The organism is Hydrogenophaga palleronii (assembly GCF_031457455.1).
GTDB classification, from domain to species: domain Bacteria; phylum Pseudomonadota; class Gammaproteobacteria; order Burkholderiales; family Burkholderiaceae_C; genus Hydrogenophaga; species Hydrogenophaga palleronii_A.
In genome coordinates, this window is record NZ_JAVDWU010000003.1 from 337,989 (window position 1) to 394,154 (window position 56,166).

At 64.2% G+C, this 56,166-nt stretch carries 54 protein-coding genes (2 of these 54 running past the window's edge); 18 read left to right on the forward strand and 36 right to left on the reverse strand.

Translation table 11 applies throughout. From position 1 onward, the window contains the following. The 5 genes from J2W49_RS09155 to J2W49_RS09175 form a co-directional block, all read right to left on the reverse strand. Positions 1-338, reverse strand: the 5' end (the start) of a protein-coding gene (locus J2W49_RS09155; protein WP_310314655.1) for a sulfate/molybdate ABC transporter ATP-binding protein. It extends 745 nt beyond the left edge of the window; only the first 338 of its 1,083 coding nucleotides appear in the window; the start codon lies at positions 336-338; its stop codon lies off the left edge, out of view. 20 nt (positions 339-358) lie between these two features. Further along, a complete protein-coding gene (gene cysW / locus J2W49_RS09160) occupies positions 359-1,270 on the reverse strand; it encodes a sulfate ABC transporter permease subunit CysW (RefSeq protein ID WP_310314658.1) in 912 nt (303 codons plus the stop codon). Further along, positions 1,267-2,148, reverse strand: a complete 882-nt coding sequence (gene cysT, locus J2W49_RS09165; protein WP_310314660.1) for a sulfate ABC transporter permease subunit CysT — start codon at positions 2,146-2,148, stop codon at positions 1,267-1,269. Before cysT ends, cysW begins: the two co-directional genes overlap by 4 nt. Positions 2,149-2,349: 201 nt before the next feature. Then, positions 2,350-3,345: a sulfate ABC transporter substrate-binding protein gene (locus J2W49_RS09170; RefSeq protein ID WP_310314664.1), complete on the reverse strand. Its 996-nt coding sequence runs from the start codon at positions 3,343-3,345 to the stop codon at positions 2,350-2,352. A 169-nt stretch (positions 3,346-3,514) separates the two neighbouring features. Then, entirely contained in the window at positions 3,515-4,156 is a 642-nt protein-coding gene (locus tag J2W49_RS09175) for a peroxiredoxin (RefSeq protein ID WP_310314670.1), read from the reverse strand. Between the two features lie 246 nt (positions 4,157-4,402). On the opposite strand from J2W49_RS09175, the gene J2W49_RS09180 reads away from it, so the two are divergent. After that, a complete protein-coding gene (locus J2W49_RS09180) occupies positions 4,403-4,603 on the forward strand; it encodes a hypothetical protein (protein ID WP_310314672.1) in 201 nt (66 codons plus the stop codon). 39 nt (positions 4,604-4,642) lie between these two features. On the opposite strand, the gene J2W49_RS09185 is transcribed toward J2W49_RS09180, so the two are convergent. Continuing rightward, positions 4,643-5,656, reverse strand: coding sequence for a sulfate ABC transporter substrate-binding protein (locus J2W49_RS09185; protein ID WP_310314675.1), 1,014 nt, complete (start codon positions 5,654-5,656; stop codon positions 4,643-4,645). A 185-nt stretch (positions 5,657-5,841) separates the two neighbouring features. Then, positions 5,842-6,345, reverse strand: coding sequence for a hypothetical protein (locus J2W49_RS09190; protein ID WP_310314678.1), 504 nt, complete (start codon positions 6,343-6,345; stop codon positions 5,842-5,844). 206 nt (positions 6,346-6,551) lie between these two features. Between J2W49_RS09190 and J2W49_RS09195 the strand changes: the two genes are divergently transcribed. Beyond that, the gene (locus tag J2W49_RS09195; protein WP_310314681.1) at positions 6,552-7,154 is read left to right on the forward strand and encodes a TetR/AcrR family transcriptional regulator; all 603 of its coding nucleotides are present in this window, start codon (positions 6,552-6,554) and stop codon (positions 7,152-7,154) included. Between the two features lie 59 nt (positions 7,155-7,213). After that, the gene (locus J2W49_RS09200) at positions 7,214-8,101 is read left to right on the forward strand and encodes an alpha/beta fold hydrolase (RefSeq protein WP_310314684.1); all 888 of its coding nucleotides are present in this window, start codon (positions 7,214-7,216) and stop codon (positions 8,099-8,101) included. A 12-nt stretch (positions 8,102-8,113) separates the two neighbouring features. On the opposite strand, the gene J2W49_RS09205 is transcribed toward J2W49_RS09200, so the two are convergent. After that, on the reverse strand, positions 8,114-8,587 hold the full coding sequence (locus J2W49_RS09205) for a MarR family winged helix-turn-helix transcriptional regulator (protein ID WP_310314687.1): 474 nt from the start codon (positions 8,585-8,587) through the stop codon (positions 8,114-8,116). 129 nt (positions 8,588-8,716) lie between these two features. On the opposite strand from J2W49_RS09205, the gene J2W49_RS09210 reads away from it, so the two are divergent. Together J2W49_RS09210 and J2W49_RS09215 are read left to right on the forward strand one after the other, a co-directional pair. Beyond that, on the forward strand, positions 8,717-9,754 hold the full coding sequence (locus J2W49_RS09210) for a cupin domain-containing protein (RefSeq protein WP_310314690.1): 1,038 nt from the start codon (positions 8,717-8,719) through the stop codon (positions 9,752-9,754). Positions 9,755-9,771: 17 nt separating this feature from the next. Further along, positions 9,772-10,473 (forward strand): fumarylacetoacetate hydrolase family protein, encoded by a 702-nt coding sequence (locus tag J2W49_RS09215; protein WP_310314693.1) that lies wholly within the window; start codon positions 9,772-9,774, stop codon positions 10,471-10,473. A 41-nt stretch (positions 10,474-10,514) separates the two neighbouring features. On the opposite strand, the gene J2W49_RS09220 is transcribed toward J2W49_RS09215, so the two are convergent. The 3 genes from J2W49_RS09220 to J2W49_RS09230 form a co-directional block, all read right to left on the reverse strand. Next, positions 10,515-11,045 (reverse strand): GFA family protein, encoded by a 531-nt coding sequence (locus J2W49_RS09220; RefSeq protein ID WP_310314696.1) that lies wholly within the window; start codon positions 11,043-11,045, stop codon positions 10,515-10,517. 22 nt (positions 11,046-11,067) lie between these two features. Further along, positions 11,068-11,532 (reverse strand): AAC(3)-I family aminoglycoside N-acetyltransferase, encoded by a 465-nt coding sequence (locus J2W49_RS09225; RefSeq protein ID WP_310314700.1) that lies wholly within the window; start codon positions 11,530-11,532, stop codon positions 11,068-11,070. Between the two features lie 146 nt (positions 11,533-11,678). Then, complete coding sequence (locus J2W49_RS09230) at positions 11,679-12,038, reverse strand: VOC family protein (RefSeq protein ID WP_310314703.1); 360 nt, start codon at positions 12,036-12,038, stop codon at positions 11,679-11,681. Between the two features lie 168 nt (positions 12,039-12,206). Between J2W49_RS09230 and J2W49_RS09235 the strand changes: the two genes are divergently transcribed. Beyond that, positions 12,207-12,977, forward strand: coding sequence for an SDR family oxidoreductase (locus tag J2W49_RS09235; RefSeq protein WP_310314706.1), 771 nt, complete (start codon positions 12,207-12,209; stop codon positions 12,975-12,977). Positions 12,978-13,038: 61 nt separating this feature from the next. Here the strand turns inward: J2W49_RS09235 and J2W49_RS09240 are convergent, their stop codons facing one another. After that, entirely contained in the window at positions 13,039-13,575 is a 537-nt protein-coding gene (locus J2W49_RS09240; RefSeq protein WP_310314709.1) for a GNAT family N-acetyltransferase, read from the reverse strand. Between the two features lie 34 nt (positions 13,576-13,609). Continuing rightward, positions 13,610-13,996, reverse strand: a complete 387-nt coding sequence (locus J2W49_RS09245; RefSeq protein WP_310314713.1) for a PaaI family thioesterase — start codon at positions 13,994-13,996, stop codon at positions 13,610-13,612. A 182-nt stretch (positions 13,997-14,178) separates the two neighbouring features. Between J2W49_RS09245 and J2W49_RS09250 the strand changes: the two genes are divergently transcribed. Both J2W49_RS09250 and J2W49_RS09255 read left to right on the forward strand, forming a co-directional pair. Beyond that, a complete protein-coding gene (locus tag J2W49_RS09250; protein WP_310314716.1) occupies positions 14,179-14,856 on the forward strand; it encodes a hypothetical protein in 678 nt (225 codons plus the stop codon). Between the two features lie 3 nt (positions 14,857-14,859). Continuing rightward, positions 14,860-16,485, forward strand: a complete 1,626-nt coding sequence (locus J2W49_RS09255; protein WP_310314719.1) for a Tle-like phospholipase domain-containing protein — start codon at positions 14,860-14,862, stop codon at positions 16,483-16,485. Between the two features lie 137 nt (positions 16,486-16,622). Here J2W49_RS09255 and J2W49_RS09260 read toward each other — a convergent pair whose 3' ends face one another. The 18 genes from J2W49_RS09260 to J2W49_RS09345 form a co-directional block, all read right to left on the reverse strand. Continuing rightward, positions 16,623-17,204 carry a hemerythrin domain-containing protein gene (locus J2W49_RS09260; protein WP_310314721.1) on the reverse strand — a complete coding sequence of 194 codons (582 nt, stop codon included), beginning with the start codon at positions 17,202-17,204 and terminating at the stop codon, positions 16,623-16,625. A 20-nt stretch (positions 17,205-17,224) separates the two neighbouring features. After that, positions 17,225-17,629: a ribonucleotide reductase subunit alpha gene (locus tag J2W49_RS09265; RefSeq protein WP_310314724.1), complete on the reverse strand. Its 405-nt coding sequence runs from the start codon at positions 17,627-17,629 to the stop codon at positions 17,225-17,227. A gap of 22 nt (positions 17,630-17,651) precedes the next feature. Further along, a complete protein-coding gene (locus J2W49_RS09270) occupies positions 17,652-18,320 on the reverse strand; it encodes a nitroreductase family protein (protein WP_405001001.1) in 669 nt (222 codons plus the stop codon). A 23-nt stretch (positions 18,321-18,343) separates the two neighbouring features. Further along, positions 18,344-19,645, reverse strand: coding sequence for an NnrS family protein (locus J2W49_RS09275; protein ID WP_310314727.1), 1,302 nt, complete (start codon positions 19,643-19,645; stop codon positions 18,344-18,346). Further along, on the reverse strand, positions 19,642-23,205 hold the full coding sequence (locus J2W49_RS09280) for an LAGLIDADG family homing endonuclease (protein ID WP_310314730.1): 3,564 nt from the start codon (positions 23,203-23,205) through the stop codon (positions 19,642-19,644). The genes J2W49_RS09275 and J2W49_RS09280 overlap by 4 nt, the downstream gene beginning before the upstream one ends. A gap of 102 nt (positions 23,206-23,307) precedes the next feature. Then, positions 23,308-24,585 carry an NAD(P)H-dependent flavin oxidoreductase gene (locus J2W49_RS09285; RefSeq protein ID WP_310315211.1) on the reverse strand — a complete coding sequence of 426 codons (1,278 nt, stop codon included), beginning with the start codon at positions 24,583-24,585 and terminating at the stop codon, positions 23,308-23,310. A gap of 282 nt (positions 24,586-24,867) precedes the next feature. Continuing rightward, positions 24,868-25,701, reverse strand: a complete 834-nt coding sequence (locus J2W49_RS09290) for a peptidylprolyl isomerase (protein ID WP_310314736.1) — start codon at positions 25,699-25,701, stop codon at positions 24,868-24,870. A 16-nt stretch (positions 25,702-25,717) separates the two neighbouring features. Then, positions 25,718-26,446, reverse strand: coding sequence for a respiratory nitrate reductase subunit gamma (gene narI, locus J2W49_RS09295; RefSeq protein ID WP_310314739.1), 729 nt, complete (start codon positions 26,444-26,446; stop codon positions 25,718-25,720). After that, positions 26,443-27,141, reverse strand: coding sequence for a nitrate reductase molybdenum cofactor assembly chaperone (gene narJ, locus J2W49_RS09300; protein WP_405001005.1), 699 nt, complete (start codon positions 27,139-27,141; stop codon positions 26,443-26,445). Before narJ ends, narI begins: the two co-directional genes overlap by 4 nt. A 151-nt stretch (positions 27,142-27,292) precedes the next feature. Next, entirely contained in the window at positions 27,293-28,825 is a 1,533-nt protein-coding gene (gene narH / locus J2W49_RS09305; protein WP_310314747.1) for a nitrate reductase subunit beta, read from the reverse strand. Beyond that, positions 28,822-32,649: a nitrate reductase subunit alpha gene (locus J2W49_RS09310; RefSeq protein ID WP_310314752.1), complete on the reverse strand. Its 3,828-nt coding sequence runs from the start codon at positions 32,647-32,649 to the stop codon at positions 28,822-28,824. Before J2W49_RS09310 ends, narH begins: the two co-directional genes overlap by 4 nt. 380 nt (positions 32,650-33,029) lie before the next feature. Further along, a complete protein-coding gene (locus J2W49_RS09315; RefSeq protein ID WP_310314755.1) occupies positions 33,030-34,700 on the reverse strand; it encodes an MFS transporter in 1,671 nt (556 codons plus the stop codon). 313 nt (positions 34,701-35,013) lie between these two features. Further along, positions 35,014-36,663 (reverse strand): MFS transporter, encoded by a 1,650-nt coding sequence (locus tag J2W49_RS09320; protein ID WP_310314758.1) that lies wholly within the window; start codon positions 36,661-36,663, stop codon positions 35,014-35,016. 32 nt (positions 36,664-36,695) lie between these two features. Next, positions 36,696-37,160 carry a universal stress protein gene (locus J2W49_RS09325; protein WP_310314760.1) on the reverse strand — a complete coding sequence of 155 codons (465 nt, stop codon included), beginning with the start codon at positions 37,158-37,160 and terminating at the stop codon, positions 36,696-36,698. Between the two features lie 328 nt (positions 37,161-37,488). After that, positions 37,489-38,214, reverse strand: coding sequence for a response regulator (locus J2W49_RS09330; RefSeq protein WP_310314763.1), 726 nt, complete (start codon positions 38,212-38,214; stop codon positions 37,489-37,491). Further along, complete coding sequence (locus J2W49_RS09335) at positions 38,211-40,148, reverse strand: type IV pili methyl-accepting chemotaxis transducer N-terminal domain-containing protein (protein ID WP_310314766.1); 1,938 nt, start codon at positions 40,146-40,148, stop codon at positions 38,211-38,213. Before J2W49_RS09335 ends, J2W49_RS09330 begins: the two co-directional genes overlap by 4 nt. Positions 40,149-40,289: 141 nt before the next feature. Further along, positions 40,290-40,619 carry a cupin domain-containing protein gene (locus J2W49_RS09340; RefSeq protein ID WP_310314769.1) on the reverse strand — a complete coding sequence of 110 codons (330 nt, stop codon included), beginning with the start codon at positions 40,617-40,619 and terminating at the stop codon, positions 40,290-40,292. A 168-nt stretch (positions 40,620-40,787) separates the two neighbouring features. Further along, on the reverse strand, positions 40,788-41,255 hold the full coding sequence (locus J2W49_RS09345) for an RrF2 family transcriptional regulator (RefSeq protein ID WP_310314772.1): 468 nt from the start codon (positions 41,253-41,255) through the stop codon (positions 40,788-40,790). 109 nt (positions 41,256-41,364) lie between these two features. On the opposite strand from J2W49_RS09345, the gene ytfE reads away from it, so the two are divergent. The 8 genes from ytfE to ubiD all read left to right on the forward strand — a co-directional run bounded on the left by ytfE (position 41,365) and on the right by ubiD (position 47,989). After that, entirely contained in the window at positions 41,365-42,060 is a 696-nt protein-coding gene (gene ytfE, locus J2W49_RS09350) for an iron-sulfur cluster repair protein YtfE (RefSeq protein WP_310314775.1), read from the forward strand. 130 nt (positions 42,061-42,190) lie between these two features. Then, a complete protein-coding gene (gene ubiU / locus J2W49_RS09355; protein ID WP_310314777.1) occupies positions 42,191-43,225 on the forward strand; it encodes a ubiquinone anaerobic biosynthesis protein UbiU in 1,035 nt (344 codons plus the stop codon). A 243-nt stretch (positions 43,226-43,468) separates the two neighbouring features. Continuing rightward, complete coding sequence (gene ubiV, locus J2W49_RS09360; protein ID WP_310314779.1) at positions 43,469-44,389, forward strand: ubiquinone anaerobic biosynthesis protein UbiV; 921 nt, start codon at positions 43,469-43,471, stop codon at positions 44,387-44,389. Positions 44,390-44,393: 4 nt separating this feature from the next. Further along, the gene (gene trhA, locus J2W49_RS09365) at positions 44,394-45,011 is read left to right on the forward strand and encodes a PAQR family membrane homeostasis protein TrhA (protein ID WP_310314782.1); all 618 of its coding nucleotides are present in this window, start codon (positions 44,394-44,396) and stop codon (positions 45,009-45,011) included. Positions 45,012-45,027: 16 nt separating this feature from the next. After that, positions 45,028-45,543 (forward strand): ubiquinone anaerobic biosynthesis accessory factor UbiT, encoded by a 516-nt coding sequence (gene ubiT / locus J2W49_RS09370; RefSeq protein WP_310314785.1) that lies wholly within the window; start codon positions 45,028-45,030, stop codon positions 45,541-45,543. Further along, positions 45,530-45,940 carry a putative zinc-binding protein gene (locus J2W49_RS09375; RefSeq protein WP_310314788.1) on the forward strand — a complete coding sequence of 137 codons (411 nt, stop codon included), beginning with the start codon at positions 45,530-45,532 and terminating at the stop codon, positions 45,938-45,940. Before ubiT ends, J2W49_RS09375 begins: the two co-directional genes overlap by 14 nt. Beyond that, complete coding sequence (locus J2W49_RS09380; protein WP_310314791.1) at positions 45,921-46,508, forward strand: UbiX family flavin prenyltransferase; 588 nt, start codon at positions 45,921-45,923, stop codon at positions 46,506-46,508. Before J2W49_RS09375 ends, J2W49_RS09380 begins: the two co-directional genes overlap by 20 nt. Further along, the gene (gene ubiD / locus J2W49_RS09385; protein WP_310314793.1) at positions 46,505-47,989 is read left to right on the forward strand and encodes a 4-hydroxy-3-polyprenylbenzoate decarboxylase; all 1,485 of its coding nucleotides are present in this window, start codon (positions 46,505-46,507) and stop codon (positions 47,987-47,989) included. Before J2W49_RS09380 ends, ubiD begins: the two co-directional genes overlap by 4 nt. 90 nt (positions 47,990-48,079) lie before the next feature. On the opposite strand, the gene J2W49_RS09390 is transcribed toward ubiD, so the two are convergent. After that, on the reverse strand, positions 48,080-49,555 hold the full coding sequence (locus J2W49_RS09390; RefSeq protein WP_310314796.1) for a helix-turn-helix transcriptional regulator: 1,476 nt from the start codon (positions 49,553-49,555) through the stop codon (positions 48,080-48,082). Positions 49,556-50,131: 576 nt separating this feature from the next. On the opposite strand from J2W49_RS09390, the gene J2W49_RS09395 reads away from it, so the two are divergent. Next, positions 50,132-51,409, forward strand: coding sequence for a discoidin domain-containing protein (locus J2W49_RS09395; RefSeq protein ID WP_310314798.1), 1,278 nt, complete (start codon positions 50,132-50,134; stop codon positions 51,407-51,409). Positions 51,410-51,679: 270 nt separating this feature from the next. On the opposite strand, the gene J2W49_RS09400 is transcribed toward J2W49_RS09395, so the two are convergent. The 4 genes from J2W49_RS09400 to J2W49_RS09415 form a co-directional block, all read right to left on the reverse strand. Further along, positions 51,680-52,147, reverse strand: a complete 468-nt coding sequence (locus J2W49_RS09400) for a hypothetical protein (protein WP_310314801.1) — start codon at positions 52,145-52,147, stop codon at positions 51,680-51,682. A gap of 66 nt (positions 52,148-52,213) precedes the next feature. Further along, positions 52,214-53,050, reverse strand: coding sequence for a hypothetical protein (locus J2W49_RS09405; protein WP_310314804.1), 837 nt, complete (start codon positions 53,048-53,050; stop codon positions 52,214-52,216). Positions 53,051-53,139: 89 nt separating this feature from the next. Beyond that, positions 53,140-53,973 carry a type III secretion system export apparatus subunit SctT gene (gene sctT / locus J2W49_RS09410; protein WP_310314805.1) on the reverse strand — a complete coding sequence of 278 codons (834 nt, stop codon included), beginning with the start codon at positions 53,971-53,973 and terminating at the stop codon, positions 53,140-53,142. Positions 53,974-53,975: 2 nt separating this feature from the next. Continuing rightward, positions 53,976-54,503: a hypothetical protein gene (locus tag J2W49_RS09415; protein ID WP_310314808.1), complete on the reverse strand. Its 528-nt coding sequence runs from the start codon at positions 54,501-54,503 to the stop codon at positions 53,976-53,978. A 240-nt stretch (positions 54,504-54,743) separates the two neighbouring features. On the opposite strand from J2W49_RS09415, the gene J2W49_RS09420 reads away from it, so the two are divergent. Further along, on the forward strand, positions 54,744-56,166 hold the 5' portion of the coding sequence (locus J2W49_RS09420; protein ID WP_310314811.1) for a hypothetical protein. The gene runs 482 nt beyond the window's last position; 1,423 of the gene's 1,905 nt are visible here — the first part of the coding sequence; it begins with the start codon at positions 54,744-54,746; its stop codon lies off the right edge, out of view.

The following is a 56,166-nucleotide window of genomic DNA, read 5'->3' on the forward strand; positions in this document are numbered from 1 at the left end:
ATCTGCGATTCGCTGGGGCGCTCGCCGCGCGGCTTCACGCGCAGGCCGAAGGCCACGTTCTCGAACACCGTCATGTGGCGGAACAGCGCGTAGTGCTGGAACACGAAGCCCACGTTGCGTTCGCGCACGTGTACGTCGGTGGTGTCTTCGCCACTGAAGTGGATGCTGCCGCTGTCGGGCGTTTCCAGGCCCGCGATGATGCGCAGCAGCGTGGTTTTTCCGCAGCCGGACGGGCCGAGCAGGGCCAGCAGTTCACCGGAGGCGATGTCGAGGTTGACGTCGTTCAGCGCCTGGAAGTTGCCGAAGTGTTTGTTGATGTTGCGGATTTCGATGCTCATGGGTGTCCTTCTCTTTCTCCCTAGCCCCTTTGGGCAGAGGGGGTCAAAACCGCGGGCTGCTCGGGTGGCAGTTCTTCGAGCGCCTTCATCTCGCGCTCCATCTTCCATTCGGCCACCGACTTGATCACCAGCGTGACCAGCGCCAGCAAGGCCAACAGCGACGCCACAGCGAACGCGGCCACCGACTGGTATTCGTTGTAGAGCACCTCCACGTGCAGCGGCATGGTGTTGGTCTGGCCGCGGATGTGGCCGGAGACCACCGACACGGCGCCGAACTCGCCCATGGCGCGCGCGTTGCACAGGATCACGCCGTAGATCAGGCCCCACTTGATGTTGGGCAGGGTCACGTACCAGAAGGTCTGCCAGCCGCTGGCGCCCAGCACGATGGCCGCCTGCTCTTCGTCGTTGCCCTGCGCCTGCATCAGCGGAATGAGTTCGCGCGCGATGAAGGGGAAGGTGACGAAGATGGTGGCCAGGATGATGCCCGGCACGGCAAAAATGATCTTGATGTCGTGTTCCATCAACCAGGGACCCAGCCAGCCCTGCGCGCCGAACACCAGCACATAGATCAGGCCGGCCACCACGGGTGACACCGAAAACGGCAGGTCGATCAGCGTGGTGAGAAAGGACTTGCCCCGGAACTCGTACTTGGCCACACACCAGGCTGCAGCCACACCAAACACCAGGTTCAGCGGCACCGCCACGGCGGCGGTGAGCAGGGTGAGCCTGATGGCGGCCCAGGCGTCGGGCTCCTGCAGCGCTTCCCAGTAGGCTTCTGCGCCCTTGCGCAACGCTTCGGTGAACACCGCCGCCAGCGGCAGCACCAGGAAAAGGAACATGAAGCTCAGTGCCACACCGATGAGCATGTAGCGAACCCACGGCGCTTCGGTGGTGCCCTTGCGCGCGGTGCGGAGCGAAGAAGACGTGCTCATTGGTTGTTACCCCCGGAGCGCTTGCGCTGCCACGCTTGCAGGCCGTTGATGATCAGCAGCAGGATGAAGGAGACCACCAGCATCACGGTGGCCACGGCGGTGGCACCCGCGTAGTCGTACTGCTCCAGCTTGCTGATGATGATCAGCGGCGTGATTTCCGAGATCATGGGCATGTTGCCGGCGATGAAGATCACCGAGCCGTATTCACCCACGGCGCGGGCAAAGGCCATGGCAAAGCCGGTGAGCAGCGCAGGCGCAATGGCCGGGAAGATGACGCGACTGAAGGTCTGCCAGCGCGTGGCGCCCAGGCAGGTGGCGGCTTCTTCCAGTTCTTTCTCGGTGTCTTCCAGCACGGGCTGCACCGTGCGCACCACGAACGGCAGGCCAATGAAGATGAGCGCGATGACCACACCATTGGGATTGAACGCGAGCTGAATACCCAGGGGCTCGAGGTATTGACCGATCCAGCCGTTGCCCGCCAGCAGCGCGGTGAGCGAAATGCCGGCCACGGCGGTGGGCAGCGCAAACGGCAGATCCACCAGCGCGTCGATGATCTTCTTGCCAGGAAACGTGTAGCGCACCAGCACCCAGGCCACCAGCAGGCCGAACACGGCATTGACCGATGCCGCGATCAGCGACGCGCCGAACGTAAGCCGGTACGAAGCCACCACACGTGGCGATGACACCGCTTCCCAGAACGCCGGCCAGGTCATGGTGAACGACTTGAACACCAGCGTGGACAGCGGAATCAGGACGATCAGGCAGAGATAAAAAAGCGTGAAGCCCAGCGTGATGTTGAAGCCCGGCAGCACGCGCCGCGTGGTGCGGCGGGCGCCGGGGAGGGAAGCTGCAGCAGAAGGCAGCGTGGCAGTGGTCATGTGAAGGAGGTGAACAGAAGCGCTCAGCCAAAAAGAAAGAACCAACCGAAGAGATCGCCCACAAGCTTCCGGAGCGAAGTGCCTTCAAGTCCAGGGGCAGCGCGGGACGGCTCCGCCGGCCCAAGATGCCGTCCCCCCTCGAAGCACCGCGCAGCGGTGCGCCACGGAGGGGGGAAGCCGCGTCAGCGGCGCAGGGGGGTGTTACTTAACTGTATACAGTTGATCAAACTTCCCACCATCGTTGAAGTGCACCTTCTGCGCCTCGCTGAGCGAACCAAAATACTCGGCCACGGTGAACAGCTTGATCGGCTTGAAGGCCTGGGCGTATTTCTTCAGCACTTCTTCGTTGCGCGGGCGGATGTTGTGCTTGGCCGCAATCTCCTGGCCTTCCACGCTGTAGAGGAAATCCAGATAGGCCTTGGCCTGCTCGGCAGTGCCCTTCTTCTTCACCGTGCGCTCCACGATGGCCACCGGGTTCTCGGCCACGATGGAAGCGCTGGGGTGCACCGCATCCACCTTGCCTGCGCCGAACTCGTTGTTCACCGACACCACCTCGGACTCAAACGTCACAAGAACATCACCAATATTGCGCTGCAGGAAAACGCCCGTGGCGTCGCGGCCGCCACGCGCCAGCACCGGCACGTTCTTGTAGAGCTTGCTCACGAATTCGGCGGCCTGCTCGTCGGTGCCGCCTTTGGCACGCACATGGCCCCAGGCGGCCAGGTAGGCCAGTCGGCCATTGCCTCCGGTCTTGGGGTTGACCACCACCACCTGCACGCCGGGCTTGATCAGGTCGTCCCAGTCCTTGATGCCCTTGGGGTTGCCCTTGCGCACCAGGAACAGCATGGTGGACGTGGTGGGTGACGCGCCGTTGGGGAAGCGCTGGGCCCAGTCGGCGGCAACCACGCCTTTGTCGGCGAGAAACTGCACATCGGTGGTGGTGTTGAAGGTCACCACATCCGCTTCCAGGCCATCGGCCACGGCGCGCGCCTGGGCACTCGATCCGGCGTGCGACTGGTCCACCTTGATGTCCTTGCCGGTGGTCTTCTTGTAGTGCGCTGCAAATGCGACGTTGAAGTCCTTGTAGAACTCACGCGCGACGTCATAAGACACGTTGAGCAGGCTGGTCTGGGCCGATGCGATGGAGGCCAGAGACAGCGCCAGTGCGCCCAGGCCAAGTTTGAGGGTGTGTTTCATGAAAGCTCCGAGTTCAGGGATTACATCGATTCTGGGAGCCGCTCTGACAAAAGCAAACGACTTTGTTCTTCTTTCGTTATTGCTTTCAGGCATAAGCAACGCGACAGTGCTGGGTGCAAAATCATCCCGCCGTCAACGCAGCAGACGGCGGCACACGCTGCCGCTGCCTTCAGCGATTGGGCTGAGGCGTGACGCGCAAGTAGGGCCTCACAACGGTGTGGCCCTTGGGAAAGCGCTCCGCGATCTCGGCCGGGTCCTGCAGGCTGGGCACGATGACCACGTCGTCGCCGTCTTTCCAGTTGGCCGGTGTGGCCACCTTGTGGCTGTCGGTGAGCTGCAGCGAATCGATCACGCGCAGGATTTCATCGAAGTTGCGCCCCGTGCTCGCGGGGTAAGTGAAGGTGGTACGGATCACTTTCTTTGGATCGATGATGAACACGCTGCGTACGGTAGCGGTGGTCGACGCGTTGGGGTGGATCATGTCGTAAAGCCTGGCCACCTTCTGGTCTGCATCGGCCAGGATGGGAAAGTTGACCGTGGTGTTCTGGGTTTGATTGATGTCGAGCACCCATTCGCTGTGTGACTTGAGCGGGTCGACGCTGACCGCGATGGGTTTGACATTGCGCTTGGCGAACTCCGTGGCCAGGGCGGCGGTCTTGCCCAGTTCGGTGGTGCAGACCGGCGTGAAATCGGCCGGGTGTGAGAACAGCACCACCCAGGCGTCGCCCGCCCACTCGTAAAAGCGGACGGGGCCTGCGGTGGAATCCTGCGTGAAGTCGGGGGCGATATCGCCGAGTCGAAGCGTGGTCATGGCTGTGCACTCCTTGAATGGAAAACCCCATGGTGGTGACTCCCTCCATCAATCCCAACGACGATGAAGTGGTTTGTATATGGGGCAGAGGCGTGAGGTCCGGGAATCCATGCCAGCGTTCCCTGCACAGACGTAACAAACCGCCACAGTGCCTAGGGTTTGGCGCACACTGCACCTGCGGCCCGCCGACAAGGGCGGTGCGCCATGGGTCCTCTCGGGCCCATGAGACCAGAAACGGAGGTCGCCATGCCACACCATCACCCGCCGCCGGATCAGGCCCTTGCCGAACATCCCCTGGCGTACTCAGACCCGGAACTGCGTGCCTACGCCGAAGAACAGGCGGAAGACATTCTCGATTCCGTGGTGCACTACATGCCTCTGCTCTTGCCCATCATGGGCGCCATCCTGATCTTCATGCTGGCCTTCATCGCGGTCGTCATGGCCTGAGCGGCCTGTGTGTGCAGGGCGCGCAGGGCCCATTGGAGCTCATTTGCGCGTGTAGATCTGGTCGAAGGTGCCGCCGTCGGCGAAGTGCACCTTGGCCGCGTTGTCCCATCCGCCAAAGGCGTCTTCAATCTTGAACAGATTGAGTTTGGGCAGCTGTTTGGCGTACTTCTCTTGCGCTTTGGCTGAGGTGGGACGGTAGAAGTGTTTGCCGGCCAGGTCCTGGCCTTCGTCGCTGTACAGGTATTCCAGGTAGGCCAGTGCCACGGCACGCGTGCCCTTCCGGTCCACGTTCTTGTCGACCACGGTCACGGCCGGTTCGGCCAGGATGGACAGTGACGGGTAAATGAAGTCGACCTTGCTCCCGAACTCCTTCTCCAGCAGGTAGGCCTCGTTCTCCCAGCTGATGAACACATCACCCTGGTTGCGCTGCGCGAAGGTCACCGATGAACCGCGCGCACCGGTGTCAAGCACGGGCACGTTGGCATAAAGCTTGGTCACGAATTCCTTGGCCTTTTCTTCGCTGCCGTACTTGCGTTTGGCGAATTCCCATGCGGCCAGGTAGTTCCAGCGTGCGCCGCCAGACGTCTTGGGGTTGGGGGTGATGACTTTCACGTCGGGGCGAATCAGGTCGTCCCAGTCCTTGATGTTTTTGGGGTTGCCTGCCCGGGTGACCAGCACGATGGTGGAGGTGTAGGGCGAGCTGTTGAGGGGCAGGCGCTTTTGCCAGTCCTTGGGAATCCACCGGCCGTTGGCGTGCAGGGCGTCGGTGTCACCGGCAAGGGCCAGGGTGGCCACGTCGGCCTCCAGACCATCGATGATGGAGCGGGCCTGCTTGCCCGATCCGCCATGGCTTTGCTTGATGGTCACGTCCTGACCGGTCTTCTGCTTCCAGTGCTTGGCGAAGGCGGCGTTGAACTCCACGTAGAACTCGCGCGTGGGGTCGTAGGAAACGTTGAGCAGGGTGACCGGGGCGGGCTGGGCCTGGGCAACGGTGCTGGCCAAACCCAGGCCGATAGCGCTGAGGGCCAGGATGAGATGGCGGCGGGTGGTCATGGTGTTCGTTCCTTTCGGCGACTGTTGAAGTGAAGCCGATGATTCCGGGATTCGCCCGGAAAGGGAACGAACGGATTTTTGCTTGCTTATTACCGAAACATCTAAAGCAAGAGATGGCGCCCGCACGACCACGTTGAGTTCAAGGCCGGTCCGGCCCCTGGCTCATGTCGAAACTGAAACAGATATCAAAGCCCGCGTGAAGGCGTGGGCGTGGGCGCTTCGGAACTGTAGGTGAGGCGCACGCGATGGTCTTCCAGGTGCTGCAGGCGCACGCTGATGCGGCGGTACAGCCATTCGCGATCCACGATGCCTTCACGAACCGTGAAGCGGCGGCTGCGGGTGCTCACGTCGAGGCCGTAACGTTTGCGCAGCGAGTCACCGAGTTCGCGGGTGAGTGCTCGGGCCTCTGCTTCCGCCTTGGGATCGGTCTGCAGCACGACGCTTTGAAGCCTGCCGGATTCGAACAGAAAGCTGATCGCAAAATCGTGCCCGGCCAACTCGTGGCGGGGAATCTCCAGGAGCGCACCGCTGTTTTGTGCGCGCCGCTCAGCGGACGTCTCCTGTGCCTCTGGCATGCGCGTTTTCACCTCCTCGGGGCTTGCCCCCATGGGTATGTCGCCCCACAAGGCTTGCGCGGAGACGGTGTGGACCAGGGCGGCCAGGGCGATGCCTAGGATTGCGTGCTTCATGTGCCTGTTGTAACGACGGCGCGCCGCAGAAAGTTGCGGGCGGTCAAGGGAAAACGACGGCCTGGAGACCCGGATAGCCACACGACGTGTCGCCCCTTGACCGAGGGCACTTTAACAGCCGGGTTCGTCAGCGGTCCAGCCTGCGCGATTTGACCGTCTGTCGCCAGTGATTTTTATTTTTCGCACAGTTGTGCCAGAATTTTCCCATGGACGCCAAAACCCAGAAAAGTGAGATGACCCGTGCCGCCATTGTGGGTGCCGCGCTCGACCTCGCTGCGTCCGATGGCCTGGAGGCCATCACGCTGCAGGCGGTGGCCGACCGGATCGGGCTTTCCAAGAGCGGCGTGTTCTCCCGCGTGGGTTCACGCGAGGCCTTGCAGAAGGCGGTGATCGAGGAGTTCGGGCGCCGCTTCGTGGGCGACGTGTTCGTGCCGGCCATGCAGACCCAAAAAGGCCTTCCACGACTGAACGAGGTGGTGCGGCGCTGGTTCATTCGTCTGCGAAATGTGGAGGCCCACAAGGGCTGCCTTTACACCTCAGGCGCGTTCGAGCTGGATGACCGCGAGGGCGAGTTGCGCGACCTGCTGCTGAGCGAGGTCACGCGCTGGCGCGCTGCGCTGCGGCGCACGGTCTTGCAGGCGGTTGAGGCGGGGCATCTTCGGCCCGACACCGACCCCGAGCAGCTCGTCGGCGAGATCAACAGCCTGGCCATCGGGCTGGTCCACGATGTGCGTTTCATGCGCGACCCGCGCGCCACCGAACGGGCCCAGGCCACCTGGGAACGGCTGCTGAGGACCTACCAGGCCTGAGGCGGCACTTCTGTTTTTTTCGCACACTTTCGCACGTTCGTGCGATTTAAGGAGAAGCCATGGACACCACGCCACTGAAAACCGCTTCGGCCTACTACCAGGCCAATCCCACCACCCGCTGGCTGCGCCGTGCGCTGGGCCTGTCCGAACGCCTGTGGCCCGCACTGGCCGTTCACGGCGCCAACCGGCTGTTCTGCACGCCTTTGCCGCCCAAGTGGCTGCACCGTCACCAACCGGCGTTGAGCACCTGGACACCGTCGACCTGGCCCTTCGAGCAGGCCAGCATCACGCTTTACGAACCGCCCCCTGGACCGTCCGCTCCGCTGGTGGTGTTGCTGCATGGCTGGGGTGGTCACGCCGCGCAAATGCATCCTCTGGCACGGGCGCTGGGGCCACAAGGCCTGCGGCCCGTGCTGGTGGACATGCCTGCCCACGGACGCAGCCAGGGCAGCACCAGCAACCTGCCGCAGTTCGCCCGCGCGATCGAGTACCTGGTGGCTCGCCTGCAGCAACAGGGGCACGAGGTGCGTGCCGTGGTGGCGCATTCGCTGGCGGCCAATGCGCTGGCGTACGCAGCAGCGCGCGGCCTGCCTGTGCCCCGCCTGGCGCTGCTGGCGCCGCCGGCATCGCCTTACGCCTACACGCGCCTGTTTGCCCAGGTGTTCGGCATCAGCGAGCAAACGCGCGTGCGCATGCAGCAGATGGTGGAAGCCAGGGAAGGCATCCTCATGCGCCAGTTCGAGCCGGCCGCCGTGGGGCCGCGGGTGAAGGCAGACACCCTGATCATTCACGACCGTGAAGACCGGATCAATCGCTTCGCCGACGCGGAGGCCTACCGCGACGCGATTGGCGGCGCGCGCCTGATGGAGACCAGCGGTCTTGGCCATACCCGGCTGCTGCGGGACGACGACGTGATGCGCGCCGTGGTGGCGCACGTCAAGGCCTGAGAGGCTTGGCTTCTACCGGATGTTGCTGGGCGCCCGACTCATATCGTTGTTCTGCGTCACCAGCACCTGCAGCATGCGCATGAAAACCTGGCGCTGCCTTTCGGTGAGCGGTGCCAGGATCTGCTCCTGTGCGCGCAGCATGGCGGGAATGGTCTCGGCCAGGGTCTGATCCCCGGCGCGGGTGAGAAACAGCTGGCGGGCACGCCGGTCTTCCGGTGAGGTGCGGCGTTCCAGCCAGCCGCGCGCCTCCAGACGGTCGACCACGCCACCGGTTGTGGATGTGTCCAGCGCGATGTTGCGGGCCAGCGTGCGCTGGTCGATGCCAGGCTGGTTGCTCACCACCTGCAACGCCGCGTACTGCACGGGCGTGACCCCGCCTTCCCCCACCGACTGCAGAAAGATGCCGACCGAGATCTGGTGCAGCCGCCGGATCGCATAGCCGGGCTGGAGGTCGATATCAACGGGGGCAGCAAGGTTTTTTTTCATGGAAGAGAAGACCCGTGTGTCGCCTGGATTTTGCGTGTCGGCATATTAGCACTACACTCATGATCAGCATGCTGACGATTTGCCCCATGATGGCTCATCGTTCCCATCTGTGTAGAGGAGACAACCGATATGAGCCACGAACTGGGACGACTCGAAGACCTGCCGCAGGATTACCGCGACGAACTCAAGGCGCTGAACCTGGTGCCCTTGTGGCCCAGTCTGCGCGCGGTGCTGCCGCCCAAGGTGCCCACGCGCGCGACCAAAGCCATCCACTGGCCTTACGCCACGCTCAAGCCGTTGCTGTTGAAGGCTGGTGAACTCACCCCCATCGAGAAGGCCGAGCGCCGCGTGCTGGTGCTGGCCAACCCGGGTCACGGGCTGGAAAACATGAAGGCCAGCCCGGCCATGTACCTGGGCATGCAGCTGCTGCTGCCCGGGGAGTGGGCGCCCAGCCACCGCCACACACCCAACGCGGTGCGCATGATCGTGGAAGGCGAAGGGGCCTACACCACGGTGGATGGCGAGAAGTGCCCGATGAGTCGGGGCGATTTGATCTTGACGCCAACCGGCCTGTGGCACGAGCACGGCCATGACGGCACCGACCCCGTGGTCTGGCTCGACGTGCTGGACCTGCCCCTTGTCTACTACATGGAGGCCAGCTACCACGTCAACGGCGAACGGCAGCAGGTCAAACAAGGCAGTGGCGACCGCGCGTGGACCCGCGCCGGCGTCGTGCCCACCACCGTGTTCACCCGCAGCGACAAGCGCTACCCGATGCTGCGCTACCCCTGGGAAACCACGCGCGCCGCGCTGCTGGGCATGGCCGCCGATCAACCCGATCTGGAGTGCGTGCAGGTGACCTACGTGAACCCCGAGACCGGTGACGACGCCGAGAACATCCTGGGGTTCTACGCACTGATGCTCAAACCCGGCCAGACGCTTCAGCTGCCGACGCGCTCTCCCGCGCAGGTGTTCCACCTGATCGAGGGCGGCATGGCGGTGTCGACCTGCGGCAAGACCTTTGATCTGGTCGAGGCCGACACCTGCTGCGCACCCGGCTACGAACCGGTAACCCTGAAAAACCGCTCGATGGCCGAGCCGTCCTTCGTCTTCATCGCGGACGAATCCCCTCTGCACCGAAAGCTCGGCGTCTACGAGACGCGATAGCGTTCCTGATCGAACCCATGACCACCTACCTCTTCCCCCCACCCGCCGTTCAGTCCGTTGCCATCCGCGGCAAGTCCGAACAATTCCCCATCCACCGCCTGTTCTTCGTTGGCCGCAACTACCACGCGCACGCCGTGGAAATGGGCAAGCCGGTGGACAAGTCGGTGGAGCGGCCGTTCTACTTCACCAAGGCGCCACAGACCCTGGTGCCCAGCGGTGCCACCGTGCCCTACCCGCCAGAAACGAAGAACTACCACTTCGAAATGGAGCTGGTGGTGGCCATTGGCAAGGCCGGGTTCCGTGTGAAGGCGGAAGAGGCCCACACCGTGGTTTATGGCTATGCCGCCGGTCTGGACATGACACGCCGCGACCTGCAACTGGTGGCGCGCGACAAAGGGCGCCCCTGGGACTTGGGCAAGGACATCGAAGAAGGCTCGGTGTGCAGCGAGATCGTGCCCATGGAAGGCGTGGTGATCGAGAGCGGCGCCATCGCGCTGGAGGTCAATGGCGACACCAGGCAGTCGTCCAACGTGGACAAGCTGATCTGGAACATTCGCGAGATCATTGCCGACCTCTCATTGTTCTACCACCTGCAACCCGGCGACCTGATCTACACCGGTACCCCCGAAGGCGTGGGTGCCGTGGTGCCAGGCGACCGCATCACTGGCCGGGTGGAGGGTGTGGCCGAGGTGGCGCTGCAAGTCGGCCCAGCCGAGTGATTGAATTTTGAGCTGAGGCCCGTGGCCCGGCAGCAGACCCCTCACGCTTTCTGTGCGGCACCTTGCCTTGCTGCCAGATAGGCCTCTATCTGTGGAGCCAGCACCGCACGGCGCGCGAGGCTTTCGGCCGGCCAGTGATCTTCGCGCTCGTAGTACGCGGGCACGGCGGGCGTTCCTTGCGGCAACACCACCCAAGCTTGTTTTGAGGCGGTGAAGATGTGAATGTCCGGCGGCAAGAGGTCCGGGTTGTCCAGCGTGCCTACGCGAACAAACTTGACCAGCGGGCCGGATCCCGCGTAGTGGCTCCACACGGCGACCTTGCACGTCGGGCAGCGCGCAATCTGCTGACCGCTGCCGCTGTCGGACGGCGTATCGACCAGCTCGGGCAACACGCCCAGCTCGGTCACTCGGTCCGCCTCGATCATGGCGTTCAACGCGAACGCTGCGCCCGACTCCCGCTGGCACCATCGGCAATGGCAGCAGTGAACAAACAAAGGGGCGGTCTGCATGCGGTAGCGCACGGCGCGGCAGTCGCAGCCACCCTCCACAGGGAATGGTGTCGAAGGAGTCATGGAAGATCACCTCACAAAAAACTCAGGGCGTCCTGTTGTGCGGCACGATGTCAAAGTGCATCACATCTTCCCGCGTGCCCAGCTTGGTGTAGAGCGCCACGGCCGGATCATCGCCATGGTCCGCCTGCACAAAAATGACGTACACGCCGCGCCTTGCGCACACCGCCTTCAGTTCTTCGATCAGCGCCGTGGCCACACCGCGCCGGCGGTGATGCTCATCAACCGCAAGGTCGTAGATGTAGAACTCGCTGCGGGCCTGTTCAAACTTCGGCAGCACATAGCCCGCCATGCCGCCAATGACCTCATCACCCGACCGGGCCACCAGGGCGATGAAGTTTCTGTCGGAAAGCAGGCCATTGATGTAGCCATCGTCCGGCTGTTTCGCCGTGTAGGTTTCCTCATCCTCAAAGGCTTCGCCAAAGAGTGTGAGCATGGCGCGAAACATGGCGGTGTCGCCGGGGGTCAGCGTATGGAGGGTGGTGGGCATGTTCATCTTGCGTGAAAAAATCGCCTGGGCCATCTGTGAGACCGCAGGGGCTGCGTCAACCTGAACGGTCTGCAACCCGAACGGTTTGGGGATCGCCGTCGGCCTTGGACATCTGTTGTGGGCAGCGGATGGAGCCGGGTGCGAGGTTACGCGCTCACATCGGACCACACGGCAAATTCGTTGCCGCTGGGCTCGGTGAAGTGAAAGCGCCGGCCACCCGGGAAATCAAAGATGGGCTTGACGATGGCGCCGCCCGCCTTGGTCACTTTGGACAGCGTGGCCTCAAGGTCCTTGCTGTAGAAGACCAGCAGGGCGGCTCCATGCGCGGTGCTGGAGCACAGATCAGCCTTGAAGAAACCACCGTCCAGGCCTTGCCCGGAGAACGCTGTGTATTCCGGACCATAGTCCACAAAGGACCAGTTGAAGGCCTTTTCAAAGAACGCCTTCGTCGCTTCAAGATCCGCGGATGCGAACTCGACGTAGTTCAGTTTTTCATGTTCGTTCATGGGTTCATCTCCGATGAGGGACGGGCGATTGACATGGACGCTTGCACGGAACGCAAGCCGGCCGGAACCCATGAGCTGCAGTGAATTGCGTGTCCGGATGCGGCGAGACAAGCGGTTGGTCTGAGAACACAGTGTGGCACTTCATCAACTGACCAAGAGAAAGAAAGCATGACCACATTGAGCAACAAGGTCGCCATTGTTACCGGGGCGAGTTCTGGCATCGGGTGGGCAACCGCGAAGATGTTCGCACAAGAAGGCGCCAGGGTGGTCGTGACTGCCCGGCGCCAGACAGAGCTCGACAGACTGGTCGAGGAAATCATGGCGGCTGGCGGCCAGGCAATCGCCATCGCTGGTGATGTGAAAGATGAAGCCGCCGCAAAACGCGTGGTGGACACGGCGGTCCACCACTATGGTGGACTCGACATTGCCTTCAACAATGTCGGCGTGGTAGGTGAGCCCGGGCCGGTACAGGACCAGTCAGTGGCCGCCTGGCACGATATCCTGGATACCAATCTGACCAGCGCCTTCCTGGGTGCCAAATACCAGGTGCCCGCCATGATCGCGCGAGGCAGTGGATCGTTGATCTTTACCGGCTCGTTCGTGGGCCACACCGCCGGGATGCCAGGCATGGCGGCCTATGCCGCCAGCAAGGCTGGGCTGGTGGGCCTGGCCCAGGTACTTGCTGCCGAACTCGGCCCAAAAGGCATTCGTGCCAATGCCATTCTGCCTGGCGGCACGGACACCCCGGCGAGCATCACCAATGCGCCTGGAGCGGGGCCTGATGTGCTCGCCTTTGTGGAAGGCCTTCATGCACTCAAGCGGATGGCGAAACCGGAGGAAATCGCACGGTCGGTGCTTCACCTGGCGTCGGACGCATCGAGCTTCATCACAGGCACCGCACTCCTCGTTGACGGCGGCGTTTCCATCACCAGGACTTGAGTGCTGTGCTGCCGCAGGCAGCGGCTTCCTCAGGGCATGGGTGCGCCTGCGGCACCGGCCGCTACAGGCGCTTGCGCATCCGCAGGAGCGGCACCGCAGCCCCGCCTCGGGTGTCTTCCACGGGTTCGATCACCGCGTAACCGCAAGCGCGGTACAGCGGCTCGCCGGCCATGGTGCCCATCAGTTCCACCTGCGTGAAACCTTCGTTGCGCGCAGCGGCCTCGCACAAGCCAAGGATGAGCCGGCCCACGCCCTTGCGCACATGGCGGGGGTGCGTGTACATCGCGCGCACCCGCGCGGCGTCGTGGGTCGGGTCGAGCAGCGCGGGGCTGCGCCCCGGTGACTGGTCACCACCGTACAGCGTGGCACGACGGCTCCATCCGCCACACCCGGCCAGCTCGCCGTTGGCCTCCACCACAAAGTAGGTGCCGTCTTCAATGAGCTGGGTGTCCAGCCCCATGATGGTCTGACTGGAGGCAATTTGTCGATCGTCAAGAAAGGGTTTCTGCAGCTCCAGGATCGCCGCGTTCATCAGGTCGCGGAGTGCATCGAGCTCGTCCAGGCGTGCGATGCGATGCGTGAGTTCGGTGCCCGGCATGGGATTCCCTTCTACGAAACAAGTCGGGCAAAGACTATGCCGCCTCTTTTGCCCTGCGCTTAAAGACAGAAAACGTAGCAAACCCCCGAGCGACCAGTTCCCCGTCCACCACCAGCGCGGCCTCCAGCGACGCCACGTTCTTCGAGCGATGGATCAGCTCGCTCGTGCAGGTTATGGCGCCGCGTTGCACAGGTTTGAAGTAGTTGATCTTCGCCTCGATGGTGGCGCAGGCATGTTCATCGTCCAGGGTCGAAAACAGGGCGGCGCCCATGCCTGTGTCCACCAGCGCAAACAACACGGCGCCATGAACGATGCCACTGGAGTTCATGTGGATCTCGCGAACCTCCAGGGTGCAGCGACTTCGGCCCGCGGCGGCCTCTTCGATCACGAGGCCGATGTGATTGACAAAGGGAAGGCGCATGGCGGCATTTTTTTTGCTTGGGCGTGCAGTGTAAGTTTCTACGGCCGATTCGGGCAACGCCCGTGCCCGCGTGCCCGTGCACCAGTCCCTGGCAACCCGCCGTTGCGCCCGCCGGCAGGGTCGGTGACATGGCAACCATGCGCCTGGGCTACATTCCAGAAAAATTTTCAGGGAGTCTCTGCATGACCACAACCCGCACCGGGCTCGCCAGGCCCACCCGGATGTGCGCCGCCTTGCTGGTGGCCGCACTGGGCACCGGCTGCATGACCGCCGCCCACGTGGCCATGGAGGTGGAAAAATCCTCGAACACGCGCCAGCTCAACAAGAGCATCGCCGTGCTGCGCCAGCACATCCAAACCCTGCAGGCCCAGGGCGATCCACTCGGCGACTACTTCTATGCCCTGGCCAATTCGGATGGCTGGATCAAGGACGTGACCGAGCCGAAGGCGATCACCGAATTGTTTGAGCGCGCCGCTGCCAAGGGGTCGATGGACGCGAAGATTCTGCTGGCGTTGCAGGAGGCCATGGACGAGCCGGTGCCGGGCAAGCTGGACTATGGGCAGGGGTCGGGGGAAGACCTGGCGCAGTGGGAGCGTGGGCTGGCACGGTTGTTGCCGCTGGTTCGGCAGCAGTGTTATGCAAGGCGGCTGGTCGTCACAGATGGCCGGCCACGTGTGCGCTACTACACCATTGCCTATAAGGTCTGGCCTCATTTTCGGAACGGCTACTACCGCCTCAACGCAGACGGCACGCGCACCCTCCTCAAAGATGCTGAGCGACAAAAGCTATGGGAAGGCATCGATGATCACTGCTATAGGCCTCACAACGAATGGCTCGACGTCCACTACACGCAAAGGTAGGTCATGGGCGAAGAACAACTATTTCCTGGTCCACCCGCCAACCCTTTCAATCGGCTCGACGCTCGCGTGGGAATGGCGCTCTCCTATTGGGCCTATCCCCACAGAGAAATAAAAAAAGCTCGTGAGGTCATTGACCACCCCGATCCGTGGGTACATGCCGAGCCCGGCCAGCATCTGCCTCCCCATTGGCCTGTCGCCAACCTAGACAGCAACGGCCGCCTCAAGTCAGGCAGTCCCGAAGGCTGGAACACCCAGCACAACGCCAACGGCAAACTGGAAAACCAGTTCAAGGTCTCAATCAACGATCGAACCCAGGAAATCACCTTCGACTTCAAAGGCTCCGACGCCTGGAGCAACTGGAAGTCCGACCTGGGCAACGCCGGCGCCAGCGAATTCGCCAAGATCGAAGGCCAGGCCCAGGCCGCCTTGAACGCGCTGCGGGCCGACGAACGCTACAAAGCCTACCGCTTCGCCGCCACCGGCCACAGTCTGGGCGGTGGCATGGCGCAAAGCTTTGCGCTGCGCAACCAGCTCGACGCCTACGTCTACAACAGCCTGCCCATTGCCCGCGATACCTTGCGGGGTGGCTACTTCGACAGCGTGGGCGGTGTGGACGCCGCACTGGCCCGCTACCAGGCCTCGGGGCGCCAGGTGCACGATGTGCGCACACCCAACGACATCGCCACCTACGCCTACGAAGGGGTGATGCAGAACCAGTACCTCAGCCACCACGTGGGCGCAGGCCCGGCCCTGCTGCCCGGCGCCACCATTCCGGACCTGCTCAAGACGGTACTGATGGCCAGCAAAGTGGGCACGCTACCGGCCACCGCGCTCATGGGTCGCGACCACACCATGGGTGCATTGGTCGACGCTCAGCACGGCCTGTCATTGGGTGAGCAAGGCGCCTACCGCATTCCCGAAGGCCATGTGGACTTCGCCCATGTGCCACCCAAGGTGCGCAAGCTGTTTGCCGAACTGAGCCATTCGCCCGTGGTCAAGGCGATCCAGACCGCCCGACCAGACGACTTCTCGCCCTATGAGCGCTTCGTGATCACCCGCGAAAACGGCAGCCAGCAGCACGTCGCGGTGCACACCGGGCTCGGCGATGTGGAAATCGATCACTACGACCAGGACGGCAGCCACACGCGGGTGGAGCTCAATGTGCGACGCGGCCAGCCTGCGAAGGTGAGTGGATTCGATTCACTGGGCCGGCCGGTGCGGGAAGAGTGGCTGGCCTTGCAAACACCCCGGAGCATGAACCCGGAACAGAGCGCCCTGCTGGACAAGGCGCTGCGCGAAACCAGCGAACAGCTGACCCGCCAGGGGCTGAACCCCGTACAGGTGGAACAGGTGTGTGCCGCGGCCGTGGCGCACTGCGCCCAACACGCGCGTCACGGCCGGCCCGAGGCGTTTCTGGTCAGTGGCGATGGCGAGGTGGTGGGCGTGATGCACGAGAACCACTACCTGAGCGAAATGCCGATTGCGCCCGCCTTGCAGCAGGATGCCGCGGCGCACATGGCGCAAGCCGCCCGCTTGCAGCATGGCCCGCCCCAACATGCGCTGCTGGAGGGGGCGCCCCAAACGACCACCGAAACCACCTGCAGCAGAGGGCGCGCGCTGCATCCTTGATCCCAGATCCGCCGTCTCCGTGACTTGATCTGGCGTCACACCAAGCCCGGCAAGCCTGATTCGGTTCGCCACCGGAACGCACTGGCGAGCTTCATGGGGGTCTGCCGAGGACCAGTGTTCCACCACCGCCCCAGCACTCACCCCGCAGGCGGCTCCAGTCCCCGCCGCTGCATCATGTCCCCACTCATGGCCCGCAGGGCCTCAGCCGACATCTGGGCCCGTGCCGCCGGGTAGATCAACCCGTCTTCGTCGTCCAGGTGGTGGCGGTACAGGCCGGTGAAGTGGCCCAGCACCTCGGCCTGCTCCGGCGAGATGCGGGTCCAGCCTGCGGGTGGGGGTTCGGTCAGTGAGGCGAGCACTTCGCGCACCGCCACCCATGAACGCTCCATCTCGCGGTGGTCGGCCTGCAGTTTTTTCACCATGGCCACCAGCACGTCGTCGCCCTTGTCCAGCAGTGGTGGAAACACGTGGCGTTCTTCGTCTTCGTGGTGCTGGGGCGCGGCCAGGTCGAAGTAGCGCATCACGTCGTGTGCGGCTTGTGCCACGCTCTCGTCCCACCCGCGCACCAGCAGCCGCTGCTGCATGCGCGCCAGCAGCTTGAGCATGCGCTCGACGCGCTCGTGGCAGGCGTCGAGCATTTCAAACGGCGCTTCAAAGCCGGCGGTCGGGGCGCGGTGGCCGGGCATGCTGATTTGGGTGAGGGGGATGGAGGTGGCCATGGCGATGAGTGCTCAGGGCGTCAATGCAGCTCGACTGCGTGGCCCTGGGCGTCGAACGGAATGCAGTTGTGCAGGAAGCCCTGGCGGATGGCTTCGACCATGGCGGTCAGCGCTTCACCGGTTTCCTGGGCGCCGGGTGGTTTGTCGGATGTGCCCGACAGGGCGGCGGCAAACACCATGTGCCATTCGGGGCCCATGCCTTCGGCTTCTTTCTTCAGCTGAGCGAAATTGGCGAGTTCGTCGGGGGCCTTGTCCACACACATCTGCGGCACCAGCGCGCCGCCTTCGCCGCGTTCAAAGCGCTCGCGCTCTTCGGGGGTGGCGTCGTCGGGCAGTTCGGCAGCAGCGAACACGAACAGCAGGCGCTGCGGCGTGGGCTGGGCGCGGGCGGCTTGCAGCAGGTCGTCCAGGGTGGAGATGTTCATGGTGTTGGGCTTGTTCACGGAATCAAAATTGGGAGTTGGGCAGGTCACCCAGCGTGCTCACGAAATCAGACACATCCGGGCGCACGCGCCCGGGCTTATTGGACAGCACGGTGCCGATGCTGACAAAACACAGGGCGCGTTCGCGCTCACGCAAGCCGAACAGGCGCTTCAGGTAGCGGGACGACAGGGCCTTGCCACTGGTGAGCGCCGAGCCAAAGCCCTGCGCGGTGGCCATGAGCAGCACGTTCTGCACCGCGCAGCCGGCCGAGACCACACGTTCCAGCAGATCCACCGCCGGGTCACCGCAGGCGCCGTCGACGACCAGCAGCAGCAACCAAGGGGCACGGTTGGCCTTCTCGCGCGCCTGGGCGCATTGTTCGGCGGTGGCGTCCGGGTCGCGCTCGATCAGGGATTCGACGAACACCTCGCCCAGCGCGGCGCGGGCCGACATGGGCACCACCACGAAGCGCCAGGGCAACAACCGACCGTGGTCGGGCGCGCAGGCAGCGGCTTCGAGCATGGCTTGTTGTTGAGCCGCGTCGGGCCCGGGCAGCCCCAGCCGTTTGGGCAGCACGGTGCGGCGCGAGCGCATCAGCTCGGCGGCCAGTGTCGCGATGTCGGCGTCGGTGTCGTCTGCATGGAAAGACGCAGCGACCTCAGGTGGCCGGCGAGGGAAGATGGCATTCAACATCGCTTCACTCCTTATCCAGGGCCTTAACCAGGACGTCCGTCGCTGCGCGGGCGGCCATACCAGCCGGCCATGCGCAGACCCCACACCGTCATCACGATGGCCCACAGCAGGGCGGCCAGCCACATCAGCGCCGGTGGCGCCGCCTGGGCGGCGCCGGCGATGCGCATTACGGTGGCCAGTTGCAGGCTCCAGAACAGGGTCCACACCAGGTTGTCGGCCACCAGGGTGCGCCCGCTGTGCCCGCACGACACGCGCGTGACCATGGCCAGCATGAGCGAGCCCAGGCAACCCATGGTGAGTGCATGCAAGGCGCCCAGGCCCAGCACCGGCGCGCCCTGCCACACAGAAAGCCATTGCGTGGCGCCAGCCAGCAGGAACGCCAGGCCCAGCCACACAAACCCCAGGTGCAGCATGGCCAGCAGCCTGACCTTCAGGCTTTGCACCAGGCCCCACACCACGCCCAGCCAGATCACCACCGCACCCGCAGCGATTTCGAGCGTTCCCAACGTCAGCCGCACCACCGGGCCCGCTGCGCCGCTGGGCCATGCCAACCATTGCCACCACACGGCCACCACTTCCAGGGCCACGGCGGCCAGCAGCACCCACAGCACCCAGAACGGCCGCCACGCATGCACCATGGGCACGGCGCTCGACGTGAAAAACGGGATCATGCGGTGGGCGACCACCACGAAGGTGGTGACGACGAAACCCCACAAGGCGGTGAGCACCGCCACACGCGCCAGGTCAATGGCACCTGCCGCGAGCGCGCCCACCATGAGCGCCAGGCTGGCCACACCCAGCGTGCCGGCCCCTGCCACGATGCGAGCGTGAAGACGGTCGCTCAGGGTGCTGGTGCGCACCAGCGCCCAGAAGCGGACCACCACCCAGGTCAGCCCCAGCAGCGCCAAACCGGCACCGGCCAGCGCGATGGGTTCACTCAAGTGGATGCCCGCCAGCCACAGCAGCCAGCCGGCCGCCTGCAACGCCAGCGGCACCACCAGACTGCGGGCCGAAGGGCCGGCCACGCCCAGCCATTTGGGGCCGGCGGTGAACAGGAAACCGGCAAAGAACAACGGCAAAAACCCCCAGGTCATGACCGCCGCATGGCCCAGCGAGGGCGACACGGCCAATGGCAACGCCAGCGCGCCGGTGGATCGATCCAGCAACACCGCCGCCCACCACAGCGCCGATGCGCACAGCAGCCCCACGGCCAGCGCAAAGCCCAGCCGGTGAGGCGCCAGCAGCAGGCGCTGCACACGCCAGCCCGCATCGGGCACACCGCGTTGCGGCGGCGACCGATGGGGTACCGGCGTGATCAGGTTCACCCGCAACTCCCCAGGTGGCCACACTGCGTGCACATGTCACAACCGTCCTTGCGGATCATGGCGTGCGCGCCGCATTCAGGGCACTTCTTGCCGGCCATCACCGGCATCTGGCTGGCGGCGCTGGTCACCACTGGCTCTGGCGCCATGGCAGCCGCTGCGGACGATGCGCGCCGTGCCAGGATGTTCTGGATCGCGAACGCGATGGCGGCCACTTCGGAGTCGTGCCACATGGGCACGTGGGTGCCGTCGGCCTTCTGGTAGGTGCCCAGGCGCACCGGGCCGCGGTCCCAGGCCACCTTGCGCATGTCGCTCAGCGCGCGCTCCAGGAAGCCGCCGCGCGCGGCCAGCGAAAGCATGCGCATGGTGGAGGTGATCCACTGCTGCGACTCGCCACTCTGGCCCACGGGCATGAAGAACTCGATGGCGCGGTCCACCAGGCCGCCGCCTTCGGCCACCGGCACCGGCAGGAACGACACCACGATGTACAGCGTCTTGTGGCCTTCCTGCGTCCAGTATTCGATCTTGTCGGCCACGGCCGGCAGCGCGCCTTTGGGCCGGCTTTCGATCACCGTGCGCATCGGATCCACCGGCGCGGCTGCAGCGGCGATGGCCGCCGCAGCGGCGGCATCGCCGGCGGCACTGCCGGTGTCGAGCACCGAGCCCAGAATGTTGTTGGGTCGGTAGGTGGCCATGCCCTTGAGGTGGGCGTGCCAGGCCTTCTGGTACAGGTCCTTGAAGTCGTCGAATGGGTAGTCGGCCGCCACGTTCACGGTTTTGGAGATGGCGGTGTCCACGAAGGGTTGCACGGCTTCCATCATGGCGATGTGTTCGCCCGCCGTCATGGCCAGCGCGTTGACGAAGTAGTCGGGCAGTTGATCCACATCGCCACCCAGCTCGCGGTACAGGCGCCAGGCGTGGTCTTCCACCGCGTACTCGCTGGTGCTGCCATCGGCCTCGCGCTTCTTGCGCCGGTACATCCACGAAAACGGTGGCTCGATGCCGTTGGACGCGTTGTCGGCAAAGGCCAGGCTCACCGTGCCGGTGGGGGCGATGGACAGCAGGTGGCTGTTGCGCAGGCCGTGCTGGCGGATCTTGGCCTGCAGGGCGGCGGGCAAGCGGCTGGCGAAGGTGCCGGGGGCCAGGTAGCCTTCGGCGTCGAACTTGGGGAACACGCCTTTTTCCTGGCCCAGCGCCACCGAAGCCTCATAGGCGGCATCGCGCATGCGCTCGGCGATCTTCGCGGCCATGGCCCGGCCGTCTTCGCGGTCGTAGCGCAGGCACAGCATCGCCAGCGCATTGCCCATGCCGGTGAAGCCCACACCTATGCGCCGCTTGGCGGCGCTTTCAGCGCGCTGCTGCTCCAGCGGCCAGAAGGTCACGTCAAGCACGTTGTCCAGCGCGCGCACCTGCAAGGCCACGGCCTTGTCAAACGCGTCGAAGTCGAAGGAGGGCACGCCACCAAAACCGAAGGGATTGCGGATGAAGCGCGTGAGGATGATGGGGCCGAGGTCGCAGCAGCCGTAGGGCGGAAGTGGCTGTTCACCGCATTGCCCGGTCACCAGACCGTTGAAGATGACGGTGTTGTGGTCTGCCTGGGTGGTGTCGAACACCGCCTCTTTGCCGACGAACACAATCTCCGCGATGCGGCTGGCGAAGCGCTGTGTCTTGCGCAGCACCTTGGTGGCCACCCATTCGCGGTAGCGGGTCGTTTTGTAGTCGAGCAGAAAGCCGATCTCTGCCATGAACTGTTCACGGGACTCGCAGTCGATGATGAGTTCGTACTGCCGCTGGCACATGTATTCAGCCTGCCCGCCTTTGCCATCAGGCATTTGCTTGCACGCGGCTTCCCTGCGCAGGCGCACCCGGCTGAACACGCCAAAGTTGGCCAGCAGCACTTGCACGTCTTTGAGCAACTCCGGGTAGCTGGAGCTCAAACGGATGGAGCAGCTTTCGCTGAAACTGGAGACGTTGACCGTGCCATCGGTCTGGAACAGTGCCCGCAGGTAGGCCTTGACGCAGGCCTCGCTGCCTTGCCACACCACCTCCGGAACGCGCAGTTTGGTGTCGCGCGTGAAACCCAGTGCCTCCAGCGCGCGCGCAAGCAGCACGGAGCGAATGAACACGTGGTTGCGCTCGGCCACTGCCACGGGGGTGACTCGGTACACCCTTTGCGTTTGCGACAGGCCCGCGATCAAGGTGTTGACGATGCCCGTCACGTGGTCGGCCAGGGCGCGCTCTTCATTCCACAGGTTGATGCAAACCACTTCCTGGCCCTTGCCCCGGTGGGTGAAGTGGCCGTCGCCGGTGATCAGGCCCAGCAGCAGGCCAAGTTCCGTACCGCCTTGTTGGCCGAACTGCCCCTTGCCGGACTGCACCCACAGCTCGTCGCCCAGCTTCAGGTCCTGCAGCTTGATCTTGCCGCGCGCGGTGTAGAAATCGTGCCAGGCCGTGGCCTTGATCTCGTGGCCGTCTTCGGTGGTGACCTTGAACACGTCGGCCTGGCGGGCGGTCATGAAAGCTGCTTTCGCCGGGCGAACGTCAACACCGCGCCCATCACGGCCCAGCGCACGTCTGTCTACCGTGGCCTCCAGCGGCAAGCCACTGTGGTACAGGTCGCCGATCTTTACCAGGCCGTGCTGCGTGGCCAGCCGGGTGTCGGCGGTCACACACGGGTTGGTCGCCGAGATCGACTCACAGTAACGCAGGTTGTTGTCCTGCTGGATGTGGTCGAGGAACAGGATGCCGGGCTCAGCAAAGTCGTAGGCCGACTTCATGACTGTGTCCCACAGGGTGCTCGCGGCCACCGTCTGGTAGACCCACAGGCCGTCGGCGCGCTGGTAGGCGCCTTTTTCCAGCAGGGGTTTGCCGGGGCGGGCCTTGTGCACCAGTTCCCAGGGCTGGTCGTTGCCCAGGGCTTCCATGAAGGCGTCGGGCACGCCCACCGACACGTTGAAATTGTTCCAGCGGCCAGGGGTGCGTTTGGCGGTGATGAAGTCCATCACGTCGGGGTGGTCGATGCGCAGCACACCCATCTGCGCGCCGCGGCGCGCGCCTGCGCTCTCCACGGTGGAGCAGCTCTGGTCGAACACGTTGATGTAGCTGCACGGGCCCGAAGCCATGGAGTGCGTGCCCTTGACCTCGGCGCCGCGCGGGCGGATGCGCGAGAAGTCGTAGCCCACACCACCGCCGCGGCGCATGGTCTCGGCCGCTTCGCGCAGGGCTTCGTAAATGCCGGGGAAGCCTTCTTCGTCCACGCCCTGAATCGCGTCGCCCACGGGCTGCACGAAGCAGTTGATGAGCGTGGCCTGGATGGCCGTGCCCGCGGCGCTCATGATGCGGCCGGCCCCGATGGCGCCGGCGTGCAGGTTGTCCAGAAAGCGCTGTTCCCATTCGGCGCGGTCGGCTTCTTTTTCCACCGAGGCGAGCGCGCGCGCCACGCGGCGGTACAGATCTTCGACGCCGGTTTCGCCGGGCTTGAGGTATTTTTCTGCCAGCACGTCCTGGCTGATGGGCTGGGTCTGGGTCAGGTCCTGAGGGCGCAGGGGGTTGTCTCTTTTCATCGGTCCATTTCTTTCAGATCAGTTTCTTGATCGCGCAGCGGCGCGATCCTCTCCGCGTGAGGCAGCCCGGTCCGGAGACACCGAGGACCGGCATTGTTGCGCCTAAGCCCCCACTTCCAGGGGTGTGGCGGCGAAGGCGATGGGGGCGGATCGCTCCACCTCCAGCTGGGGAGGTTCACACCCCCCCAGCAACCAGAGCATCAGATCATGAACCGATCGGATCTGATTGCCAAACGGTAGCCGACCAGCCCCCCGGAAATACAGGCCTTTGCCCACGTCGCCATCAAGGGCATGACCCAGTTGCTGGTCAATGCAGAACTGGCCCATTTCGGCCTGGCCATCACGCAGGCCGCAGTGGGCCAGGCAGTCGAAGGCCATGTTGCAACGTTTCTTTACATGAGCCACGGCCTTGAGCTTGGGTTCGATGCGCAGGTATTTGTCCAGCCAGGGCGTGCGCACCGCGCGGGCAGGCAGGCCGGCCACGCTGATGAACTCCACCATGTCTTCGGGCCGGGCATTGGCCAGCACGCGCTTGAAGGCCGGGTCGGCGTCGCACTCCAGGGTCACGGCAAACGCCGTACCCAGCTGCACGGCGGAGGCGCCCAGCGCCTGCAGGCGCAAGATGTCCTCCCGGCTGCTGATGCCGCCCGCGGCGATCAGTGGAATCTCGCGTTCGATGCCGGCGGTCTGGAAAAAGGCGCGCACCTGCGGAATCACGTTCTCGAAGTCGAAGCGCGGGTCCTGCAGGTCGGCCACCTTGGCGGCTCCCAGGTGCCCGCCGGCCAGCCGGGGGTGCTCGATCACGACGGCGTCGGGCAGGCGCCCCTTCTTTTCCCATTTGCGCACCAGCAGCTGCACGCCGCGCGCGTCCGACAGGATGGGAATGAGCGCGGTTCTGGGATGATCGCGGGCGATGTCCGGCAGGTCCAGCGGCAGGCCGGCACCCACCACCACCGCGTCGGCACCACTTTCCAGCGCCTGGCGCACATACATTTCGTAGGCGCTGAGCGCCTTCATGACGTTCACCGCCACCGCGCCCTGTCCCTGGGCAATGCCCTTGGCGCGCTGGATCTCGCGGTCCAGCGCGGTGAGGTTGGCGGCGTCGATGCGCTCGCGCGCGTCGGGTTCTTTTTCCAGATCGGCGGTGCTGGCCCAGAGATCGGGGTGAAGACGACGCAAGTCCACCGACGACACGGTGCCCATGCCGCCGAGCGCGGCGACCGCGCCAGCCAGGCCTCCGGCCGACACCCCCACCCCCATGCCGCCCTGCACCACCGGCAACAGTTCACGCCCGGCCAAGCGCCAGGTTTTCAGGCCCGATGCGCTGGCCAGCCGGTACAAGGGGGTGTTCAGGGTATCTTGATCAGGCGCCTGGGGCATCGGCAGGTCCGTCTGAGAGGATTTGTCCATCGTGTTCCACAAAAGGTTGGTAGCTGTGGGAGGCTAACGAACCGGGGATGAACGCGCCTTGTTCTGCATCAAACACATGGGATTCAGCGGGGAAGGAGTGAATATCCGGCCCCTCGCGTGAATGGGTGCGAAGAGGTGTCTCAATGTCCGGCGCGAAATGACCCATTCCAGAGATACCGGCGAGCCAGCTTTGCCGGACGACTGGTGTCGCCCCCCTGAGGGGGTCGCGCGAAGCGCGGCGGGGGTGGGCCACTACTGCACCAGCGGCGTGCTCGCCCCTTCCAGGTCGATGCCTTCAATCACCGCCTGCCCCACCAGCAGCTGCATGTACTGCCGCAAGGCCGTGCTGCGCGACTGCAAGGCCAGCTGGGCGCGGATGCGATTCTGCAGTTCTTCAAAAGTGGGCAACGTACCCTTGCGCCGGCCCAGCACCTCAATGATGTGCAATCCGTACCGTGTGTGCACCAGACGAGGGTGCACGCCCATGCCCCAGCGCGAGTCGGTCTGGAAGAACAGTTCGTTGGCCAGTTCGGGGGCGCAGTCTTCCGGTGTGACCCAACCCAGATCGCCGCCATCCTGGCTCGATGGACAGTTGGACAGTTGCGTGGCCAGTTGTTCAAAACGGCCCGCCGGCACGTCCTTGCGCGAGAGTTCGAGCAGGGCGGTTTCTGCGCGCTGTGACAACGCATGCACGTTCACGCCTGGCGTGACCGCGAACAGGATGTGGCGCACGTGAAGCGCCTGGCCCACGATCCAGCGGCTCTTGTTGGCTTCATAGTGGCGGCGGCATTCGGCCTCGTCTGGCTCGGGTGACACCACCGCCTCGTCCAGCATGCTTTCAATGACGGCGCGCTGCGCTTCGTCCGGCTCGGGTGCCACCAGGCCGGTGTGGCGCGGCAGCAGGCCGGCCTTCACCGCCTGCTGGCGCAGCAATTCGGTGTGGGCACGTTCCATCAGGGTGACGGGATCGAGCGTTTCATCGGTTTCGTGAAGGGCAATGCCGTTGATGGTGGCGACCTGGGGTTGGGCGGCGCCTGCGCAAGCGCAGTGGCTGCTGCCACAACCGGTGGTGGTTGCTGCGGTCATAGGGTGATCCTTGTGTTCAGCGGGGGACGTGCGACTGGGGGTCGGACCGGGTGGGTGGCAGGCCGATCTTGCGGCTGCGCACCACCTGGTAGGGGCGGAAGAAATAGGCCAGCGTGCCGAACCCGCTCCACACATGCACCAGCCGGGAGAACGGGAACAGCAGGAAGATGGTCATGCCCAGCACCAGGTGCACCTTGTAGGGCCACTCCAGAGCCACCAGACCTGCGGCATCGGGCCGGAAGGTGACAATGCGCTGCGCCCAGTCGGCCAGCACCAGCATGGCCTGCCCGTCGCTGTGCCCATACGAATAAGGCAGCGTGATCAGGCCCAGCACCAGTTGCACCCACAGGATGACCAGGATGAACAGGTCGGTCTTGTGGCTGGTGAGGCGGATGCGCGGATCGAAGATGCGCCGGTGCAGCAGCAGCGACAGGCCCACAAAGCAGATCACGCCCGCCGTGCCCCCGGCGTAGATGGCCAGGCGCTGCTTGACCGCCGCACTCATGAACCCTTCATAAAAGAAGTGAGGCGTGAGCAGACCCACCGCATGGCCGAAGAACAGGAACAGGATGCCGATATGGAACAGGTTGCTGCCCCAGCGCAGCTGGCCCTTGCGCAGCAGCTGCGAGGAGTCGCTCTTCCAGGTGTACTGGTCTCGGTCAAAGCGCGCCAGGCTGCCCATCAGGAACACCGACAGGCACACATACGGGTAGACGTTGAAGAAGAAGTTGTGCAGCGTGGTCATGCCTGCGCTCCTGTGGAGGTGGAGAGGGGAGATTTGCGAACAATGTGGATGGGCTGTGGCGCACCCGGCTTGGCCTGTCCTTCGGTGGAGCAGCCACCGAACACCTCTGGCTCGGCCCAGCTCTCGTCGATTTCAGGCTCGGGCGCCACGACCACGGCTTCGGCTTTTTCGCCGGCCAGCTCCAGCACGGCAGCGAGCACGCTGGCGTACGGGCTCTTCCGCCCTGCCAGCGCACTGAAGATCACGCGCACGATGTGAGCGATTTCGCCCAGGAACTCGCGCGCCTGCGGCGGTGGCTGGGTGGAAGCGAACTCCAGCACCACAGAAAGGTGGTCGGGCAGCTCGGCAGGGTCCAGGTACAGACCGCCCTTTTCGTAGGTCTGGATCAGGTCGATCATGGCCGGACCCCGGTCGCGCGAATCGCCGTGCACGTGCTCGAACAAATGCAGCGCGGTGCGCCGTCCCCGGTCGAACAGCTCGACGTAATCGGACTCCACGTCCAGTGCGGGGCGGCTGCTCAGTTGCCGCAGCAATGTGTCCAGCTCGGCCAGGCGCGAAACAGGCAGCACTGCTTCGGCCTGCAGTGCCTGCCGCATGTCGCCCGTGTGGGCGCGGAACTCGGTGTCGGGGTATCGCAGCAGGTGCGCGAGCACGCGCAGTGTGAGGCGGGCCTCTGGGGGTGAAGCAGCAAACAGTTTCATGACATCAAATCCTTCAATCGATCAACAGGCCGACTGGCTCGCCTGGGTTTCTGTCCAGAACGCCGCGGAACCGGCTTTGCCGGGCCACCAGCGTTGCCCCCTTGAGGGGGTCGCGCGTAGCGCGGCAGGGGTGGGCCGTTTCATGTCATGCCTCCAGTTTGATTGGGATGGTTCGCTTCTTTTCAGAACCGAAGAGACTCGTTTCCGTCTCGCCTTCAGAGCAGCCGTTGCCGAAGCTGAAGCCGCAGCCACCCTTCACGTTGAAGGTGTTCTCTGCGTACTCGCGGTGCGTGGTGGGGATCACGAAGCGGTCTTCGTAGTTGGCGATCGCCATGTAGCGGTACATGTCTTCCACCTCGCGCACGCTCAGGCCCACCTGGTCGAGCACGTCCTGGTTGACCAGGCCGTCCACGTGCTTGGTGCGCTGGTAGGCGCGCATGGCCAGCATGCGTTCCAGGGCGCGCACCACGGGGCCGGTATCGCCAGCGGTGAGCAGGTTGGCCAGGTACTTCACGGGAATGCGCAGCTGCGACACGTCCGGGATTTCGCCGTTGTTGCCCAGCATGCCGGCGTTGGCCACCGAAGTAATGGGCGAGAGCGGCGGCACGTACCAGACCATGGGCAGGGTGCGGTATTCGGGGTGCAGCGGCAGGGCCACTTTCCATTCCACCGCCATCTTGTAGACCGGGCTCTGGCGGGCTGCGGCCATCCAGGCATCGGGGATGCCGTCGATGCGCGCCTGCTCGATCACCTTGGGGTCGTTCGGATCCAGGAACAGGTCGAGCTGGGCCTGGTAGAGGTCGATTTCGTTGGGCGTGCTAGCGGCTTCCAGGATGCGGTCGGCGTCGTACAGCAACACGCCCAGGTAGCGGATGCGGCCCACGCAGGTCTCGGAGCACACCGTGGGCTGACCGGCTTCAATGCGCGGGTAGCAGAAGATGCACTTCTCGGCCTTGCCGCTTTTCCAGTTGTAGTAGATCTTCTTGTAGGGGCAGCCGCTCACGCACATGCGCCAGCCGCGGCACTTGTCTTGGTCGATCAGGACGATGCCGTCTTCCTCACGCTTGTAGATCGAGCCCGATGGGCACGAGGCCACGCAGGCCGGATTCAGGCAGTGCTCGCACAGGCGCGGCAGGTACATCATGAAGGTGTTCTCGAACTGGCCCATCATGTCTTTCTGGGCCTGCTCGAAACCGTCCATGTTCGCGTCTTTGCTGCGCTTGCTGAACTCGCCGCCCAGGATCTCTTCCCAGTTCGGCCCCCACTCGATCTTCTCCATGCGCTTGCCGGTGATCAGCGAACGCGGGCGCGCGGTGGGCGCGTGTTTCATCTCCGGCGCCGACTGCAGGTGGTCGTAGTCGAAGGTGAAGGGCTCGTAGTAGTCGTCGATCTGCGGCAGGTTGGGGTTGCTGAAGATCTTCATCAACAGCGACCACTTGCCACCCTGCTTGGGCACGATGGAACCATCGGCCTTGCGGATCCAGCCACCGTTCCACTTGTCCTGGTTCTCCCATTCCTTGGGGTAACCTATGCCGGGCTTGGTCTCGACGTTGTTGAACCAGGCGTATTCCACACCGGGCCGGCTGGTCCAGACGTTCTTGCAGGTGACCGAACAGGTGTGGCAGCCGATGCACTTGTCCAGGTTGAGCACCATGCCGATTTGTGCGCGGATCTTCATGGGTTCTCTCCTTCGGATTGGTAAGCGCGGATTAAGTGATCGTCTGCCGGTGTGTCGAGCCAATCGACCTTGTCCATCTTGCGCACCACCACGAACTCGTCGCGGTTGGTGCCGATGGTTCCGTAGTAGTTGAAGCCGTAGCTGAGCTGCGCGTAGCCGCCGATCATGTGGGTGGGCTTGAGCACGATGCGGGTCACCGAGTTGTGGATGCCACCGCGCACGCCGGTGATCTCGGACCCGGGGGTGTTGATGATCTTTTCCTGCGAGTGGTACATCATCACCATGCCGGGGTTCACGCGCTGGCTCACCACCGCACGGGCCGCCACGGCACCGTTGATGTTGAACAGCTCGACCCAGTCGTTGTCTTCAATGCCGGCCGATTTCGCGTCATCCTCGCTAAGCCACACCACGGTGCCGCCGCGGTTGAGTGTGAGCATCATCAGGTTGTCGCTGTAGGTGGAGTGGATACCCCACTTCTGGTGCGGTGTGATGAAGTTGAGCTGGATCTCTTTGTTGCCGTTGGGCTTGATGTTGTGGATGCCCTCGGTGGTCTTCAGGTCCACCGGTGGGCGGTAGCTGCCAAAGCCTTCGCCGAAGGCGATCATCCAGGGGTGGTCCTGGTAGAACTGCTGGCGGCCGGTGAGCGTGCGCCACGGGATGTATTCGTGCACGTTGGTGTAGCCGGCGTTGTAGCTCACCGTCTCGCTCTCGATGCCGCTCCAGGTGGGCGAGCTGATGATCTTGCGCGGCTGCGCCTGGATGTCGCGGAAGCGGATTTTTTCGTCTTCGCGATAGATCGCCAGGTGGGTGTGGTCGCGCCCGGTCTGCTTGCCCAGCGCTTCCCAGGCCTTCACCGCCACGTGGCCGTTGGTTTCAGGTGCGAGCTGCAGGATCACTTCGCAGGCGTCGATGTCGGTGACGATCTTTGGCATGCCTTGCGACACACCCTCTTCCATCGTCTTGCCGTTGAGCTGGCCCAGTTGCTCCACCTCGGTGCCGGTCTTCCAGCCGATGCCCTTGCCGCCGTTGCCCAGCTTGTCGAGCAGCGGGCCCAGGGCGGTGAAGCGTTTGAAGGTGTTGGGGTAGTCGCGTTCCACCACGGTGATCTGCGGCGCGGTCTTGCCGGGGATCAGTTCGCAGTGGCCCTTCTTCCATTCTTTCACCTCAAAGGCCTGCGCCATTTCACCGGGGGTGTCGTGCATGATGGGTGTGAGCACCACTTCTTTTTCCACCCCCAGATGGCCCACGCAGACCTCGCTGAAGGTCTTGGCGAAACCCTTGTAGATTTCCCAGTCGCTCCTCGATTCCCACACCGGGTCCACCGCCGCAGACAGCGGGTGAATGAAGGGGTGCATGTCGCTGGTGTTGAGGTCGTTCTTCTCGTACCAACTGGCGGTGGGCAGCACGATGTCGCTGTACAGGCAGGTGGTGCTCATGCGGAAGTCCAGCGTGACCAGCAGGTCCAGCTTGCCTTGCGGCGCGTCCTTGTGCCACTTCACCTCGGCGGGCTTCGCATCGTCCTTGCCGAGGTCCTTGCCTTGTACGCCGTTTTCGGTGCCCAGCAGGTGCTTGCAGAAATACTCATGGCCCTTGCCACTGGAGCCCAGCAGGTTGGAGCGCCACACGAACATGTTGCGCGGCCAGTTTTGCGGTGCGTCCGGGTCTTCGCAGCTCATCTCCAGCGTGCCGTCTTTCAGCGCCTTGACCGCATAGTCCTTGGGGTCCATGCCGGCGGCAGTGGCGTCGCGCACCACCTGCATCGGGTTGGTCTTGAGCTGCGGCGCGCTGGGCAGCCAGCCCATGCGTTCGGCACGCACGTTGAAGTCGATCATGCTGCCGCTGAAGGCGGCCTTGTCGGCTTCGCTCAGGGTGGGCGAGACAATTTCTTCCATGCCGAGCTTTTCGTAGCGCCACTGGTCGGTGTGGGCGTAGAAGAAGCTGGTGCTGTTCTGCTGCCGGGGCGGGCGCACCCAGTCGGTGGCGAAGGCCAACGGCACCCAGCCGGTTTGCGGGCGCAGTTTTTCCTGGCCCACGTAGTGCGCCCAGCCGCCACCGCTCTGGCCGATGCAGCCACACATCATCAGCAGGTTGATCACGCCGCGGTAGTTCATGTCGGCGTGGTACCAGTGGTTCATGGCCGCGCCAATGATCACCATGGACTTGCCATGCGTCTTGTCGGCGTTCTCGGCGAACTGGCGCGCCACGGTGATGAGCTGTTCACGCGGCACGCCGGTGATGCTCTCCTGCCAGGCGGGCGTGTAGGCGGCGTTGTCGTTGAAGTCCTTGGCGCCTGATCCCAGACCGCGGTCGATGCCGTACTGCGCCACCTGCAGATCGAACACGGTCGCAACCATGGCGTAGCGCTCTTCGCCCGCCTTGCCCAGGCGCAGCCGAACGGCGGGCACTTTGGCGTGGTTGATCTCGCCGTTCTGTGCGTTGGCGGTGAAGTTGGGGGTGTCTCGGCCGCCGAAGTAGGGGAAGCCGACGTCCACCACCTGGTGTTCCTGCTCACCGTCTTCAATGACCGAGAGCTTGAGTTTCACGTCGGTGTTGGTGCGCGCTTCCTTGGCTTCGAGGTTCCACTTGCCCTCGTCCTCGCGGCCGGCTTCACCCCAGCGAAACCCGATGGAGCCGTTGGGCAACACGGCCTTGCCGTTGGTGTCGAAGGCCACGGTCTTCCACTCGGGATTGCTCTTCTGACCCATCTGGCCGTTGAAGTCGCTGGCGCGCAGGTAGCGGTCGGGCACCATGCTCACCGTGCCGTCGGGCAGGGTGTGCTCCTTGAGCATCACCAGCAGCGGCAGGTCGGTGTAGCGGCGCGCGTAGTCGTCGAAGTAGCTGGACCTTGCCTTGCCGCCATCGGGGAAGTAGAACTCCTTGAGCGCCACATGGCCCATGGCCATGGCCACCGCTGCATCGGTGCCCTGCTTGGGGTGCATCCAGATGTCGGAGAGTTTGGCCACTTCCGAATAGTCGGGCGTGACGGCAACGGTCTTTGCGCCCTTGTAACGCACCTCGGTGAAGAAGTGGGCATCGGGCGTGCGGGTCTGGGGCACGTTGGAGCCCCAGGCGATGATGAAGCTGCTGTTGTACCAGTCGGCGGACTCGGGCACGTCGGTCTGCTCGCCCCACACCTGCGGGCTGGCCGGGGGCAGGTCGCAGTACCAGTCGTAGAAGCTCATGCACACGCCGCCAATGAGCGAGAGGTAGCGCGAGCCCGCGGCGTAGCTCACCATGCTCATGGCAGGGATCGGCGAGAAGCCGATGATGCGGTCCGCGCCGTGCTGCTTGATTGTGTAGACGTTGGCCGCCGCGATGAGCTGGTTCACTTCGTCCCAGGTGCTGCGCACAAAGCCGCCCATGCCGCGCACCTGCTGGTAGTCGCGGCGTGCGTTGGCGTCTTGCTGGATGAGGGCCCAGGCGTCCACCGGGCTCTTGCTGACCTTGAGTGCGGCGCGCCAGCGTTCCAGCAGGCGGCCACGCACCATCGGGTACTTCACGCGGTTGGCGGAGTAGAGGTACCAGCTGTAGGAAGCGCCACGGGCGCAGCCACGCGGTTCGTGGTTGGGCATGTCCCAGCGGGTGCGGGGGTAGTCGGTCTGCTGGGTTTCCCAGGTGACGATGCCGCCCTTCACATAGATCTTCCAGCTGCAGCTGCCGGTGCAGTTCACTCCGTGCGTGCTGCGCACTATTCTGTCGTGCGCCCAGCGGTTGCGGTAGCCGTCTTCCCAGGTGCGGTCTTCGTTGGTGGTGAGACCGTGGTTGCCCGAGAAGGCTTCCTTGGGCAGGCTGAAGTGGGTCAATCGGTCCAGAAAGTGGCTCATGGGTGGCTCCGGTTGGGGTGTGTTGTGTGGGTCATTTGCCGTTTATTCGGTTGTTGGTTCGGCGTGCGGTGCGGGCCTGCTTTTGCATGCCGGCTTTTGTGGAGGCCGATGGCAGCGGGGCACACGGTTCCGTCCGTGTCCCCCGCCCACTGCGTGGGCTCCTCCTTTACCTCCCGGAACCGTGCACCCCACTGCCCTCGGCTGCCTGTGTGGTGGGTGCGCTGACCGAAGACCTTGGTGCACCCACATCGTTGGCGGACTCAGGACGGTGTGGCGCTCCGCTCCGGTAGGTAAAGGAGGAGCCCGAAGGGCGGGGGACACGGACGGAGCGGAGTGCCACGCCGTCCTGAGTCCCGAAGCAACCGTGGAGCGAAGTGTCTTCATGGATTCTTGATCTCTGCGCCGGCGCGGAGGTAGAACCACCAGTTCAAAACCAGACACAGGGCGTAGAAGACGGCGAAGCCGTACATCGCAAACTGCGGCGTGCCTGCCTTGATCTGTCCACCGATCACCACCGGCGCAACGAAGGCGCCGTAGGCGGCGACCGCGGAGGTCCAGCCCAGCACGGGGCCGGCTTGCGTGCGGTCAAAGATCACGCCGATGGTGCGGAAGGTCGAGCCGTTGCCGATGCCGCTGGCCGCGAACAGCAGCACGAACAGGCCGAGGAACATCGGGAAATACTGTTCCGGCGTGGCCGACTGGTAAGCCAGCATCATCACGTAGCCGACGGTTGCCGAGGCACCGACCATCACCACCGAGATCACCTGCGTGACGATGGAGCCGCCCACCTTGTCGGAGATCCAGCCGCCGATTGGACGGATCGCGGCGCCAACGAACGGGCCGATCCAGGCATAGGTCAAGGCCGAAGGCGCATTTGGGTTCTTCAGCGTGTGCTGCATCACGCCGGCAGCATCGGCCACGTGGCTGAAACCGAAGATCACCGTGATCGCCAGCGGCAGTGCCATCGAGAACCCGATGAAGGAACCGAAGGTGACGATGTACAGGATCGTCATCGACCAGGTGTGCTTGTTGCCAAAGATCGCGAACTGCTTGGTGATGTTCTCCTTCATCGGCCCGAACGCGGCCAGCTTCATCACGAGCAGCGTGGAGACAATGATCAGCAGGATCGCCACCCACATGTTCAGAACGCCCAGACCGGTGGGCGCCGGCAGGTACAGGTACAGGCCAAGACCAGCCGGAACGAACGACAGCGTGTACAGCCAGGTGATCTTCAGGAAGGAGGCGATCACGCCGGTCTCGGGCGACACCGTCTTGAGGTTGTTCATGCCGAACCAGCACAGGACGGACAGCGGCACCAGCGACAGCAGCCAGGCGAAGCCGGCGTTCTGGATGTAAGTGGGCGTGCCGGCCTGGATCTTTCCGAAAATCCAGCCGCTGTCCTTGACCAGCGTCATCGGCTCGCCGCCGAAGCTGCCGAACAGGCTCACCGTCATCACCAGCGGAATGACGATCTGCATCGTGGTCACGCCGAAGTTGCCCAGGCCCGCGTTCAGGCCCAGCGCCGTGCCTTGCAGGCGCTTGGGGAAGAAGCTGCTGATGTTGGACATCGAGCTGGCGAAGTTGCCGCCGCCCACGCCGCACCAGAGCGCCATCAGCTGGAACACCCACAACGGCGTGTCCTGGCTCTGCAGCGCGAGGCCGGTGCCGATCGCCGGTGCCAGCAGCATCGCCGTGGTCAGAAAGATGGTGTTGCGCCCGCCCGCCAGCCGGATCAGGAAAGACGCGGGGATGCGCATGGTGGCGCCGGCCAGACCGGCGATCGCGGTGAGGGTGAAGAGCTCGGCCTGCGTGAACGGAAAGCCCAGGTTGAGCATCTGCACGGTGATCATTCCCCACATGCCCCAGACCGCGAAACCGCACAGCAGCGCAGGCACGGAGATCCAGAGGTTGCGGTAGGCGATTTTTTTGCCTGTGGTGTTCCAGAAGGTTTCATCCTCCGGGCGCCAGTCGACGACGTCGGCGCCCGATTGCGCCTGGGTGTTCGCATTGACCACACCGGCTGGTGTGGGGCGCGAGGTTGTGTTGCTCATGACAGGGACTCCTGTGGGAAAAATTCGTTTTGCCTTGCATGTGCCAGGGCGGCGCAGCGGCGAGGTTTCCGGGCTGCACCGGCATGCGGGTGCACGGCGTTCTCTGACCATGACTGTGGGGCCGCGCCGCCAGGCCGAACATCCCTCGGAGGGACGCCAGCGCGCATCTGAAAGACCGATGACCCCCGCACGGCCATCGTTCGAAAGGACTACTCGTTGCGGACGGTCGCCGTTGTGGGAAGGAGACCGACCCTCGGGCAAAAAAAGGGCCGTGATGTTCACGGCCTTCTGAGAGCGAAGCAGCAGGAAGGGATCAGACCTGCCTGGGCGTCAGGCCCTCCTGCCGCGCCCGGGCCAAGATCGCACGCAGCTCTTCCAGGTCCTTGAAGCGGGCGGTGAGCATCAGACCCTCGCCTTTTTCGGCCAGTTCCACGCGGCCACTGCCGGCGAACAGGCGAGCGATCTCCGCCTCGGTTTCGCGCTTCTGCAGCACTTCCTGTGCAATGGCGTGGTCCACCGACGAGATGATGTATTCGTCGCCAAAGCCACCCTCGGGCTCTTTCAGCCAGGCCACACAGACCAACCAGCTCAGGAAGGCGCCGCCCGCGATCGCAAAGAAGAACTGCGAGGGTGTGACATACATGAACAGGAACAGGTAGAACACCGCGCCCACGTTACCGTAGGCACCCGCCATGCCCGAGATCTGGCCGGTGAGGCGGCGCTTGATGGACGGGATGATGCCGAAGGTGGCGCCTTCGGCACCCTGCACGAAGAACGAGCAGCCGATGGTGATGGCCACGGCGATGATCAGCGGCCAGTTGCTGTTGAGCATGCCCATGAGCGCAAAGCCGATGGCAATACCCAGCATGTAAGACAGCATCACGAAGCGCCGGTTGCCGAAGCGGTCCGACACCAGCCCACCCATGGGCCGCGCAAACAGGTTCACGAAGGCAAAGGACGCGGCGATCAGACCGGCCATGGCCGCCGACAGGCCCCAGGTTTCTTCAAAGAACATGGGCAGCATGGACACCACGGCCAGCTCGGCGCCGAAGTTGGCGAAGTAGGTGGTGTTGAGGGCCGCGACCGACTTGAACGGATAGCGGTCGTCCTTGGGCACGCCTTTTTTCAGAATGGGCAGATTGACCCGCAACACCTGCACCAACTGGTACACGATGACAAAGCCGATCGACGCGTAGCAGATCCAGGCGGTGATGTCGTCAATGAAACCGGTGTTTTGTACGCGCCACACCAGGATGCCCAGGATGCCGATCATGGGCAGTGTGAACAGCAGCAGCAGGATCAGGTCGCGGTAGCTGGACACCTCCAGCGCAGCCGCCTTGCGGGGCTTCTTGTGGGTGTCTTTGGTGGGCCCGTCGGTGATGGCGAACCAGTAGAAGATGCCGTAGAGGCCCATGAACACACCCGAGGTGGCCACGGCCCAGCGCCAGCCGTCGTCACCGCCGAACATGGTGAGCGCAATCGTGGGCAAGGTCATGGCGGCCGCGGCCGAACCGAAGTTGCCCCAGCCAGCGTAGAAGCCTTCGGCAAAACCGATGTCGCGTGGCTTGAACCACAGCGCCGTCATGTGAATGCCGACCACAAAACTGGCACCCACCGAGCTCAGCACCAGGCGCGAAATGAACAGCTGTTCCTTGGTGGTGCCAAAGGCGAAGAACAGGGTGGGCACCGCCATGACGACCATCAGCACCGAGAACACGCGGCGCGGACCAAAGCGGTCCAGCGCCATGCCCACGAGGATGCGGGCGGGTATGGTGAGCGCGACGTTGGCGATGGCAAACAGTCGCAGGTCGTCCCGGGTCAACCAGCTGGCGGACTTGAGAATGGACGACGCCAGCGGCGCCATGTTGAACCAGACGTAGAAGCAGATGAAGAACGCGATCCAGGTGAGGTGGAGCGCCTTGATTTCCCGGTTCTTGAACCGGAAGATGTCACTGACTTGCATGATGAAACCTTGTGATGTCTAAGCCTGGCGGCTCACTCGCCATGGGTGGGGACGATGAGCAGCGGACACATGACGCGGCGTGCCAGGAAGGCACTGACCGAACCAAAGGTCATGTGGTCAAACTCCTCGACGATGGCGTCCAGCCGGCGCGTGATGAAGTTGCCGTCGGGTTTGTAGGAATGGCGCGCCAGCACCAGCACATCGGGACGGCGTTCTTCGGTGGCCCGCAGGATCATTTTTCGGGCGTCGCCTTCGGCGAACAGCACCTTGGCCTGGAAGCCGGCCGCCGACAGCTCAGCAGCAGCCGCTTCGGCGCCGGCCTTCTGCTCGCGGTACTGCGCCTCAAACATTTCATCGCCCGCACTGGTGCTGCTGCCAGGCTCCTCGATGACGGAGATGAGGGTGATGGTGGGCAACTCTTGGGCAAAGAGCCGTTTGACAGCGTCCAGCGCGATGCGCGCATTGCGGGAATGGTCGTAAGCCAGCATGACTTCCATTTTTTTTCTCCAGTAGATCCGGTCGACAAGCCTGTGTCGAAACCCGACGACCGCCTTGCTGAGGCGGGGTCTGCCGGCAGACGACACAGGGCCTGCGGACAATGGCCTTACGCGGACCAGGGTGACCCGTCAACTGTGCGAGGTTCGGGGCAGGCTGAACATCCTTCTTTGGCATGCGGCCGCTGTCCAGACGGACGATGGCGGTGCGCCGAAGGAACTAGGGCCTGTTCACACTATTTTTCCAAGATGGAAGAATAGTGTGAACAGGCCCTAGGGAAGAGGAATGAACGCAGAGCTGCTGGCGATGGCCGCGCAGCGCCCGCCGGTTTCAGGGACGCAGGTCCTGCTTCACGGCAAACACCGCTGCCTGCACGCGCGACGTGAGGTTGAGCTTGCGCAGGATGTGCTGCACATGGATCTTGACGGTGGTCTCGGCGATGTCGAGCTCGCGGGCAATCAGCTTGTTGCTGTCGCCGCGGGCGATGAGCGCCAGGATCTCGCGTTCGCGGGCCGACAGCTGCGCCAATCCGTCTGCCTTGCGCGCGGCGGGTTCCACCAGCGCGCCCGGTGTCGTTGGCAGGTCCTCACCCGCTGCGGCGGGCGCCGGGGCTGACTGGTTGCGAAACGCCTTGACCAGCTTGGCCATCATCTCCGGGCTGATCACCGACTCGCCATCGAGCACTTTGACGATGGCATCACCGAGCTGGTCGGATTCCATGGTCTTGAGGAGGTAGCCGTCGGCGCCGGCCTGCAGCGCAGCGGCCAGGTCGTCTTCGTTTTCGCTCACGGTGAGCATGAGGACGCGCATGTTCGGCGCAGCCTCCTTGAGGCCGCGAATCGCGTCCACCCCGCGCACGCCGGGAAGGTGGTTGTCGAGCAGGGTGACGTCAGGGCGGTGTTGCACCACACCGCGCAGCGCCTCACCGGCGTCGGCCGCTTCCGCCACCACCTCAAAACGCTCGTCCTGCATCAGGAGCGCGCGCAGACCACGCCGAAACAGGGTGTGGTCGTCCACCAGCAACAGCTGAATACGGGGGGCGTTCGGGGGCGTCATGGGATCATTGCTCGATGCTCTGTGAATGGGGAGGCAGGCAGATCCAGACCCACGGTGTCCACCCCGCTGGCCGTCACCGGGTAGGGGGGCAGGGTCAGGGTCACGGCCGTGCCGTGTTCGGGGGAGGAGACCACTTTCACCTGGGCACCGATGCGTTCGGCACGCTCGCGCATGATCTTCATGCCCACGTGGGTCTGGTCGTGCGCATGCGTGACGTCAAATCCCGTGCCGTTGTCACGCACGGTGAAGCGCCAGCGCGCACCCTTGACCACCTCCAGGCTGACGTGGCTGGCCTGCGCGTGCTTGCGCACATTGGACAAGGCTTCCTGCAGCACATGCAGTACCTGCACCTGAACGTCGGGCGGCAATGGCAGGCCCTGTCCCTCCATCTCCAGGCGCGTGGGCAGACCGGTCTGGTGCTGAAATTTGTGCAGGGTTTCCTGCAGTGCGGCTTCGATATCGTCGGTGTTGGTGCGGGTGCGGAAATGCACCAGCAGCTCGCGCACGTCGTTGATGCTTTCGCGCAGGCCGGTATCGAGTTCGTCCAGCGTCGCCTGCACCTTTTCGGCCTGTTCTTTCTGCACGGCGGAGCGCAGCAGTTGCACCTGGATCTTGAGAAACGCCAGCGACTGGGCGATCGAGTCGTGCAGTTCGCGGGCAATCAGGGCGCGTTCTTCGCCCACCGCCGCCTCTCGTTCGAGCGCGGCGGCGCGCAAGCCTTCCAGGGCGCTGGCCAGGTGGCTGGCCAGCGCGTCCAGCAACTCGGTTTCGTCTGCATTGAGCGCGATCTCGCCACGAAAGAACAGGTCAATCTCGCCAATCAGACGCTGCTGCAGCCGCACCGGCACACTCACCACGTTCTGATAGCCCACCTTGGCGCAGTGGCGCACGGGCGCCGCGTCGTGGCTCTGGATCGGGATCACACGCGTGCGCGCGTCGGGCTGCAGGTTGCCGCAGGCGCAGGCACCCGCCAGCAGGCTGCGCTCTTCTTCCTGCATTTCCTGGGGGAAACAGTCAGACGCCAGCATCAGGTAGCGCTGGTTGGCCTCGTCGGACCAGCGCACCGCGACCGCATCGGCCTTCATGATCCTGCGCACACGTTGCGAGAAACCGCGCGACAGCTCTTCGATGTTGTTGGCGCCGGCCAGGAACGCGCTCACCTCGTACAGGGCTTCCAGACGCGCGCGCTGGGCTTCTATGCGGCGCGTCTTGCGCTCCACCTGGCTTTCCAGGCCTTCGTACATGGACTGCAGCGTGGCCGCCATGCGGTTGAACCCGGCGGCCACCTGACCAAATTCGTCGTGGGAGTTCACGGCGACCCGCACTGAGAATTCCCCCGCTTCCAGCTGCTTTTGACCCTGGCGCATGCTGACCAAGGGGCTGATCACAAACCGGTAGCCGCTGTAGAGCATGACCACCGCACCACCGATGGCCAACGCCATCATGAGGTATTGGAAGAGGTTGAGGATGGCGGTCAGTCCAGCGATCTCCTTCTCGATCGTGCGAACGAACCGATCAATCGCTTCCACAAACTCGCCCACGTCCTGCTGAGGCGCCTCCAACGCCGCATCGCCTTGCAGCCAGCGAGCGCGTTGAACCTGCCAGAGCGATTCCACGGCGGCAAATTCGCGGCTGAGCGTGTCGTCCCAGGGCACCGACAGCGGTCGACCCGGATCTCCGCTGCGAAGCAACGCCAGACTTTCATCAAACTGTCCCACCAGGGCTGCGACATCGGCCGGAGGCAACTGCGCCTGCACGGCGCTGTGCAGGCGCCAGGTCTGCATGCGCAAGCGACCGGCCTCGTTCACGGCCGCTGCACCCCCATCAAGTTGCCAGGTCAGCCACAGCGTGAGGCCAATGGAAGCCAGGGCGACCACCAGCAGGCCCGCGCCGATGCGCATCAGCTTGGTGGAAAGCGAAGGAGGGGATGTCATCGACATAGCGTATCGGAGTTTGCACGACTCGCCTATCGTTCAAAAGAGCGAGTGCCACCCGAGGCTCGATGGCCTCTGCATCCCCCCGGCCAGGGTGAGCGGCTGAGCAGCTTCGCTACCAGGTGAGTGAATTGCGCGCGTTCAGGGTCGCAACACGATCGTGACCAGCACGGTGGCTTCTTCCACACCCGTCAAGGCGTGGGGTTCGCCGCCTTTCAAAAACACCAGTTGCCCTGCCCGCAGACGCTGTGTACCCGATGGGGTTTCAAAATCGATCGATCCCTCCAGGCATTGCACGGTGATTTCCCCCGGCACGGCGTGCATGGGCATGGCACGCCCGGCGGGCAGCACCAGACGGATCACTTCGAGCTGTTCGGACTTGAACAACGCAACCGACTGGCTGCTCACGGCGTCGGCCCCCGTGGGACGCAGGTTGGCGATTTCGCCCGGCTGCAGGTGGTTCAGTGCCATGGTGACTTCCTCTTTCTGCTTGAACGATGGGGTTCTTCAGCGCCTTTCGGGCATGCGCACAGCATCGCCTGTATGACGGTTCCGTACTGTGACAGTTCGTTTGGGGCAAGCCGGGTGCCTGCGAAGGGCTGCAGAAAGACTGTAGAAGGGCTACCGCTGCGCTGGCCTTCATGGCGCCGGCAACCCGACGACCACCATCACCCGTTTACCCTGCGCCGTGCGCAGCTGTTGCGGCGCCACCAGATCGGCCAGTGTCACACCATCGAGCACCGACAGGTAGCTGCCCAGTGCCGACTGCAGCACACCCTTGAGACGGCAATGCCCATCGATGCGGCAGCTGTTGCTGGCGGCATCGAAGCATTCCACCATCGTGAAGTCGGTTTCGGCCTGGCGCACCACGTCGCCCAGGCGGATCTCGGGCGCTGGCCGAAGCAAGCGCAAACCGCCGCCCCGACCCCGGGTGGTCTCCAGCCAGCCCTGGTCGGACAGCGCCACCACAATCTTGGTGAGGTGGCTGCGCGAAATGCCGTGCGCTTCGGCGATCTCTCTGATGGTCACGGGCTGCTCGCGCTCGGCGTGCACCGCGCAGTACATCAGTACGCGCAGGCTGTAGTCGGTCCAGTGAGTCAGGCGCATGGCGCATCCTCCGAAAGAACGATGACCCTTTGGATTTTGTAAATATTCATATTGAATGAATTTTATTGGTTAACATGATGCACTTCAAATGAATCTTTATGGAACCATCATGAATGCCGTTCTCGAAAACCTTGTTCCCGTCCGTGCACAGCAGCCCATTGGCCAGATCGCGGTCGAACTGCCGGGCGCCACCGCCGTGTTCCGCCGCCACAAGCTCGACTTCTGCTGCGGCGGCCAGATCGCGCTACAGGAAGCCTGCGAACGCAAGCAGCTGTGCGTGGAGACGGTACTGGCCGAACTGGACAAGTTGCAGCGGGTGGACGTGGACGTGGCGCAGCAACCGGTGCCGGAGGTGATCGACCACATCCTGCAACGCTACCACGCGGTGCATCGTGAGCAATTGCCGGAGCTCATTCGCATGGCGCGTCGCGTGGAGGCCGTTCACCGCGACAGCCCCGACGTGCCCGCCGGCCTGGCCGACCACCTGGAAGCCATGGAGCACGAGCTGCTCGACCACATGGACAAGGAAGAAAACATCCTGTTCCCGCTGCTGCGGGCAGGCGGGCGCGGCATGGCCCAGCGACCCATCGGGGTCATGCGCCACGAACACACCAGCCACGGTGAACAGCTGGAACGCCTGATGGCACTGGCGCACGACACGAAACCGCCTGCCGGCGCCTGCAACACCTGGCGCGCGCTGTACGCCGGCATCGCCCAGCTCTCGGACGACCTGATCAACCACATCCACCTGGAAAACAACCTGTTGTTTCCTCAGTTTGAGCCGCGCACGGCCGCCTGCTGCTGAGCGCAGGCCGCTTGCGCCACATCAAGCCATGAACGGCTTGACCTGAGTCAACGTCGAGTGGCCATGGCGCTGCTAAGGTCGCGTCCGCTTCATCAACCGACGGCGGCGTGACCGAGTTCCCCTCCTGCCCATGAACCCCCAGCTGACCACGCCACATTCCCCCCACATGGACCTGGTCTGCCCGGCAGGCAGCCTGCCCGCGCTCAAGGCCGCGGTGGACCATGGCGCCAACTGCGTCTACCTGGGCCTGCGCGACGCGACCAACGCGCGCAATTTCGCCGGCCTGAACTTCGACGACGCGGCCATCGCCACCGGTGTGGCCTACGCACACGCACGCGGCTGCCAGGTGTTCATGGCGCTCAACACCTACCCTCAGGCGGCGCAACCCGAGCGCTGGCGCGAGGCGATGGACAAGGCGGTGAACCTGGGTGTGGACGCGGTGATCCTGGCCGACCCCGGTCTGATGCAATACGCGACACAACGCCACCCGCAGTTGCGACTGCACCTGTCGGTGCAAGGCTCGGCCACCAATCCCGAGGCGATCAACCTCTATCACCAGCAGTTCGGCATCTCGCGCGCCGTGCTGCCACGCGTGCTGTCGATCGAACAGGTGCGGCAGGTGGTGCAGAAGACACCGGTGGAGATCGAGGTGTTTGGCTTCGGCAGCCTGTGCGTGATGGTGGAAGGGCGCTGCGCGCTCTCGTCCTACGTCACTGGCGAGTCACCCAACACCCACGGCGTGTGTTCACCTGCCAAGGCGGTGCGCTGGCAAGAGACCCCGAAGGGCCTGGAGTCGCGCCTGAACGGGGTGTTGATCGACCGCTACGCCGCCGGCGAGAGCGCGGGCTACCCCACGCTGTGCAAGGGCCGCTTTGACGTGGGAGACGACACCAGCTACTACGCGATCGAAGAGCCCACCAGCCTCAACACACTTTCCTTCTTGCCCCAACTCCAGAAGATGGGTGTGCGCGCGATCAAGATCGAAGGCCGCCAGCGCAGCCCGGCCTATGTGGCCCAGGTGACCCAGGTCTGGCGCGATGCCATCGACAGCTGCCAGGCCCAGCCCCAGCACTACACACCCAAGGGTGCCTGGATGGCTTCGCTCGACCAGGTGGCCGAGGGTCAGCAGCACACGCTAGGTGCTTACCACAGGAAATGGAAGTGATGGCTCCCCCCTGCGCCGCTTCGCGTCTTCCCCCCAGGGGGACCACGCCCTTGGACCGGCAAAGCCGGATCTTCGGCGTGTGCTGGAAGAGGCACGCGCTCCGGAAAGGGAAGAGCTACCCCTGCGCAGCTTCGCGTCTTCCCCCCGAAAGAGGGACGTGCTCCGGAGGTTGGGCTTCACTCCCTCGCCCCTCTGGGGAGAGGGTTGGGGTGAGGGGCCGCCGCGCACACTGGAGCCACTGAATTGAAACTCTCTCTCGGACCTTTGCAGTACTACTGGCCGCGCACCACGGTGTTCGACTTCTACGAGGCCATGGCCGCCACGGCGGTGGACATCGTCTACCTGGGCGAGGTCACGTGCTCGCGGCGCCACGAGCTGCGCCTGTCTGACTGGCTGGACGTGGCCGGGCTGATGCGTTCGGCGGGCAAGACCGCTGTGCTGTCTACCCAAGTGCTGCTGGAGTCGGGCTCAGACGTGAGTGCGATGCAGAAAATCGTGGCAAACACCGGCTTCGACATCGAAGCCAACGACATGGGCGCGGTGAGCGCGCTGGCGGGTCAGCGCCCCTTCGTCGCCGGGCCACACCTCAACATCTACAACGGACCCACCCTGCGATGGATGGCCTCGCTGGGCGCGTCGCGCTGGGTCGCACCGCTGGAGATGCCGCGCAAGGACCTGGCCCTGCTGCAACAGCAGCGTCCGCCCGGCCTGCAGACCGAGGTGTTCGTGCACGGGCGCCTGCCGCTGGCCTTCTCGGCCCGCTGCTTCACCGCACGCCACCTCAACCTGCCCAAGGACGACTGCGGCTTCAGCTGCATCGACCACCCCGATGGCCTGATGCTCAGGACACGCGAGCAGGCAGAATTTCTGGTGCTCAACGGCATCCAGACCCAATCGGCCCGGGTGCACAGCCTGATCGACGCGTGGGAAGACCTGACCGCGCTGGGCGTGGACGTGGCGCGCATCAGCCCACAGTCACAGCACACGGCAGAGGTGATCGCCCTGTACCACGCCGTGCGGCAAAACGCCATGGATGGCCCCACCGCCCGTGCCGCCTTGCTCGGTTGGCTGCCCGACCGCGACTGCAACGGTTACTGGCACGGCCAACCCGGGCAGGACCGCGTCGAAACTGCAATAGCGGACACCGCAACGGCTACAGTCTGAACCCATGGTCGTCGGCGAACGCTTCAACAGCATCAGCCACCTCGTGGGGGCTGTGTTGGCCGTGGCCGGTTCGGCCACACTCATCACCCTTTCATCGCTGCGGGGCGACCCCTGGCGCATTGTCGGATTCAGCGTCTACGGTGCCATGCTGGTGGCACTCTATGTGGCGTCCACGCTCTACCACGCGCTGGGTGGCAGGGCCAAGGCCGTGTTTCAAAAGCTGGACCACTGCAGCATCTACCTGCTGATCGCAGGCAGCTACACGCCGTTTGCACTGGTCTCGCTGCAAGGCCCCTGGGGCTGGACGCTGCTGGCAGTGGTCTGGTCACTGGCCGTGCTGGGCATTGCGCAGGAGGTCTGGCTGGCGCATGGTGCGCGGATGCTGTCGCTGGTGATCTACGTGCTCATGGGCTGGCTGGCGCTGGTGGCGGTGGTGCCGCTGTGGGAAGCGCTGGGGCCGGCCGGTTTTGCCTGGCTGGCCGGTGGTGGTGCCCTCTACACCCTGGGCATCGCCTTCTACGCCACCGACCACAAGCTGCGCCATGGGCACGGCATCTGGCACCTGTTCGTGCTCGGGGGCAGCACCTGTCATTTTTTCACCTTGCTGCTGTACGTGGCCTGAACGCCACCCCACCCTCATGACCGAAACCCTTGCCCACGCCCAGCGCCACACCCTTCCTCCGCCGCTCGCGGCCGTGCTTGGGCGCCTGCCGCCGTACCCCGGCTCGCTGCTGCTGGTCAGCGGGCTCAACCTGGTGCTGGCGCGCCAGTTGCCCGCCGACGTGGCCAGGCGCCTGCAGGGCCAGCGCATCCGCATCCACGTGCGAGACGCCGGGCTCAAGTTCGACTTTGCCTGGCGGGGCACGGTGTTCCGCGCCATCGCGCCCCAGCCCACGCCCGATCTCACCCTCAGCGCCAACGCGCACGACTTCCTGCGCCTGGCGCAGCGGCTGGAAGACCCGGACACCCTGTTCTTCAACCGCCGCCTCTCCATGGAAGGAGACACCGAACTGGGCCTGGTGGTCAAGAATGCGCTCGACGCGCTGGAGTTGCCGGTGTTCGACGCCGCGCAGTGGGCACCCGCGGCCGTGCTGTCTCGCCTGCGGCAGCTGCGCCCATCGGGTGCACCGGGGCACCGCCATGGCCCGCGCTGACCCCAAGCTGCCCCTTGTCTACGCGTGCTCCGGCTGCTCCAGCGCCGCGCAGCTGGCCAACCACGTGGCGGTGCGGCTGGACCGCATGGGCAAGGCCGAGATGTCCTGCATCGCGGGTGTGGGTGGTGACGTGCCCAGCCTGCTGAAAACGGCCCGATCGGGGCGCCCCATCGTGGTCCTGGACGGTTGCCCTCTGGAATGCGCGCGCCACTGCCTGAGCCGCCACGGCATCGAGCCCACGCAGCACCACCAGCTCAACATCTATGGCGTGCGCAGGCGCCTGCACGAAGATTTCGACCCGCAAGAGGCCGAGGCCGTGCTGTTCCGGGTGCGCAGCGACCTGCGGCAGCTCTTGCCAGAGGCCACCATGCCACCCGATGAGCCCCCCACCGCTTGAACCACGCCGCCTGCTGGTGGCCGTCACCGGTGCCAGCGGCGCAGTCTATGGCCTGCGCCTGCTGCAGGCGCTGCAACACGCGCCCGGGGTGCAGACCCATGCCGTGGTGTCCGACGCGGGCTGGCTCACGCTGCGCCACGAGCTCAACGTGGACGCCGACGCGCTGCGCCCGCTGGTGCACACCCTGCACGACGCGGCCCAGCTCGGCGCCGGCCCGGCCAGCGGCTCGTTCCGCTGCGACGGCATGGTGGTGGCGCCCTGCTCCATGCGCACTCTCGCGGCTATCGCGCACGGCCTGTCGGACAACCTCCTCACGCGCGCGGCCGACGTGATGCTCAAGGAACGCCGCCGCCTGGTGCTCATGACCCGCGAAACGCCTTTGCACCTGGGCCATCTGCGCAACATGGTGAGCGTCACCGAGATGGGCGCCATCGTCTGCCCACCCATGCCAGCGTTCTACCTGCATCCGCAGTCCATCGACGATTTGGTGGACGCCAGCGTAGCGCGCGTGCTCGACTTGCTGGATGTACCGCACGCGCTGAGCCAGCGCTGGGAGGGGCTGGAATGAGCTACCGCGATCTGCGCGACTTCATGGCCCAGCTGGAACAAACCGGCGAGTTGCGGCGCATCAACGAACCGGTCTCGCCGCATCTGGAAATGACCGCGCTGTGCGACCGCGTGCTGCGCGCCGGCGGCCCGGCCCTGCTGTTCGAGCGGCCCACCGGCCACGGCATGCCGGTATTGGGCAACCTGTTTGGCACCACGGGCCGCGTGGCACGCGCCATGGGTGTGGGCAGCCTGGGCGAGCTGCGCCAGTTCGGCGAAGTGCTGGCCGCGCTCAAGGAGCCGCAGGCGCCGGGTGGGCTCAAGGACATGTTGGCCTTGAGCGGTCTGCTCAAGACGCTGTGGCACATGAGCCCCAAGGAACGCAGTTCAGCGCCCTGCCAGGACCTGGTGTGGGAAGGCGCCGACGTGGACCTGGCGCGCCTGCCCATCCAGCACTGCTGGCCCGACGACGTGGCCCCGCTCATCACCTGGGGCCTGGTGATCACGCGCGGGCCGCACAAGACGCGGCAGAACCTGGGCATCTACCGCCAGCAGGTGCTCTCGCGCAACCAGCTCATCGTGCGCTGGCTCGCGCACCGCGGCGGCGCGCTCGATTTTCGCGACCACTGCCGGCAGCACCCGGGCCAGCCCTACCCGGTGGCCGTGGCCCTGGGCGCCGACCCGGCCACCATCCTGGGCGCCGTCACGCCGGTGCCCGACAGCCTCTCCGAATACCAGTTCGCCGGCCTGCTGCGCGGCGCACGTACCGAAGTGGTCCGCGCGCTGGGCCTGCCCTTGCAGGTGCCGGCCTCCGCCGAGATCGTGCTCGAAGGTCACATCCAGCCCGACGCCTCGCACCCCAGTGGCTGGCAGCACGCGCTCGAAGGACCCTACGGCGACCACACCGGCTACTACAACGAAACCGCCGAGTTCCCGGTGTTCACGGTGGAGCGCATCACGATGCGGCGCGACGCCATCTACCACTCCACCTACACCGGCAAGCCGCCGGACGAACCCGCCATGCTCGCGCTGGCGATGAACGAGCTGTTCATCCCGCTGTTGCAGCGCCAGTTCCCCGAGATCACCGACTTTTACCTGCCACCCGAGGCCTGCAGTTACCGCATGGCGGTGGTGCAGATCCGCAAGGCCTACGCCGGCCACGCGCGGCGCGTCATGATGGGCGTGTGGAGCCACCTGCGCCAGTTCATGTACACCAAGTTCGTGCTGGTGGTGGACGAAGACATCGACGTGCGCAACTGGGCCGAGGTGGTCTGGGCCATGAGCACGCGCATGGACCCGGTGCGCGACACGATGCTGATCGAAAACACCCCCATCGACTACCTCGACTTTGCCTCACCCGTGAGCGGCCTGGGCAGCAAGATGGGCCTGGACGCAACGAACAAATGGCCCGGCGAAACACAACGCGAATGGGGCCGGGTGATGCGCATGGACCCGGCCGTGCGCGAGCGCATGGAAGCGCTGGCCATACAGAACGGGCTGTGACGCCGGACCGTCACCAGCCGTAGATTTGCACGTTGCCAAGAGCGCGAATTCATCGGTTTCATTTCATGCAGCTATTTCCGGAACAGCACACTAGCAGGCAGCGCCTCCCAGACCTGGGGCCAGTCCACGCAGCGTTTGCGTGGGCGTTTGGTCAAAACGCGAACGGTAGTTGTGCACCAGCGTGGATCGGTTCGTGACCCCCCAGCGCGACGCAACCTCCAGCACGGCGGCGCCGCCCCCTTGGTCCTGAAGATCCTGGTGAATGTTCTCCATGCGCCGGGTACGGATCAGCTCAGCAGGCGTGATGCCCAGGTGGGTTCGGAACGCCAGTTGCAAGGCCCGCTCCGTCACGTCGATGTGCGCGGCGACCTGCCGCACCGAGAGGCTTTCGTCGGCCAGGTGATCCAGAATGAACTGGTAGGCCCGGCGGTAGCGCAACGGCAGGCGCATCTTGGCGGCATCGCCCGCGTCGGTCTGCTTGGCTTGTTGCAGGAACGTCGGGGTGCGGCCGACGGCGACATAGTTGCGCAGAGCCTGAACGGCCTGTTGGGTGTGCAGGCGGTACAGGCGCAAAGCGTCGATGTGGCGGCCCTGTTGTTGGTGCAACTTGGCCAGGCAGTATTGCAACTCCAGCGCATAGCGGCTGCGGCGCGTCTGTGCTTCATTGAAGGTGAGGGGGGCCAGCAGCTCAGAGGCCGCGCGCGTTGCGTCCCGGCTCATCAGCATCAGGGCCCCTTCAATGCGGGCATGCGTTTCAACTTCGCTCATGCGGCGCTCGCGCAACCATGCCAGGGCGTCGTTCACGTGCGCCGCCGCTTCGGTGCCCACACATTCCTTTTCCAGCAAGCGCCGCAGGTACCGCATGCGAATGGCCGCCCAAGGGGCCCACGCCTGTACCGCGGTCGCCGCGCTCCCGAGCTTCTGGTGCAAGGCCGAGGGGTCGAGCAACTCCGCAGCGCCGTCCTGGAACACGGTGCCCAGCGCATGGTCATCCATGAACTCGCCCGCACGTTCGCTGTGCAACACCGAAAGCTCCAGGGCGAGGCAGTCCACCAGCTGCGCGAAACGCTCATTGGCCAAGGTGCGTGCCAACGCACGTGCCGCTTCAACCGACTTCAGTGCGCTGCGGCAATCGCCTGCCCGGTGCACGGAGATGGCCGCCGCGGCCATGGCCTCGATGCGAGCCTCTACCGGGGCCCGTGCATCGTCGGCCACGGCCCCAAAGCATTCGAGGGCCCGGCCTGGGCGGTTGAGGTGCAGCAGCATGGCCCCTTGGTCCATGGTGCCGTACCAGCGCACCATGGGCCTGGAGATGGCTTCGTAGCTCTTCAGCTGGCGCTGGAACAGTTCCTCGGCCTCCTCTTCCTTTCCACATGCCAGCATCACGCGGCCCAGTAGCTGGCCCAGCGCTGCACGCTGTGGCACGGCATCGGGGGTGGCAGGCAGCCTTTCGTAACGTTCGCTTCCCATGCGCAGCGCGCTGGGAATGTCGCCTTGAAGAACAAGTTGGGCGATGTCGCGGTGCAACACGCTGGCTCTCAATGATGTCAGTGCAAGTACGAACATGGTCTCTCCGTGGGGCTGTCGACCGGGGTTGGCCGATGACGTTCATCCTAGGTTTCAATGTTTCGTTTAGGAATCACATCCTCTCTGCGAAATCCTCACAAATTCGCTGTAATATTTCGTTCATAAATCGCATTCGCTCAGCGAAATCCTCACAAGTTCTTGCTTTGTCCCTGGCGAGATGGGCGTCGTTCGTGCACGCCCGTACCAAGCGCTACAGACCCGATTGAGCCGCCAGGGAGCGCGCTGGCTGCGTTGCTTCTTCTTGCGGCCAAGAGCCCGTAGTTCGTTCGGCGCGGGTTTGGGCAACAAGGCCGAACACGGCTGAAAAAAGGGCGCCGATGCCCCTCCGATAGACTTGCCCACAGACGCGTAGCCGCATTGCTACAACCCAACAGCTGGGTCAAGCTTGGATAAAAACAGGGAGCTCGGGATTGCGTGAAATTCAACAGCCAATCCCGCAAAGAATCACTCTGCTGATGACAGAGCCAAGCATGAGAAAAACGCAAACACATCTCATCGGGTGAACGAGGGCCGGCCTCGCCAGCATGCTGGCCCTGTCGCTGGCGGCCTGCGGAGGTGATCTCCCCCAACACTTTCGGCGATGGTGAAGAGACCAATGTCCAGGCCACCGTGAGTGGGGATGCCAGCAGCAATGGCGGCACTGAGGGTGCTACTGACAGTGAAGAAGACGGTAGCGACCCTGTGCCATCCTCCCCGTCAACACCCGAGCAGGTCCGCGCTATCACTCATCCGGGCGCTCCGCTGACCCTCTCGGACCTGCAGACGCTCAAGGTGTACATCGATGAAGGCAGGCAGCCGTGGAAGTCCGCCTACGAGCTATTAGCGAAGGACGGCAGGGCCCAGGCCACCTATGGCATGGCAGGCCCGTTCGCGAAAGTAAGCCGCGCCCCCGACGAGAACCTGTGGCCATGGCGCGTCGACATGATGGCGATCTGGAATCTCTCGCGGAGGTGGTATTTCACCCAGGACGACAAATATGCGATAAAGGCGCGAGAGGTACTGCTTGCCTGGGCCACCAATCACACCGAGTTCGCTGGACGCGAGTCGATGCTCGATCTGGGCGACTACGCCTACATGTTCGTCGGGGGTGCGGACATCCTGCGTGGTACATGGCCGGGCTGGAGCGAAACCGACACGGCGGTCGTCAAAAAGTATTTCAAAGAAGTGCTGATGCCGGCATCGAACCCCTATGGCGAAATCCAGTACGGAGCAGCCAACAAGGGCGCCCTCTATTCGGTGAAGCGTTCCACCTCCCCGGGCGGCGGCTACACGACCATCGCCTCGGACATCAAGGGCAGCAGCTATACGGACAGGTCGGTGAGCAACGGCACCACCTACTACTACACCGTCACGGCGACCAACTCCGCCGGCATGAGCGACAGTTCCCCCGAGGACAGTGCCACGCCGGTTCGCCCGCTGGCGTACATCGCTACCGGCGGCGCTGCCAGCGACAGTGCGAACAACCCGACCAACGCCCTGAGCGCCTTCGACCAAAACTCGGCGACGCAGTGGTTCTACACGGGCGTGAGCGGCTGGCTGCAGTATGACCTCGGCCGCACGGAAATCGTCCGGCGCTATACGGTCACCAACTCCTTCGACAGGGTCCCGCGTGATCCGAAGGGCTGGCAGTTCCAGGGCTCCAGCGACGACGTCAGCTGGACGACGCTCGACGTGCGAAGCAACCAGATGTCCGACGAGCGCTTCGTGTTGAAGAGCTATGGGGTCGCAAGTCCGGCCGCCTATCGCTACTACCGGCTCAACATCACAGCCAACAATGGCGAGGACACCTTCATAGCCCCCGGCGAATTCGGGCTGTTTGCTGCCAGGCCGTAGTGACCCCATTCCTTGATGACCATGGTCGACATCGCCCTTGTCTCACATATTGGACTGAAAGCCTGAGTTAGAAACTCAATGAATTGTTTTGGATGAAGGCGGTCTGTCGTGTCATGTGTGCACATGACGGAGGCAGGCATGCTGGCCATCCATCGTCGTGGGACACAACCGAAGAGGCCGCATAGGCGCACCGACCACGCTGCGGTTTGCCGCATCCGTGGCCTTGGTGGTGCCGCGCGCACCCCGCGCGGCTGGGGCAGGGCAGCGCCATCAGCCAGCGAGCTGGGCGGCCTTGGTGCCGATGTCCTTGACCATCTTGGCCACGGCTTCGTTCATGCCCTTTTGCATCTGCATGATGCCCATTTCGGTCTGGAACCGCATGTTGATGGCATTCATCTCAGCCATGGTCTTCATGGACTGATCGGCTTCCGTCTTCGCCTTGCTCGTGGCGTCGTCGCCCCCTTGCTTGTTGACGGCTGAAAGATCCGGGCCGGGCCGGCCAGGCGGCCCTCCTGAGCCTTGTGGACCTTGTGGTGCAGGTTGGGGTGGCAGACCGAACTGGGCAATCAAGGACTGCCGAGGCGGCATGTCCGCAGAGGCCGAGTTGCGGGTTTGAACCCCCTGAGGCGCGGCGGGTGCGGCCGAAGGCATGAGGTCCGCAGGCTTGGCCGGCGCGGGGTTCGCACTCGTAGGGATGATCGAACCGGGGGTACCAGGACCGTTAACAGCCATGTTCATTGTCTACTCCAGGTGAAGACTGCAACGCAGTCGGGGTTGGGCCCTTGGCAGGGCATAGCGGGGAAATCAGTCGGTCAACGTGGCCGACGGACGTTGCCGCCACAGCGCTGCGAACGCCTCCACGGTGGCATGGGTTTCCTCGGCGGAACTGGTGAGCAGGGCCTGAGCGATGCGGCGGGATCCGACCTCCTCCGCCAACCGTTGTGCCGATGGGATGAGCTGAAGGTCAGGCTCCCTGAGCACATGGCGTGTGATGCAACGGGCGGTCTCCTGCAGCGCACCGACCGCCTGCTCCACCAACTCCGGCGAGCACGCTGGCTCCAACGAGACCCACAGGCGCTCGACGTGCCCTTTGAGGCTGGGTGACTCGGCCAGGGCGATCAGCCCCTGTATCGCACCCGCTGTGACCTGTGAGGATTTGGCGACGAAGCTGCGAGACACATCGACCACAAGCCGCCGACCCGGCACGTCGAAGTACAGCGGCTGGCTCTGCGGATCGCCCAGGACCTGACCTTTGCCCCCGGCAAATCGGTGATAGCTGTCCGTGGTGACGTACACATGGTCGAACCGGCCTTTGAGGAACAGGTTGATTTCTGGACTCAGCAGCATGCTCCGGCCTTGCATGAGCTGGCCCAGCCGAAGCTGCAGCGACTGCATGCCGAAGTACCGCATGGTCAGCAGCGAGTCGCTGCAATCGAGCATGCCGTGCATGGGCTTCCACACGGTGTCCACATCCGTGTTGAGCTCGTGAGCGATGTCTTCGGCCACCCAGCCACTGCCACGTGGAACAGGTGGATACAGAATGGTGTGAGGCTTGAGCAGCAACGAACTGCGATCGGCACTCGGGTGGAAGGTAACAGGCATCAAGTTGGCCTCCATTTCATTGACGGACGTTGATGTCATCAAGCATCCAGGCAAACAGCGGGTGGACTTGCTCCCCAGGCGAAGCGTTGACAGGGCTCGCGAAGACGGCCTGCTCAGCTTCATCGTGTTCAGCGCGATGGCGGCTGCAACCATGCGGACAGATCCCGGGCCATGCTGTGAAGCGCCAGCTGTGGCTTGACTTGTTCGAAGAACACGGCCACCAGCATCACCAGCATGAGCAAGGCCACCGCCCCTTTGATGGGTTGCCCCAGGTTGTTGGGTTCGAGCTTGTCTGCCGTCTTGGCGATGAGGCCAATGCCCAGATCGATGAGCAGCAGCACCATCACCACCGCACTGGATATCTTGACCACGGCCTGCATGTAGCTCGACACCTGTACCTGCAAGAAGCGTTCGAGCAAATGCGACCATTCGGGCATCAGCTTGTCCAGCGGCCACCAGTGAAACGATTCGAACAGCAGCCCCACCCACGCGATCATCCCGCCCAGCAGGTAAAAACCACAGATCGCCAACTGAGACAGCAGGTTGCCCACGGGGGTGCTCTGCTCGCCACTCAAAGGGTTGGTCTGCTGCACGTTGTTGTAGCCCGCCTGGTTGTCGATCAACACCCCCACGCCTTCGGCGACCCAAAAGACGGTGGACACGGCGTAGCCCAGCAGCAGACCAATGAGACCTTCCTTCAGGATCAGCGCCAGCAGCGTGATCGTGGGTATGTTGTCCACCACATGCAAAGGCTGGCCCGCAGCGATGAAGAGGCCAATGGTCAACGCAACGCCATTGCGAACAACCCCCTGAAGCACTTGATCGTTGGTCACCGGCAGCACCAGCATCGCCACGTAGCCACGCAGGCTGCACAAGGCCAGCAGTGTGAGCAGGCTCTTGATCGACTCGCCGGCATGGATCAGGGCTTGCGTGCCCGAAAAAGGATCGGCGGCCGCGATCATGCTCACCGCTCCCGGCTCGCCGCAGCGGCTGCGGCTGCACCGCGCTGTGCGGCCAGCAACCGGGCCACAGCGGCATCTTCCGCTTCTTCGTCCTGTTGATCGTCTTGCTGCGCCTGCAGGGATTGCAGCGTGAGTTCCAACCGCTCCTTGCAGGCTTGCAGCTGTTGCTCGCCGCGTTGGAATGCGCGCAATGCGGCGTTGGTGCTCTGTTGCGCAGCCTCCACCTGCTGCTCGGCCTGCCGAACACGCTTGGCACTCGCAACCGTTCTCTGCTCGGCCTCGGCCAGCAGGTGTTGCAGGGTCACCAAATCGCTTGGGAGAAAGCCTTGCTCGGCCGCCACCATGGCCAGCAGTCGGCCACGCTGCGTGTCCTCAAGCGTGCGCAAGTGCGCCTGATCGTTGAGGAGATTGTTCAACCCCTCCAGTTGCTCACGCAACTGTCGGCGACTGAGGTTGACTGCGTCGTCCAGTTGTTCCAGGCGGCGCTGCTTGAGCTTGACGATCATGCGCAAGCCTTGAAGGTTGTTCATCAGGAGTTCCGTTTCGCGTGAGCACACAAGCGGGGGTGCGTGCGCTGTCAGCACCGCATCCTGAAGTCACCGGGGTCATTGCGACCCATGGCGGGCGAAGCAGCGTGGCCTTGGGCGAAGCGTCCCCAAACGCGCGTCCGGGTCGTCTTCTTCGGTCAATCGTCCATGGGTTCGCCTCGCGTGCGTGACGAAGTGAACAGCTCGTGACACTGCAGGACACCCCAACTGAGGAGATCCTTCATGTCTGCGACCTTTTCTCGAATCGAAACCGAACCAACCGCCTACGTTCCCCCGCTCCCCCCCCCGGAAGGACAGACCGATACGCCCGGCAAACTGGGCACCTACTTGCGCGACGGCGGTGCCTTGGACAGCGGCATTCACCGGCAGATGGCCGGCAAGCAACTGTTGGAGAACGCCGATCAATACGCCGACAACCCCGTTGAATGGGAAGAGGCGCCCAAAGGCAAAGAGCTTGAATTCTGGGACAAGAGCAGCGGTGTTGTTGACAAACCGAAGGACCCTCGCCTGAAGAAAGACAAGGACGGCGATGGCGGTGTCAAGAACGACAGCACCACCAAGTCCAGCACACTGGGCGAACTGTTCGAGGCAGAGGACCGGAAAAACCAACAAACGACCGAGTCTTCCGGCAACAAGTCCAAACCCTATGACCGCGACAAGTACTACGACAAGAACCCCGGCCATCTCGACGGTGGGCGTGCCACGGACTGGCTGAACCAGAAGAGCTACGAGACCAAGCTCCGAGAGAAGGAGGCTGAGAAGGCTGCCGCAGGCGACACCCCCAGCAAGTCTGCTGGCGCGAAGGGTGATGACAAGTCGTTGTTCACGGATCCCAGCATCAAGCGCACGGGCCTGAGCGCCGATACCCACTACGGCAACTACACGCCCGAACTGCGTGAGGGGCCTTTGTCTGACCATGAGATTCGTCGCGACGCGTGGCATGCCGGGCACGAAAAGGTGAACCGCTTGAACGGCGGTGCTGGCTACTCGCAAACCAATGCTGGCGTGTGGACACTCGAGGAAAAAAAGAAGAATGCTGGAACAGGCTCGGTCGGCGTTGGAGCCCGGGCGGAGATTGCCAACAACATCGACGTCGCTGGCAGTGGCGAGCTCACCCTGCGTGCCAATGGCATGGCGGGTTTCGAGGGCAGCGGTGGCGGCAAGTTCAAAGTCGGTGCGGCGCAGACCACCCTCAACGCTGGCGCAGAGGCGCGGGTGGGTGCCGCAGGCGAATTTGGAGGAACTTACCGGCCTGTGACCTTCGAGCCCAAGATCCTGGGGGCGCCCATCAACTTGTCGCCTGAAATCAATTGGGCCGGTCGCGGGTTCAACGGTGCCGAGGTTGGGGCCGGTTTCAAAAGCGGTTGGCGGATGGTGCCAGACCCGATGTCGGGCAAGATGTCCCCCGAAGCAGGCATTGAGGCCAAGGCCGCTGCTTTTGTCGGCGGCAAGGCCGAGGGCGAGGCCACCGTGGGCTTGGGTGGCGTTGGCAACGTGGGCGGCAGCGTGGCAGGACTCTACGGCCTTGGTGCAGAGGGCAAAGCCAAAGTGGGCCTGACCAAGGACGAGTCCGGCAAAACCAAGTTGAAGTTCGAACTCAAGGGGGCGTTGGCGTTGGGCTTGGGCCTGGGTCTTGGTGTCAAGG

Excerpts from the sequence above, each read along its gene's own strand:
- cysW (WP_310314658.1), bottom strand. The coding sequence starts at position 1,270 with ATGAGCACGTCTTCTTCGCTCCGCACCGCGCGCAAGGGCACCACCGAA.
- cysT (WP_310314660.1), bottom strand. The coding sequence starts at position 2,148 with ATGACCACTGCCACGCTGCCTTCTGCTGCAGCTTCCCTCCCCGGCGCC.
- J2W49_RS09170 (WP_310314664.1), bottom strand. The coding sequence starts at position 3,345 with ATGAAACACACCCTCAAACTTGGCCTGGGCGCACTGGCGCTGTCTCTG.
- J2W49_RS09175 (WP_310314670.1), bottom strand. The coding sequence starts at position 4,156 with ATGACCACGCTTCGACTCGGCGATATCGCCCCCGACTTCACGCAGGAT.
- J2W49_RS09180 (WP_310314672.1), top strand. The coding sequence starts at position 4,403 with ATGCCACACCATCACCCGCCGCCGGATCAGGCCCTTGCCGAACATCCC.
- J2W49_RS09185 (WP_310314675.1), bottom strand. The coding sequence starts at position 5,656 with ATGACCACCCGCCGCCATCTCATCCTGGCCCTCAGCGCTATCGGCCTG.
- J2W49_RS09190 (WP_310314678.1), bottom strand. The coding sequence starts at position 6,345 with ATGAAGCACGCAATCCTAGGCATCGCCCTGGCCGCCCTGGTCCACACC.
- J2W49_RS09195 (WP_310314681.1), top strand. The coding sequence starts at position 6,552 with ATGGACGCCAAAACCCAGAAAAGTGAGATGACCCGTGCCGCCATTGTG.
- J2W49_RS09200 (WP_310314684.1), top strand. The coding sequence starts at position 7,214 with ATGGACACCACGCCACTGAAAACCGCTTCGGCCTACTACCAGGCCAAT.
- J2W49_RS09205 (WP_310314687.1), bottom strand. The coding sequence starts at position 8,587 with ATGAAAAAAAACCTTGCTGCCCCCGTTGATATCGACCTCCAGCCCGGC.
- J2W49_RS09210 (WP_310314690.1), top strand. The coding sequence starts at position 8,717 with ATGAGCCACGAACTGGGACGACTCGAAGACCTGCCGCAGGATTACCGC.
- J2W49_RS09215 (WP_310314693.1), top strand. The coding sequence starts at position 9,772 with ATGACCACCTACCTCTTCCCCCCACCCGCCGTTCAGTCCGTTGCCATC.
- J2W49_RS09220 (WP_310314696.1), bottom strand. The coding sequence starts at position 11,045 with ATGACTCCTTCGACACCATTCCCTGTGGAGGGTGGCTGCGACTGCCGC.
- J2W49_RS09225 (WP_310314700.1), bottom strand. The coding sequence starts at position 11,532 with ATGCCCACCACCCTCCATACGCTGACCCCCGGCGACACCGCCATGTTT.
- J2W49_RS09230 (WP_310314703.1), bottom strand. The coding sequence starts at position 12,038 with ATGAACGAACATGAAAAACTGAACTACGTCGAGTTCGCATCCGCGGAT.
- J2W49_RS09235 (WP_310314706.1), top strand. The coding sequence starts at position 12,207 with ATGACCACATTGAGCAACAAGGTCGCCATTGTTACCGGGGCGAGTTCT.
- J2W49_RS09240 (WP_310314709.1), bottom strand. The coding sequence starts at position 13,575 with ATGCCGGGCACCGAACTCACGCATCGCATCGCACGCCTGGACGAGCTC.
- J2W49_RS09245 (WP_310314713.1), bottom strand. The coding sequence starts at position 13,996 with ATGCGCCTTCCCTTTGTCAATCACATCGGCCTCGTGATCGAAGAGGCC.
- J2W49_RS09250 (WP_310314716.1), top strand. The coding sequence starts at position 14,179 with ATGACCACAACCCGCACCGGGCTCGCCAGGCCCACCCGGATGTGCGCC.
- J2W49_RS09255 (WP_310314719.1), top strand. The coding sequence starts at position 14,860 with ATGGGCGAAGAACAACTATTTCCTGGTCCACCCGCCAACCCTTTCAAT.
- J2W49_RS09260 (WP_310314721.1), bottom strand. The coding sequence starts at position 17,204 with ATGGCCACCTCCATCCCCCTCACCCAAATCAGCATGCCCGGCCACCGC.
- J2W49_RS09265 (WP_310314724.1), bottom strand. The coding sequence starts at position 17,629 with ATGAACATCTCCACCCTGGACGACCTGCTGCAAGCCGCCCGCGCCCAG.
- J2W49_RS09270 (WP_405001001.1), bottom strand. The coding sequence starts at position 18,320 with ATGTTGAATGCCATCTTCCCTCGCCGGCCACCTGAGGTCGCTGCGTCT.
- J2W49_RS09280 (WP_310314730.1), bottom strand. The coding sequence starts at position 23,205 with ATGAAAAGAGACAACCCCCTGCGCCCTCAGGACCTGACCCAGACCCAG.
- J2W49_RS09285 (WP_310315211.1), bottom strand. The coding sequence starts at position 24,585 with ATGCCCCAGGCGCCTGATCAAGATACCCTGAACACCCCCTTGTACCGG.
- J2W49_RS09290 (WP_310314736.1), bottom strand. The coding sequence starts at position 25,701 with ATGACCGCAGCAACCACCACCGGTTGTGGCAGCAGCCACTGCGCTTGC.
- narI (WP_310314739.1), bottom strand. The coding sequence starts at position 26,446 with ATGACCACGCTGCACAACTTCTTCTTCAACGTCTACCCGTATGTGTGC.
- narH (WP_310314747.1), bottom strand. The coding sequence starts at position 28,825 with ATGAAGATCCGCGCACAAATCGGCATGGTGCTCAACCTGGACAAGTGC.
- J2W49_RS09310 (WP_310314752.1), bottom strand. The coding sequence starts at position 32,649 with ATGAGCCACTTTCTGGACCGATTGACCCACTTCAGCCTGCCCAAGGAA.
- J2W49_RS09315 (WP_310314755.1), bottom strand. The coding sequence starts at position 34,700 with ATGAGCAACACAACCTCGCGCCCCACACCAGCCGGTGTGGTCAATGCG.
- J2W49_RS09320 (WP_310314758.1), bottom strand. The coding sequence starts at position 36,663 with ATGCAAGTCAGTGACATCTTCCGGTTCAAGAACCGGGAAATCAAGGCG.
- J2W49_RS09325 (WP_310314760.1), bottom strand. The coding sequence starts at position 37,160 with ATGGAAGTCATGCTGGCTTACGACCATTCCCGCAATGCGCGCATCGCG.
- J2W49_RS09330 (WP_310314763.1), bottom strand. The coding sequence starts at position 38,214 with ATGACGCCCCCGAACGCCCCCCGTATTCAGCTGTTGCTGGTGGACGAC.
- J2W49_RS09335 (WP_310314766.1), bottom strand. The coding sequence starts at position 40,148 with ATGACATCCCCTCCTTCGCTTTCCACCAAGCTGATGCGCATCGGCGCG.
- J2W49_RS09340 (WP_310314769.1), bottom strand. The coding sequence starts at position 40,619 with ATGGCACTGAACCACCTGCAGCCGGGCGAAATCGCCAACCTGCGTCCC.
- J2W49_RS09345 (WP_310314772.1), bottom strand. The coding sequence starts at position 41,255 with ATGCGCCTGACTCACTGGACCGACTACAGCCTGCGCGTACTGATGTAC.
- ytfE (WP_310314775.1), top strand. The coding sequence starts at position 41,365 with ATGAATGCCGTTCTCGAAAACCTTGTTCCCGTCCGTGCACAGCAGCCC.
- ubiU (WP_310314777.1), top strand. The coding sequence starts at position 42,191 with ATGAACCCCCAGCTGACCACGCCACATTCCCCCCACATGGACCTGGTC.
- trhA (WP_310314782.1), top strand. The coding sequence starts at position 44,394 with ATGGTCGTCGGCGAACGCTTCAACAGCATCAGCCACCTCGTGGGGGCT.
- ubiT (WP_310314785.1), top strand. The coding sequence starts at position 45,028 with ATGACCGAAACCCTTGCCCACGCCCAGCGCCACACCCTTCCTCCGCCG.
- J2W49_RS09375 (WP_310314788.1), top strand. The coding sequence starts at position 45,530 with ATGGCCCGCGCTGACCCCAAGCTGCCCCTTGTCTACGCGTGCTCCGGC.
- J2W49_RS09380 (WP_310314791.1), top strand. The coding sequence starts at position 45,921 with ATGAGCCCCCCACCGCTTGAACCACGCCGCCTGCTGGTGGCCGTCACC.
- ubiD (WP_310314793.1), top strand. The coding sequence starts at position 46,505 with ATGAGCTACCGCGATCTGCGCGACTTCATGGCCCAGCTGGAACAAACC.
- J2W49_RS09390 (WP_310314796.1), bottom strand. The coding sequence starts at position 49,555 with ATGTTCGTACTTGCACTGACATCATTGAGAGCCAGCGTGTTGCACCGC.
- J2W49_RS09400 (WP_310314801.1), bottom strand. The coding sequence starts at position 52,147 with ATGAACATGGCTGTTAACGGTCCTGGTACCCCCGGTTCGATCATCCCT.
- J2W49_RS09405 (WP_310314804.1), bottom strand. The coding sequence starts at position 53,050 with ATGACATCAACGTCCGTCAATGAAATGGAGGCCAACTTGATGCCTGTT.
- sctT (WP_310314805.1), bottom strand. The coding sequence starts at position 53,973 with ATGATCGCGGCCGCCGATCCTTTTTCGGGCACGCAAGCCCTGATCCAT.
- J2W49_RS09415 (WP_310314808.1), bottom strand. The coding sequence starts at position 54,503 with ATGAACAACCTTCAAGGCTTGCGCATGATCGTCAAGCTCAAGCAGCGC.